The following is a 40,437-nucleotide window of genomic DNA, read 5'->3' on the forward strand; positions in this document are numbered from 1 at the left end:
GCGGCCAGCCGCAACGACGAGCTCGGACGATTCCGACGCATCAGCGGTATGGCGGAGGGATGGGGAAGTCGTCTGGTCGACCTGGGCGAGGTCGGTCATCTCAACCCCGCCGTCGGCTACGGCCCGTGGCCGCGCGCCGAGGAACTCGTGGACGAGCTCATCGCGCATTCGGTGTATGCGGGCTGATCGGGTGAGCGACCCGGTGACCCGGCACGATGACGAGCCACTGGTCGATCTATGAAAGTGGATTACTCTCGCCGCCGCGAGGTCCAGATGTTGTGCATCGCGGTCGATGCCGCCAGGCTGAGCCCGAGTCGGTCTCGTCGACGATCAGGAACTCGGCGCGCGGGGCCCGGCTTCCGGCGCTAGCGTCGGTCTGCATGAACTCATCGTTCCAGCCGGACATCGGAGTGTTCACCGTCGACGAGGCGGAGGCCCTCGCCGGGTTCTATCGCAGCAATGGTTTCGCGACCGTCCGGGGACTGCTCGACGAGTCGACAATCGCGGCGATCGAACGTGAGTGCGTCGAGGCGCAACACCGTGTCGTGGCAGGCGAGTTGCCTTCTCGGTATGGCTCGGTGGTGTTCCTCGACGATGCGGCCAAGGCGCAGAAATTCGGCAACTACGTCGAATACGTGAACGAGCTCGCACCGTCGGTCAGAGAGGCCCTCGCCGACCCGCGGCTGCGCGCTGTCATCCGGGCACTGATCGGCGAGACGGCCTGGTTACGCGACGGTGATGGATTCGGCGTCGTCTATCAGGACGCGCGACCGGGACGGGAGTCCGGCTACTCGCGGATCGGATGGCATTCGGACTGGCAGTCGAGTCCGAGCCTCGACATCTGGCCGTCGACGGCGTTTACCATCCATATCGACGCGACTTCACCGGCGAACGGCTTCCTGCGGGTGGTACCCGGAAGTCATCTCTGGTCGACGCCGGCGCCGTTCCACAATATCAACGACGTCCCCGTTCCCGACACCGCGGTACCGGCCCGCGGCTGGACCGACGAACCGCCACCGTTCGCCATGCCGCTGGGCTTCGATAAGGTGCCCGGCGAGATCGGTGTCTACCTCGAACGCGGCGACGTCCTTCTGCATGACGGCTATCTGTGGCATTCGGCCGCCCGGGCCACCGACGACGACACCTCACGCCGTCACGTGCGCGGCGGATTTTTCGCCGGCGCGCGCCCCGCGGTCGGTGCAGCGGACGAGTTCGTCAAGAACGCCGCTCGCTGAGCCGACCGATCGAGTACGTCCGGGGGCGAGGCCGGTCCAGTGCTGACCGCGCTGTCGGCCCATTGCCGCCATCCTCACAGTCCCACTTTGACATCGTCGCCGCGTCCTGCCCGACTTCCGTGCGCTATTGCAGTGCGATGAGCACGGGGATCAACGACCTGCCCTCCGTGATTGCGACCATCGCCTTGCCCACGACCGCACCGAACGCACGCAGCGGGTCGCCGGCCCTCATCGCGTGGCCACGTGTAGGTGAGGTGGTGAGCAGGTCACCTACACGGACGGCGCCGTACTCTGCATCCACCCGACAGTTGGTCCTGCCGACGAGCGCGATTGGCACCCGGCCCTCCGCGCCATCGCCTGCCTTGCGCCCCAACACCATTCCGGGCCGAAATTCTCCAGCTCCGGCGACGATTCCGGCCACCCGGGTGTCGTACATGCGACTGCTGGCGCACAGCCTGCCACCTTCGTCGATCACCATCACGTCACCGGGCGCGACATCGTCAGCGCAGACGACCTCAAAGTCCTCCGCGCAGTCGGCGCCGCTGAGCACTACGTCGCCGGAGAAGGCGACGTTGCCGGCGGCATCCAGAATGATCTCATCGCGGCCATGGTCCTCATTCCTGACGACAAAGCATCGTGCATCGGCCCCGTCCCCGTCGCGGGCGTTGGTCACACGCACGCTGTAGTGCTGAGTACCGTGGCCGCGAGAACGGATACTCAGCTTCGGACTGCCGCTCTTCTCCAGGTGGACATCCCCGCCGACCGCCAATAGGGCTGACGGGCTGGTCGTACCGATCCCAACTGCGGTCAAAGACAGTGCGAGTGGGCTGGACCCACCCGTACCGTCTTGAACAGCCTGGGCCTGCAACTTCTCCAACGCCTGCTCAACCCGCAGATTTGTGGACATCTCTGATCCTCTCCCGATAGAGCGAAGGCTCTGCTGCGTTCGTGGTGCACCCTCAGTGCGTGCGATGGTCGGACGCTCCCGGCAGCTCGCCACGGTGATCGCGCACGGGACCCTGCCCGCTACGGTGATCGCGCACGCGACCTTGCCCGCTACGGTGGTCGCGCGCGGTGGCGTGCCCGCCGCGGTGGTCGCGGACCGGTACATCGAGACGGAAGGTGACTGTGTCGTGCACTTCCTTTCCTGCCGCGCGGGGTGCCCGCAGCAATTCCTGGCCGTTGAGGTACAGCACCAGCTCACCGAACGGGCCAACGCCGGTTATCGACACCGTGGTGATGTCGGCGAGTCGGACGTCGGCGTTCGTGTCGAAGGCACGTAGAACCTCGGGGACCCCCAACGGGATCGCCACGTCGAAAGAGAGTCGCGGCCCCAGCGTCAGGTGCGCGCGGCGAAAGAACACATTCGATGCGACCACCAGACCCCCAGGTATCTCTTCGAGCCCGGTGAGCTGCAACGCGACCGAGTCGATGTAGGCGATCAACTCGAGTTGGCGGAGTCCGCGGGATAGATCAACACCATGTTGTCGCAGTGCGGATATAGCCACGCCTGTCGTATTTCCAGAGGCGAGTCCTCGAAGAGCCGCACGCAGGGAGAAGTTTTCGTGGAGTCGGTGCGCGGTCACGATCCGATCGGCGTACCGCCGCGCCCCGGCCGGGTTGGGGTGGATGAATGAGGCGATCATTGCAGTCTCGATACGGCCGATCTCCGAGCCGAGCGCATCGGCGAGGTGACGCAACGCAACGCTGAGCTGCGTCCCGTGCTCAAGCTCGTCGGCGGCAGCGAGGATCTGACTGGGCAAGTCCGTCTCACGCAACACGGGAGCGATTTGCGTGACGATATCCGATCTGCTCGCGGGGGTTTCAGGGATGGCCGCGGCGAGGATCGTCTCTGACACCAGTAAGTGCAGCCTCCGGTAGGTGTTCAGCAATCGCAAGCGAGGGATGCTGGCCAGGCGGTCGCGAAGCATGTCATCGTCGACGACGTGGGCGGAGGTTCTGTGGTCACGCACTCCGCCGCCGAGTTCACCGCGATGGTCGTGGCTGCCCGGTGGAGGCAACGTGGGAGGTTTGTAGCCACTGTGCACAAGCGAGTGCACACCGGCGAACAGAGCGTGCTCGGGCCGGAAATCCGGGTAGACAAAGGCCACGCCCGGACCGCGGACACTCGACGGCAGCGCGCCAAGCGCGCGCCGCGACCAGTGGTGGGCGTGGGCGGCCGCGGCAACAGATCGGCGGATCGCCTTCTCGACGAGCGCATCGACGTCCTTGGTGAATCCGAGGCCGTTCAAGAAGTCTCGGATCCCGTACAAGTCCTGGACCCCGTCGTTGAGCGCGAGTTGCCACTCGGGCTTCTTCGAAAGGAACTCGAAGAGGTCCTTCAGTCTGGCCCGATCGGAGAGTGGGGAAAGGGCCGAGTAGTAGCCGGTCACGAGGATCAGGGCCTCCGGAAATGCCTTCCGCGCCAGCCCCACGACATCGGGCAAATCGTGACCGAATACCCGTTCGATGGTCTCGTCGATCTTGTTGATGTCGGGGCCCTCCGGGTCCAGCACCTCCTCGAATTCAGCGTCGTTGACTCCTCCGTCCATCAACACGAGGTGGACCGGGCCGACCGCCCTCGAGGAGATGTCGCGGATCTGGTCGGTGACGGTGGGGAAGGTGGCTGGATTCTCCCCGAACAATGCCGCCGCGGGGGTCTCGTTCTGACCGGAGAGAAAGGCTTGCATCTGCGCGTCGGAGGTGAAAAGGGAACGGAAGGTCATCGCGAAACCGGCACGATTGCCGTTCTGAATCCTGGTGGTGCCCCCGGATGGCAAGAGTATGTCCGCGGTACCGTCGGCGCTGGCTGCCTTAAGCTTCGAACCCGATCGTGCCGCGCCGCGCGCCGGCGCCGAGCCGGGGCCGGGAACGACCTCCAGATCTTCGTGCATTTCCTGGGCGATCTTGGTCGCTGCGAGATGTGCAAACCGGTCTCGCTCGGCAAGACCCTGACCCCACATCGCCGAGTCTCCGAGTACGGCAACCCGAAGCACCATATTCAAATTCAACGCGCTCGCGGGAACGGAGTCAACGGCCCCGCAGGTGGAGGCGAACTGTGTTGTCTCTTCGGTTCGGTGAGAGGCTCTCCCGACATGTCACTTGCTTGAGCCAATTCCTTGGTGACCAGACTCTGATACGCAGTTCGCGCGATCTCCACGTCGACCCGTGCCGATTCCAGGTTCGCGAGGATGGTGCGCAGCCGCTTCTTGTGCCCATTCGCATGCGGCAGTTCTCTTCTTGCTGAAGCCAGCGTGGCGGCCCTCGCGTTGAGGGCCGCGATCGTATGTTTGCCGGCCTCATAGGCCCGGCCCTCGCCCAGAAGCGCCGCTACAGGAGCGAGAGCACGATCGAGACCCTCGAGCAGTTCCTGAGCCTCACCGTAGGAGGGACCCAGCTCGGGAAACGTCGCCTTGAGATTGCCTCGTAGGTGAGACTCGCTCGCGTCGAGGGTGGTCTGCACATCTCCGACTCGGCGAGAGAATTCGCGGGCGGCATTTACTTGGGGGTAGCGGGGTAGGCGCCGCGCCGCCCGCGCGAGGAGGAGCCGGCTGACCACCATGAGGGGCAAGAGCAGGATGGCCACCATGATCGCCCGCATCGCGACGAGCACGGTGCCGGTCCAGGGGTCGACGTACTGGACCTCGACGGTCCAGCCGAGGGTATTCGCCACGTCGAGAGCGGGGATGGACTCGGCTAGATGCCAGGAGAACCAGTCGAGGGTTGCCCCGATCTCGTTTGTGCCGGTGAGCGGCGTGGTTGTTTTCGCCACACCGGCGTGCAGCAGCATTAGCGTCACTGCCGTGGCAGCCAACAACGAGAGGCAGAACAGCCACAGGACCAGCCCTGCCACTCCGATCGTGCTGGTCCGTGAGTGCTCACGGACGAATACACCGATCTCCAGCACTTCGAACGCGACGAACGTCAACGCGATCATCGCGCCTGCCCCGGCCACGTCGATGGCCTGCGGCAGCCACGAGATGGACACCGAGTGGCCGAACCCATGAATCGCCCCGGGCACGTGCGTGTCCACCCATTCCTCGACGAACGAAGCGCGACGGACGACGAGTTCCAGCAGGGCGAGCTCAACGGCAGTCGTCAGCAGGATGAATGGGGCCAGGGCCAGCGCTGTCAGTGCGCGGCCGCCGGCCGAGGTCTCGCGCCGATCGTCCTCGACGTTGGTTTCCCATCTGTCAGGTTGTCGCGCGAACCGCTCGGCCAATTGGGTGGGAACGGTATCGAGAACCAGCCGAAGACTGGCGAGCAGCACTCCGACCAGCGGGATGAGCAGGAGCATCTTGAACGACAGCAGTAGGGCGCCGCCTGATGGGTCAGAGAGGGTGACCGGGGCAGGCCAGTGCAACGCGTCTGTGATTCCGAGAATGGGGACGGCATCAACGAGGTGCCAGAGGTACAAGGCTTCCACCTCGAAGAGCCCGGGTGTCTCACCCTGCACCGTGTCGATGACGCCGTGTCGGATCAACACGGTGGTCAGGGCGGCGAACGCTGCCGCGCACACTCCGACTGTTGTCACCGATGCCAGAGTGCCGACCAGATACGGCCTGGCGTCCTTCGGATCGAGGCGGATCCGCCAGGAGACCCATCCCAATAGGATGAGACTCGGGGCTGCCAGCAACATTCCGAACACGACGCCGGTGACCTGAACGACCACGGGAACCGCGCCCACTGCCCACCACAGGGTGAGGTGGACAACACCAATGACCACCACACTGACCGCAGCCGACAACGCGAAGACATAGGGGAGGGTTTCGACTGCCCGGGGGTGTAGATCGCTGGGGACTGCCGCGTCCAACGTAGCGAGGGACGATCGCACAGCCCGCCGTACCCGGCGCTCGGTCTCCAAGAACCCGTCGAGGATCGACCCTGCCCATGCCGGTATCGCCGCCCTGTTGGGGCGTCTACCCGGATGGAGCAGCGTGGGCTTCTGGACCTGCCTGTCGTCCCTGGCCACCTTCTCAGGTTGCTCTGCGGGAATGCGTAGTACAACCGGGGTCGCGTGCGCACACGCGACCCCGCTGCAGGGGTTACGGTCCGTTCAAGCCTTACCGTCAGGCGGACGGAGATGACTTCGGCGTGGCGGACCAGGCGTCGATCGGGGTGGCGGCGCCTGGTCGTCGGCGAAGGCCTCGCTACGACATCCTTGGGATTGATGCCGGCCACTGCTCGGCCGCGATTGTCCTCGTCGAGAACAGCCGGGAATCCACCTCGGAACGGAGAATTCGCCTTCCGATGCTAGGAAGGTGAATTCTGTTTCGAACGTGGTTTCCAGAGGTCTCAGAACCGCCCACCCGTCCCGGTATCTCCGACCGCGATCTCGAACACCACGCGCCCGACGGTGCTCCCGTCACCGAGCCGCGCCACCCCGTCGGCAACCTGATCAAAGCCGAGGCGCTCGCTGATGAGCGGCTTGATCACTCCGGTGTCGGCGAGATGGGTGAGCTCGGTGTGGCAGTCGCGGACGGCCTGCAGGTTCTTGTGTTTGTAGAGCCCCCAGTGCAGGCCGACGATCGAGTAGTTCTTCAGCAGCGCATGGTTGAGTTTCGTCTCCGAGATCCGACCGCCGGCGAAGCCGATCACCAGGATCGTGCCCTCGAACGCGATGCACTTCGTCGACCGGTCGAACGTGTCACCACCGACCGGGTCGTAGATGATGTCGGCGCCTCGGCCGTCGGTGACGTCGCGAACCACGTCGACGAAGTCGGCGGTGTAGCGGTCGACGACGACATCGGCGCCGAGCGCCCGGCAATACTCGGCTTTCTCCGGGCCGCCGACGACCCCGATGACGGTGGCGCCGGCCGCCTTGGCCAGTTCCACTGCCGTGCTGCCGACCCCGCCGGCGGCGGCGTGCACGAGCACCACGTCCGACGGTGCGACATGGGTCCGACGATGCAGCGCGAACCAGCTCGTCTGGTACCCGATCGTCAGCGACGACGCCTCGGCATCGTCGAGTGCCGCGGGAGCCGGATAGGCGGCGAAGGCATCCATCAGGGCGTACTCGGCGAAGGCGCCGTCGGGCATCGCCGAGTTCCCGACGACGCGATCGGCGACGGCGTGTTCGGTGACGCCCGAGCCGACCTCCACCACCTCACCGCACAGCTCGACGCCGGGGGTGAACGGCAACTCCGGGCGCACCTGGTAGATCCCGCGGCACATCAGCACGTCCGGGAAGTTGGCCGGAGCGGCCCGCACCTTCACCAGGATCTGGCCGGCTTCCGGACTGGGCACGGCGACCTCGTCGTGGTCGAGCACGTCCCGGGGCTCGCCGAGATCCTTCACCCGCCACGCTCGCATGATTCTCCTTCTGAGGCCCCAAACCGTCAGGCCGAACCCACGGCCGCCAGATGGAGTTCGGGCACTCGTACCAGCTTGACCCTACGACGACCCGCCGCGCGACCGGCCGACTTCTCCGCCTTGTCGATGTTCTTCCAGCCGGCTCCATCGATGCGGCGCGCCCCCCGTTCGGTGAGCAGCGCGGGTACCTCGTCGCGGTCACCCGACGGCGTCGGCAGCCGGCCGTCGATGTGGTCGGCGAGGACGGCGGCGGCGGTTTCGTGCCCGCACACCCGGTTCATCCCGATGCCGCCGGTGGCGCCGCGTTTGAGCCAGCCGGCCACGTACACGCCGGGCACGGGTTGCCGGTCGTCGGCCGTCACCACTCGTCCGGCCTCGTTGGGCACGATGCCGCGGGCCTCGTCGAAAGGCAGGCCGTCGACCGGAAGGCCGCGATACCCGATGGCCCGCACGACCATGGCGGTGTCGAGGGCGAAGGTCTCCGACGTGGGTCGCACCCGCGCGCCGTCACCATCGGCGAATTCGTTTCGGACACATCGCATTGAGTCCACTTTGTCGGTGCCGACGAGCTCCATCGGCGACACCAGGTAGCGGAACACGACACGTTTGTTGCCAGGTGTCGCGGATTGTTCCGAATACTCCCGTGCGAGCCGGATCTTGGTGGCGATGGTGGAGTCGAGGGTCCCGGCGTCGGCGGCGCTCTGTGTGTCGTCGTCGACGACGAGTTCATCGGCGTCGATGACGACGTCGACACCATCGAGCAGCCCCATGGCCAGGAACTCGGAGTTGGTGTACGCGGCCTGCGCGATGCCCCGCCGGCCGAGGAGTACGACCTCACGAATCCTCGACTCACGCAACGCCTCCAGTGCGTGATCGGCGATGTCGGATTTCGCCAGGATGTCGGGGTCGGTCAACAGGATCCGCGCGACATCGAGCGCCACATTCCCGTTTCCGACGATGACGGCCCGCTCCGAGGACAGGTCGAAGGTGGCGTCGGCGTGATCGGGATGCCCGTTGTACCAGGCGACGAAGTCGGTCGCGGCGATCGACCCGGGCAGATCCTCACCGTCGATGCCGAGACGCTTGTCGGTCGACGCGCCGCTCGCGTAGACCACCGCGTGATAGCGCTCGGCGAGCTCCGTGTGGGTGATTGCCGCACCGGATTCGCGCGGGCCGACCTCGACGGACAAGAAGTACTCGAAGTTCTTCTTGTGCGCCACCGACAGGAACGCCCGTTCGACGCCCTTGGTCGAGGCGTGGTCGGGAGCGACGCCGGCGCGGACCAATCCGTATGGGGTGGGCAGACGTTCGAACATGTCGACACGGACCGATGGCCCGCGCCGGACGAGCTCCTCGGCCGCGTAGAAGGCGGCCGGACCGGCGCCGACGATGGCGACGTGCAGCTCGCCGTCGGGAAGTGGTTCGGACTTCGCCGGGCGCAGCAGACCGCCGTCACCGTCGTGGTCGGTGTAGTAGTCGGCATTGATCTGCAAATACGGTTCGTCGCGCTCGGTGAGCTGATCGTCGGGGAGGATCGCCGAGACCGGGCACTCCTCGATGCAGGCTCCGCAGTCGATGCAGGCCTCCGGGTCGATGTAGAGCATCTCGGCGGTGAGGAACTCGGGTTCGGCCGGGGTCGGGTGGATGCAGTTGACCGGGCAGACCGGGACACAGCTCGCGTCGTTGCAGCAGGGCTGGGTGATGATGTGGGTCATCGGGTCACCGGCCCTTCCAGTTCGGGGCGCGCTTCTCGCGGAACGCGGTGGCGCCCTCACGGGCATCCTCCGACGACCGGATGGGTTCGTAGATCTCCCACATCTTGGCGAACCGCTCCTCGTTGGACCAGTCACGCGCCTTCGTCATGATCTCCTTGGTGCCGCGCACCGCGAGCGGTCCGTTGCGGGCGATCCGCAGCGCGAGTTCGACCGCACCGGCGAGGGCTTCACCGGGTTCGGTGACCCGGCTGACGAGCCCGGCCGCGCGGGCCTCCTCGGCGCCGACGAAGTCACCGGTCAGCGCCCACTCCATGGCCAGGGCGTACGAGACACGTTCGGGCAGCCGGAGAAGTCCGCCGCCGCCGGCGAGCAGGCCTCGTTTGACCTCGGGCAGACCGAATTTCGCGGTCTGCGAGGCGACGACGAGGTCGCAGGCGAGCACGATCTCGAAGCCGCCCGCGATCGCGTGGCCCTCGACGGCGGCGATGAGCGGTTTCGCGGGCGGGGTCTGGGCGACGCCGGCGAACCCGCGTCCCTCGATCGATGGCCGTTCGCCGGCCAGGAAGGCCTTCAGATCCATGCCGGTGCAGAAGGTTCCGCCCGCGCCGGTGAGCACCCCGGCGGTCAGCTCCGGCGTGTTGTCGAGGGTGTCCATCGCGTCGGCGATCGCCTGTGCGGTCGCGGTGTTGATGGCGTTTTTGACCTCGGGGCGATCGATGGTGACGATCAGCACGCCGTCCTTGGTCTCGGTCGTCACGGTCATTTCGGTGCCATCCTGATCGCTCCGTCGAGCCGGATGACCTCACCGTTGAGCATCGGGTTGTCGATGATGGCCATCGCGAGTCGGGCGTATTCGTCCGGCTCACCGAGCCGAGCCGGGTGAGGGATCTGTGCGGCCAGACCGTCCTTGATGTCCTGGGAGAACCGCGACAGGATCGGGGTGTCGAAGATGCCGGGCGCGATGCTGTTGACCCGCACCAGCTTCCGGGCCAGGTCGCGGGCCGCGACCAGCGTCATGCCGACCACGCCGGCCTTCGCCGAAGCGTAGGGGATCTGGCCGATCTGACCCTCCCACGCGGCAACCGAGGCGGTCATGACGACCACACCGCGTTCGCCGTCGACAGGATCGTTGCCGACCATGCGCGCCGCGGCGAGCCGCAACACGTTGAAGCTGCCGATCAGATTGGTCTCGATCAACGACGAGTACATCTCCAGAGACCCCGGGTTGCCGTCGCGCTCGACGACCCGGACGGTGCCGCCGCGGCCCGCGCAGTGCACGGCGGTGCGTAGCGGTGCGCGGGATTCGGCGAGGTCGAGGGCGGCGTTCACCGCGTCCGGGTCGGCGACGTCGGCGGGGCCGAACTGGACGAGGTCACCGAGTTCCTGCGCGACGTCCTTGCCCTGCGACTGCGGCAGATCGACGATGACGACGTGGGTTCCGGCGGCGATCAGCCGTTTGACGGTGGCCAGGCCGAGGCCGGACGCGCCGCCGGTGACGATCGCCGACGAGTTGGTCAACTCCATGTCTGTGAAATCCCTTCTCTGATGAGTGATCTTGGGTTGCTTGAACAGAGGGTCAGGCGAGTGACTCGACGATGGTCGCGTTCGCCATCCCACCGGCCTCGCACATCGTCTGCAGGCCGTAACGCCCGCCGGTGCCGACGAGGTGGTGGATCATCGTGGTCATGATCCGTGCGCCCGAGGCGCCGAGCGGATGTCCGAGGGCGATCGCGCCGCCGACCGGGTTGAGCACGTCGTCGGCGACGCCGAGTTCGTGCTGCCACGCCAGCGGCACCGAGGCGAACGCCTCGTTGACCTCGAAGGTGGCGATGTCGTCGACGGTGAGCCCAGCCTTGCCGAGGACCTTGCGGGTCGCCGGGATCGGCGCGGTCAGCATCATCATCGGATCGTCGCCGAGGACCGCGGACGCCACGATTCGTGCACGGGGCGTCACTCCGAGGGCGGTGGCCTTGTCCTCGCTCATGATCAGCAGCGCCGACGCACCGTCGGTGATCTGCGACGAGTTGCCGGCGGTCACCTTCCAGTCGATGTCGCCGAACCGTTCGCGGTTCGCGTCGGTGCCGAAGACCGCGCGCAGCCCGCCGAGCTTCTCGGCGGTGGTGCCGGGACGGATCGACTCGTCGGCGTCCACCACCCCGGTCGGCGTGGTGATCGGGACGATCTGGTCGGCGAACGCACCACGCGCGGCCGCCGCGGCGGCCCGTTCGTGGGAGCGCGCCGAGTACCGGTCGAGCGAGGCGCGATCGATCTTCCACTTGTCGGCCACCAGCTCGGCGGCGACACCCTGGGAGACGAGGGGACCGAACCGCGCGGTCACCGCGGGCCCGAAGGGGTCGGTGTCCCCGCGCGCGCTACCCATCGGCACGCGGCTCATCGACTCCACGCCGCCGGCGATCACGATGTCGTACGCACCGGCCATCACACCCTGCACGGCGAAGTCGACGGCCTGCTGGCCCGAGCCGCACTTGCGTTCGATGGTGCTCGCCGGCACGTGGACGGGGAATCCGGCGGCCAGAGCGGCCTGGCGTCCCGGGGTCGCGGACTGTTCGAGGTTCTGGCCGACACAGCCGATCAGGATGTCGTCGACGGTGCCCGGGTCGATGTCGGAGCGTTCGACGAGGGCGGTGAGGACCTGGGCGAGCAGGTCGACGGGATGAACGTCGGCGAGGGCTCCACCGGCCTTGCCCTTGCCCATCGGCGTCCGAATCGCGTCCACGATGACCGCACGTGGCATGTCTGACCTCCGTCTTTCAGAAAGATGATGCGCTGTGACGTAAACTATGATTATGTTTACCACAGATCGAAGTGAATGGCGTCACGAGTCCAGTTGACTGGGACCCACGCCATATTAGTATAATCATGAGCATGAAAGGGATCACAATGTCGTCTACCTCGGTTTCCGACGATCTCGATGACCTGACCGCCATCCGGGACCTCGCCGCACAGGTGGCCGAAGAGCGCTACGCTCCGCTGGCTGCACAGTGGGACGCCGACCGCACTCCGGTGCCGCTGGCCGAGCGTCAGTTCCTCGGGTCGCTCGGGTTTCTGGGGATCGCGCTGCCGGAGCGTTTCGGCGGCTCGGCCGCCCCGCTGTCGCACGCGCTCACCGTCATCGAGCAGTTCGCCTACCACTGCCGCCCGGCCGCCTTCCAGATCTTCGAGGCCAACACCGGGCCGGCGCAGGTGGTCGCGCGGCTCGGGACCGAGGAGCAGAAGGAACGCTTCCTGCCGGGCATCATTGCCGGCGACATCACCATGGCCGTGGCCATCTCCGAGCCCGACGCCGGATCGGCGGCCACCGATCTGACCACCAAGGCCGTCGTCGACGGTGACACCGTGCGGGTCAACGGCAACAAGCGCTGGATCTCCAACGGCAGTGAGGCCGACGTCTACCTCGTCTACGCCCGCATGAGCGACGCCCCCGGAGCGAAGGGGATCGGCGCGGTGCTCGTCGAGGCCGACCGGGAGGGCGTCAGCTTCGGCGCCCGCGAAAAGCTCATGGGCTTCCGTGGCATCCCGTCGGCCGACATCTACTTCGACGACGTATCGGTGCCGAAGAAGAACATCGTCGTCGAACCGGGTGGTTTCCGAAAACTGTTCACCACCTTCTCCATCGAGCGCCTCGGCAACACCACGATGAGTCTTGCGCTCGGCCAGCGGGCGCTGGATCTGACCATGCGCTACGTGCAGGAACGGACCCAGTTCGGCAAGCCGCTGATCGAGTTCCAGGCAGTGCAGATGACCGTCGCCGACATGGCCCTGCAGGTTGAGGCGGCGCGCCTTCTGCTCGAACGTGCCGCATCCGCGGTGGTCACCGGCGACGACCTCCCGAACCCGCTGCACGTGTCGCTCGCGAAGTGCACCGCCAACGAGATGGCCAAGAAGGTCACCGATCTGGCCATGCAACTGCACGGCGGCAACGGGTACACCGAGGAGTTCGGCCTCGAGCGGATGCACCGCGACGCCCACGGCTGGGCGCTCGCCGGCGGCACCCCGACCATGCAACGCACCCGAATCGTCTCCGAGATGCTCGGTCGTTCCTTCGACCAGCGCAAGTGAAAGGAACCAGCATGAACCGCTTCGAAAATCGCATCGCCGCCGTCATCGGAGGCGGCTCCGGAATGGGCCGCGCAATCAGCCATCGCCTGGCCGCCGAGGGCGCCTTCGTCTACGTCACCGACCTGAGCGAGGAGGCGGCCGAGAAGGTCACCGCCGAGATCGAGGAGAAGGGCGGCAAGGGCAAGGCCGTCCGGGTCGACGCCACCGACACCGCCTCGCTCCAGGCGCTGTTCGACACCATCGAGGCCGAACACGGTGTCCTGCACGTGCTGCACGCCCAGGTCGGTATGCCCGGTCCCGGCGGGCTCGAGCTCGACGATGCCGCGTGGCAGCGCAACATCGACGTCAACGTGAAGACCGCGTATTACTCGACGACGATGGCATTCCCGTTGCTGCGCAAGGCGAACGGCAAGGGCTCGGTCACGCTGACCTCGTCGACGTCGGCCCTCATCGGTTCGCCGTTCAGCCCGATCTACTCGATGACCAAGGGGTCGCTGGTGCCCTTCGGCCGTGCACTGGCGCTCAACGGCGCCAAGGACGGTATCCGCGTCAACGTCATCTGCCCGGGTCAGGTCAAAACTCCGATGCTGGCCCAGTTCTTCGGACGTGAGCCGGGTGCGGACGTGTCGGCACTGACGGCCGACTTCGTCAAGACCATCCCGCTCGGCCGTGGCGCCGAACCGGAGGAGATCGCGTCGGTCATCGCGTTCCTCAACAGCGATGACGCCAGCTATGTCACCGGCACGACGATCCCCGTCGACGGCGGACTCACCGCCCAGTGATGCTGCCGCCCAGCGCGTTCTGACCACATCGACTCCGAGGAACTCGTCTCATGACCGTCTACACCGACTTGAAACCCAACTTCCCCAATCCGGAGGACTGGACGCTCGCCGCGGTGCTGCGCATCCACGCCGCCGACACCCCCAACGCATCGTGCCTGCTCGCGCCGGAGGAGGACGTCGAGTTTAGCTACGCCGAAGCACTTCTCGACGCAGAGAAGATCGCCGGCTCCTGGGATACCGCGGGTGCCAAGCGCGGCGACCGGGTGGTGATCATGGCGCTGAACTCCTCGCGTCTGGTGCTGAGCTGGTGGGCGACCGCCGTCGGCGGGACGGTGCAGGTGCCGGTGAACACCAACTACGAGGGCGAGTTCCTGCGTCATCAGCTCGATGTGGTGAACGCCCGCTGGGCGGTCATCGACGATGCGTTCGCGCAGCGCTTCGTCGCCCTCGGCGACAAGGCGCGGGGTATCGAGAAGTTCTGGGTCATCGACAACGGACAGCTCGACGCGGCGCTGGCCACCCTGCGCGACAACGGTTTTGCCGCCGCGGCTTGGGATGAGCTGCGCAGCGGTGAGCCACTGGAGGCGCCGGCCCCGCGTGCCGACGAGCTGGGCGCGATCTTCTTTACCTCGGGCACCACCGGCCCGTCCAAGGGTGTCGCGATGCCGCATTCGCAGCTCTACTTCTTCGCGCAGTCGGTGGTGTCGCTGACGCGGCTCACCGCCGACGACCGCTACCTCACCACGACTCCGCTGTTCCACGGCAACGCCCAGTTCATGGCGGTGTTCCCGGCGCTGGTGGCCGGTGCCAGCGCGGTCATCCGGCCGAAGTTCAGTGCCAGCCGCTGGATCGATCACGTCCGCGACTCGGGTGTGACGGTCACCAATTTCGTCGGCGTGATGATGGACTTCGCCTGGAAGCAGGCTCCCCGCCCGGACGACCTCGACAACAAACTGCGTTGCATCTACGCCGCCCCGATCGCGTCGACGATCGTCGAGGAGTTCAAGGCGCGCTACGGCATCGAGGCCTTCGTCAACGCGTTCGGCCTCACCGAGACCTCCGCACCGATCCTGTCGCCCTACGGTGTGGACATCCCGCCGGGTGCCGCGGGCCTGCAGGCCACCGACTGGTTCGACATCCGGCTCGTCGACCCCGAGACGGACCGGGAGGTTGCCGTCGGCGAGGTCGGTGAACTGGTGGTGCGGCCGATCGCCCCGTGGACGTGCAGCATGGGCTACTACGGGATGCCGGAGAAGACCGTCGAGGCGTGGCGCAACCTGTGGTTCCACACCGGCGACGCGCTGCGACGCGACGCGGACGGCTGGTTCTACTTCGTCGACCGCTACAAGGACGCACTGCGCCGGCGCGGCGAGAACATCTCGTCCTACGAGGTCGAGCAGGTGGTGCTGGCCCATCCGGCGGTCGTGGAGTGCGCGGTGATCGGTGTCCCGGCCGACGTCGAGGCCGGTGAGGACGAGGTGCTGGCCGCGATCGTGGTCCGCGAAGAAGTCGATCCGGCCGAACTGCTCGCGTTCTGCGACGGACGCATCCCGGCGTTCGCGCGGCCCCGATTCGTCCGGGTCGTCGGAGAACTGCCCAAGACGCCGTCGGAGAAGGTCCGCAAATCGGTGCTCCGCGACGAAGGGATCACTCCGGACACCTTCGACGCCACCGCGCCTGCCACCGCTCCGGCCGGAGCACACTGAAGTCAGCCTGCCGCACACCTGAAGGAACATCGTGGACTACTCGACCGACCCGACACATGACGACATCCGGCACGCCGTGCGCACGCTGTGCAAGGCGTTCCCGGACGAGTACTGGATGGAGCACGACAACTCACACGAGTTTCCGTGGGAGTTCTACAACGCGATCGCCGAGGGCGGCTGGCTCGGCCTGACCGTCCCCGAGGAGTACGGGGGCGGCGGGCTCGGCGTCACCGAGGCCGCCATCGTCGAACGCGAGATCTCGGCGTCGGGCGCCGGCATGGGCGGATGCAGTGCCGTACACATCGGCATCTTCGGCTTCGAGCCGATCATCCACCACGGCAGCGAGGAGATGAAGCGCAAATACCTGCCGCGCGTGGTGACCGGCGAGCTGCACACCTCGTTCGCGGTGACCGAACCCGACGCCGGCACCGACACCACCAACATCAAGACCTTCGCGAAGAAGGTCGACGGTGGGTGGCTCGTCACCGGCAAGAAGGTCTGGATCACCAAGGCGCAGGAGGCGGAAAAGATGCTCCTGCTGTGCCGGACCAGCCCGCGCGACGAGAACGCCAAGCGCACCGCAGGCATGACGCTGCTGTTCGCCGACGTGGACCGTGACAAGGTGCAGATCCGCGAGATCCCCAAGATGGGCCGCAACGCCGTCGACACCAACGAGCTGTTCATCGACGAACTGTTCGTCGCCGACTCCGACGTGGTCGGCGAGGTCGGTCATGGTTTCCGAACCATCCTCGGCGGGCTGAACGCCGAACGTGTCATCTCCGCGAATGCCGCGCTGGGCATCGGCGAGGCGGCGCTGCGTCGCGGCGTCCAGTACGCCAAGGACCGCGAGGTCTTCGGCCGCCCGATCGGCCGGAACCAGGGCATCGCCTTCCAGCTCGCCGAGGCACGCATCAAACTCGATGCCGCCCAGGCAGTGCTCGACAAGGCCGCCTGGATGGTGGATCAGGGTCTGCCGTGCGGACGGGAGGCCAACGCGGCCAAGTACCTGTGCGCCGAGGCCGGCTTCTTCGCCGCCGACGCCGCGCTGCAGGTGCACGGTGGGTTCGGGTTCGGCAAGGAGTTTCACGTGGAACGCTACTTCCGGGAGGCCCGGCTGATGCGCATCGCACCGATCAGCCAGGAGATGGTGCTCAACTACACCGCCGAGCACGTCCTGGGCCTGCCCCGCAGCTACTGAGAGGCATATTGTGCAGCCATACCGCTCCATCCTCTTCGTCCCCGGCCACCGGCCGGCGTGGGTCGACAAGGCCATCGCCGCCGGCGCCGACTGCATCGTCCTGGATCTGGAGGACTCGGTCCCGGCCGAGCAGAAAGAGCCCGCCCGGGCCACCGTCGCCGAGGCGATCACCCGGGTGCGCCAGACCAACCCCGACGTCGGACTGTTCGTCCGGGTGAACCCCCTCGCGACCCGGCTGACCGGCGGTGACCTGGAAGCCGTCGTCGTCCCCGGACTCACCGGCATCTTCGCCCCGAAGATCGAGGAGGCCGTCGACGTCAAGCAATACGACGCGCTCTTGGATCACTTCGAGATGCGCAATGGTGTCGAGGGACTCGAGTACATCGTCCCCGTCGAGACCGTGAAGGCGATCCAGAACTGCCGCGAGGTGGCCGGGGCGTCACCCCGGGTGGGCGCGATGATCGGGCCGTCGGCCGAACACGCCGACATCGCCCGCGAGGTCGGCTACGAGTGGACCCCGGAGGGTCTGGAGACCCTCTACCTCCGCAGCCGGGTGCTGCTGGCCTGCCGTGAGCATGGCCTGCATGCGCTGACCGGGCTGTGGGAGGACCTCGAAAACCTGGACGGTCTCAAGGAATTCGCGGTCCGCGGACGCCAACTCGGGTTCCGCGGCATGATCGCGATCCACCCGAGCCACGTCGCGACGGTCAACGACGTGTTCAGTCCCTCCGAGGAGGACATCGCGTTCTACGAAGGCATGGTCAAGGCCTACGAGGCGGCCGCGGCCGACGGCACCGGTGCTCTGCGTTACCGGGGGCTGCACATCGACAAAGCACACTACGACAAGGCGATCGGATGGCTGGCCCGTTCAGGGGCGAGCGAAGCGACGGGGAATACCACCGCCGCCATCATTGCCGGAAAGGCGAACCGATGAGAGGGCTGTACTTCGAGGAGTTCGAGGTCGGTAAGCACTACAAGCACGCCATGACCCGCACAGTCACCGAGATGGACAACGTCATGTTCACCTCGCTGACCATGAACATCCAGCCCCTGCACCTCGACGAGGAGTTCTGCAAGGGCACCATCCACGGGCAGCGCGTCTTCAACAGCTTGTTCACCGTGGCCCTCATCGGTGCGTTCCACGTCCCCGAACTGACCATGGGGACCACCCTCGGCAATCTCGGCTACGACGAGATCCGTTTCCCCCACCCCGTTTTCCACGGCGACACCCTGCGTGCCGAGACCACGATCCTCGACAAGCGGGAATCCAAGAGCCGCGACGACTCCGGCATCGTCTGGTTCGAACACCGCGGATACAACCAGAAAGACGAACTCGTCTGCCTGCTCAAGCGGGTGGGCCTGATGGCCAAGATGCCGGCCGAGTTGAAAGAAGGTGCCTGACATGACCGCAGTCAACGACGCGACCACCATCGACAAGAACTGGGTCCCGGAAACCCGGACCCTGCTCATCGGCGATCAGGACGTCGAACCGGGCGGTGAGACGTGGGATGTCTACAACCCGGCCACCGAGCAGGTGATCGCCACCGTCGGCGGTGCCTCCGCCGAGCAGGTCGACGCCGCGGTCGCCGCCGCGCGCAGGGCCTTTCCGGCGTGGGCTGCACTGAGCGGTGAGCAGCGCTCCGCCCACATCCACCGCTTCGCCGACGCGCTCGAGCGGGCCGCGGACCGGCTGCTGCCGTCGATCGTCAACGAGGTGGGCACCCCGGTCTCGCTTGCCGAGTACCTGCAGGTGAAGATGGCCGTCGACGAGCACCTGCGCTGGGCTGCGGAGGCTGCGAAGACCGACCGCACAGTACATCTCGGCGAATACGACAAGCCGGTGCCGACGATGAGCGACGTGGTCCACGACCCGGTCGGCGTCGTCGCGGCGATCACCGGGTACAACTACCCGCTCAACCTGGCGATCTTCAAGTTCGGCGCCGCGCTGGCCGCCGGGTGCACCGTGGTGCTCTTCCCGTCCCCGCGCACGCCGCTCACCACGCTGTTCCTCGGTGACCTCATCAAGGAGGCGGGCCTGCCGCCGGGCGTCATGAACGTCATCGTCGGCGGCACCGAGGTGGGCAAGCAGCTCTCCTCGCACCCGGGGGTGGATCGCGTGTCGTTCACCGGTTCCGACGGCGTCGGCGCCAAGATCATGGAGCAGGCCGCCGCCAACCTCGCCGGCGTGACCCTCGAACTCGGCGGCAAGTCGCCGAACATCGTGCTCGAGGGTGTCGATGTGCAGAAGATCGCCGTCGAGATGCACCTGCGCTGGTCGCGCAACGGCGGCCAGGGCTGCGCGGCGCTGGCCCGACTGCTGGTGCACGACAGCGTCTATGACGAGTTCCTCGAGGCCGGTGCGACGGCGTTCGACCAGATGGTCGTCGGCGACCCATGGGATCGGGCGACCAACATCGGTCCGATGATCCGGCCCGATCACCAGGCCCGCGTGCAGGGCTTCATCGACGACTCGGTCGCCGAGGGCGGCAAGAAGCTGCTGGAGGTGACCAAGCCGCTGCCCGAGAAGGGTTGGTTCGTCAATCCTGTTCTGCTGGGAAATCTTCCGCACGATGCACGTGCAGTGCAGAACGAGATCTTCGGTCCGGTCGCGGTGATCCTGCCGTTCCGTGACACCGAGGAGGCCATCCGGCTCGCCAACGACACCCCCTACGGCCTCGCCGCCAACGTATGGTGCGACGACCCGGTCGAGGCGCGCCGCGTGGCCGAGCAGATCCGGGCCGGCACCGTGTGGATCAACGGCGGTGGCGCGATGCGCCCCGACGCCCCGTTCGGCGGCTACGGCAAATCCGGTGTCGGACGCGAGCTCGGAGAATGGGGTATGCGTGAGTACCTCGAGGTCAAGCACATCCAGTGGAGAATCTGAAGATGAGTGAGTCAGCACCCCTGAACGGCGTCAAGGTCATCGAACTCGGCACCATGTATGCCGCCCCGACCGCGGGGCGGATGCTCCGCGACTTCGGCGCGGACGTGCTGAAGGTGGAGGACCCGACCACCGGCGATTATGCGCGACAGTGGATTCCGCAGAAAGACGGCCTCTCGCTCGGATTCTCGCGGTTGAATGCGGGGAAGCGTTCGGTCGGCATCGACCTGCGCAACCCGGAAGGGCGCGAACTCGTCAAGCGGCTGATCGCCGACGCGGACGTCGTCGTCGAGTCCTTCCGACCCGGTCGGCTGGAGAGCTGGGGTCTGGGTCCGGCGGAACTGCACGAGATCAACCCCGGGCTGGTGATCGCGCGGGTGTCGGGCTTCGGTCAGACCGGCCCGAACCGGCTGCTGCCGGGGTTCGGTACCGTCGCCGAAACCGCCAGCGGTTTCGCCAATGTCAACGGCTGGCCGGACAGCCCGCCGACCTCGCCGCCCTTCGGGTTCGCCGATTCCATCGCCGGACTGTCGGCCGCGATGGGTGTGTCCATGGCGCTGTTCAACCGCAGCCGGACCGGCGAGGGCGAGGTCGTCGATGTCGCGCTGTACGAACCGCTGATGTTCATCGTCGGCGACATGTTCCTCAAGTACACCGCGCTCGGCGAGATCCAGCAGCGGATCGGCAACAGCACCGGCGCCGCGTCACCGCGCGGTATCTACGAGTCCGCCGACGGCAAGTTCCTGTCGATCGCGGCATCCAATCAGGCGATCGCCACTCGGCTGTTCGCCGCGATGGGACGTGCGGAGGTCATCGAGGACCCCCGCTACGCCACCAACGCCGCACGCCTCGAGCACAACGACGAGGTGCAGGCCATGGTGATCGACTGGTGTAAGTCGCTGCCCCGCGAGGAGATCCTGGAGACGCTGGAGAAGTTCGAGGTGGTGTGTGCGCCGGTCAACGACGCCGCCGACGTCGTCGCCGACCCGCACTTCCGGGAGCGGACCCTCGTCGAGATCACCGGCAACGAGATCTTGCAGAACACACTCATGCCGGGCCCGGTGCTGCACATGGGTGGCTACGACGGCCCGATCTACGACGGGGTCCCGACCGTCGGCGAACACACCCGCGAGGTGCTGACGTCGCGGCTGAACCTCGACGACGGCGAGCTCACCCGCCTCGCCGACGCCGGCGTGATCGCGGGCTGACCCACTTCCGGCGCGACCCGCTGACCCCCCGCGGGTCGCGCCGGACCCCCACTTCCGCTTCCACCCCAACCGCTGATCGAGTAGTGCGCGAGCCGCCAGGCGAGTGGGCGTATCGAGATCACAAACCCGACAGGACACAATGATGGGCATTCTCGAGGGCAAGGTCGCCTTCGTCACCGGTGCCGCTCGCGGGCAGGGGCGTGCACACGCGGTCACGCTGGCGGCCGAGGGCGCCGAGATCATCGCGATTGATATCGACGAGCCGATCGAGAACGTCGCCTACGCGCACGCCACCGCGGACGATCTCGCCCAGACGGCGAAGCTGGTCGAAACACTCGACCGGCGAATCCTGGCCACAAACGCCGACGTGCGGTCCAGCGAAGCGCTCGATTCTGTTGTCGCCGAAGGACTCGAGACCTTCGGGAAGATCGACATCGTCGTCGCCAACGCGGGTATCTACACCCAGGCCCCGTTCTGGGAGATGGACGAGAAGATGTGGGACGACGTCCAGGACGTCAACCTCAAGGGTGTCTGGCGCACGATGAAAGCCGTTGTGCCGCACATGATCGAACGCAAGCGCGGATCCATTGTGCTGACCTCGTCGGTGAACGGGATCATCGGAAACCCGAAAGCGGCGCACTACGCGGCGGCCAAACACGGGGTGTTGGGATTGATGCGAAGTGCCGCGCAATCGCTGGGCCCGCTGGGCATCCGGGTGAACGCGGTGGCTCCCGGGTTGATCGACACGCCGATGACCAACTTCCAGGGCATGTACGACCAGATGGCGGGGCACCCGGGTGCCGACCGCTCGGACTACGACAAAGCGGCCCGGCACTTCGGGATTCTCGCCGGCCAGGGTGCCCTGCCGCCCGAGACGATCGCGAACGCCGCCGCCTGGCTGGCGTCGGACGGCGCGTATGCGGTGACCGGTCAGAACATCGTCGTCGACGCCGGCCACACGATCATGCCGGGCTTCAATCCGGCACCAATAGAGTCGCTCTGAGCTGCGTCGACAGCACCGGATAATCGCCGACGGCAACCCACAGGAGGTGCCGTCGGCGGATTCTCTGGTTCTGTCGCTGTCGATTGCGTTGCTGTCGGCGGGATTCCGGGTGCTGTCGGCGGATGACCACGGCGCAAACCGTGGTGCGCCGTCACCCGTGGTTCAGCGAGGTCGCGGCCGCCGCCGGCGCCTCGTCGGACCGCTGTCCGGCCACCCATCGTCCGGCCCGTATCCGAAGACCAACGCCGGGCACTCGGCCCGTCACCCGTCGGCTAATAGCTTATAACTATATGCATATATACGTGACGCCCGACACACCGGCAAGTGTGGCGCGGGGCAGACCCCGGCGCAGTTGCGGTAGGGATCACATTAATGATAATCATAGATTGAGAAGTGTGGGCTGCACCCTAGGAGGCCGGCGATGATCACATCGCGCTCAGGCGCGGGTTGACCCTCGCCTACCTGATCGGCCACGAACCGGCCGGTCGGCCGCTCCCCCATCCATCCCGTCTGATCACGAAAGAAGCTCATGGAGTTCGGATTCCTACTGGGCGACCAGCCCCTGTCGACGCCTCCCGAGGAGCACCTGGACCTGCTGCTGCGCAACGTCGAGGCCGGTCAGCGTGCCGGTTTTACTCACTTCACGATCGGCCAGCATTTCCTGTACTCGGACTTCCGTTGGCTGCAGCCCATCCCCATCCTGGCCAGGCTGGCCGCGGAGATAGACGATCACGTCCGGATCGGAACGACGGTCCTGGTGGGCCCGCTGCAGCATCCCGTCCAGCTTGCCGAGGACCTGGCCACCCTCGACATCATCACCGGCGGCAAGCTGATCGTCGGGCTGGGCACCGGGTATCTGGAGCGCGAATACGCGGCCTTCGACAAGCCGTACAGCAAACGCTACGGCATGCTCGAGGAGCAGATCGAGATCCTCACCGCCCTCTGGACGCAGGATCGCGTCACCTTCGACGGACAGTTCTGGCAGCTGGATGACGTCACGACCCACGTCCACCCGATCCAGAAACCGCGTCCGCCGATCTGGTTGGGCGCGATGAAGAAGGTCGGGGTACGTCGGGCCGCACGCAGCGGTGATGTCTGGACGATCACCCCACAGCAGACCGTCGACGAGGTGGCGCAGCTCGTGCAGATCTACGTCGAGGAGCGCCGGGCTCGTGGGCTGCCACTCAATCCCTTCCCCCTTCGCCGAGAACTGCAGGTCGCCGACAGCTATGACGACGCCCTACGCGACTTCGCGGCCGTCGCTCGCGGTAAGTACGTGTCGTATGCGAGTCAGGGGATGGGTCTGCTGGATCAGGAGCGGGTCGAGCGCGAGTTCCTGGCGAACGTCGCCGACCACGTCCTGCTGGGGACGGGCGCTCAGGTGTGTGACCAGATCGCCGCGATCGCCGACCGAATTCCGATCGGTCCGTTGCTGATCCGACCGCATTGGCCGGGTATGGACGCGGAGCAGTCGGCACGCTACCTGGAGCGGGTGGGACGTGAGGTCGTCGCGCCGCTGAAGGATCTGCGGGCGGTGGGCTTCGACGCCCTGGTCGCGTGACCGGCCACGCCGAAACGGAGGGCCCGTTGTCGAATATTCACGACCAGCAACGCCTGCTCGTCAGCCCCGAGGAACTGGAGGGCGTCCGTGCGCTTCTGCACCAATACGCCTACGCGGTGGACAGCTCCGATGAATCACTGCTCGCTGCGGTCCTGACCGACGACGTGGTGCTGCATCGCGTCGACGGGGCCCGCGAAGGCGCCGATGCCGTGCTGGCGTTCTACCGGACCGTCTTCGACGGCCCGACGATCTGGAGCAAACATCTCGTCACCAATCTGACCTGCACGGTGACGCCACACGGCTACGACGTCGACGCCTACGTCCAGGCGATCTCGCGCACCGCCGACACCGGCATGATGGTCCTCGCCGAGTACCACGATCAGGTGGTCCGCGACGACACCGGCCGCTATCGGATCGCGGTAAAGGCCATCGACGTGCAACAGACCTTCCCGCTCGAGGTCCGCATGGCTGATCAGCCCGCCGTGGTCGCGACCGGGGAGATGCCGCCCATCACGCCGAAAGAGAGATGACCTTGACCACCGAATCCACCCAGCCGTACGCACATCTGTTGTCCCCGTTCGAGATAGGGCCACTGAAGCTGCGCAACCGCGTGATGCTGCCACCGCATGCGTCGGCGATCGGCAACATCTTCGGCACCGACGCGGACGCCGAACGCAATCTCGCCTACTACGTGTCGCGCGCCCGGGGCGGCGCGGCCTGGTTCGACAGCCTCAGTGCCTGGGTGCCGAACACCGGGGTGATCCCGGGATTCGAGCCCACCGGGGTCGGCGCCACCGTGGAGGGCCATTACAGTCTGCCCTTTTTCGTCGAACGCGTGCAGGCATATTCGGATGCCCTGCATGCCGAGGGTGCGGTGGTCACCGGGCAGATGGTGCACCAGGGTGGGATGCCACACGGCGCCTCACCGGTGCTCAGTGCCCCGGTCATCAACAATGTCCCCCATCAGCTCAATCATGACGAGATCGCCTATTTCGTCGGCCAGTACAAGTTCTGCGCCGAGCAGGCTCAGCGAGCGCGTCTCGACGGTGTCGAGTTGCACATGAATCACGACGACCTGCTCGAGTACTTCCTGTCGCCGCTGACCAACCGTCGCGACGACGAGTACGGCGGGTCCATCGAGAACCGGTGCCGCTTTCCGGTCGAGGTGTTGCGCGAGATCCGGGAGGTGATCGGATCATCGATGGTGATCGGCATCCGGCTCAATCTCCGCGAGGAGGTGCCCGGCGGCTACGACATCGGCGGGGCGATCGAGATCGCGCAGTACCTCGAGAGCACCGGGCTGGTCGACTACTTCCACGGTGTGGTCGGTAGTCCTTGGGGAAATCCGAGCTACATTCAGCCGCACTTCTACGAACCCGCGCAGTGGCAGGATCTGGCAGGGCAGTTGCGGCGCGCCATCTCGCTGCCGGTCGTCCACACCGGACGGATCAATCATCCGGATGTCGCGGAACGTGTGCTGGCCTCCGGAAATGCGGATGTCGTCGGCATGGCCCGGGCCCATATCGCCGAACCCGACATCGTCGCGAAGGTCCAGGCGGGCAGGGTCGACGAGATCCGGCCCTGTGTCGGCGGCAATGAGTGCATCAGCCGCCGCTACGTGGAAGGGCTGCCGTTCGGGTGTGCGGTCAACCCGCACACCAGCAACGAGATCGATGGTCCCTGGCCGGTGGTGACCGATCCGAAGCGCGTCCTCGTCGTCGGGGGTGGTCCCGCGGGAATGGAGCTCGCCGCCCTGGCCGGGGAGAAGGGCCACGATGTGCAGTTGTGGGAGGCGTCCGACACGCTCGGCGGACAGCTGCTCACCGCCGTCAATGCGCCGACCTACGACATGTTCGAGAAGTACCTGGATTGGCAGCGGCGCCGCGTCGACAGGGCCGGGGTGAAGGTGGACCTGGGCCATTGTGCGACCAAGCAGGAGATCGAGGAATCGGGATTCGACGTGGTGGCCGTCGCGACCGGCTCGACCAGACGCATCCCGGATATCCCTGGGGCATACGGCGACAATGTCGCCGACATCAGGGATGTACTCAACGGCGACGTGTCCGTCGGCAACCGGGTGCTGGTCGTAGCGCAGGACGATCACATGCCGCCGTTGTCGCTCGCCGACTTCCTCACCGACCGTGGACACGACGTGACGATCGTGTATGCCACTCAGGTCGCGGGCCAACTACTCGGCCGCTACATCGTCGGCGGCATCCTCGGCCGGCTAGACGCGAAGGGTGTGGAGTATCGCTTCTCCGAAGACGTCGTGGAGATCACGCAGACCGGTGTGGTGACGCGAAACGTCTACTCGGGCAGGACGCGAGAGCTCGACGGGTTCGACTCGGTGGTGCTGGCGTGCGGCGGTATCGGGGATGCCGGCCTGTATGAGAGCCTCAAATCGGGTCCGGCCAACGCGAACGGACGTGAAGTCCACATCCTCGGCGACGCCTACGCGCCCCGCCGGCTGGTGTTCGCGAGCAGACAGGCCTACGCGCTGGCGAAGCTGATCTGACGCAAAACTCGGCCGACACCCACGCGGTGTCGGCCGAGTTTGTCGTCGGGTCACATACCGCCGTCGACGGTGAGGATCGACCCAGTGGTGTAGCTCGACGCCTGACTGGCGAGATAGACTGCGGCACCGACGATCTCGCTGGGATCACCACCGCGCTTGGCCGCGAACGTGTCGGCGCGCTTGGCGAATGCCTCCATGTCCCACGCGGTAGAGACATCTGTCAGGAAGGTGCCGGCCATGATCGCGTTGACCCGCACGTTTGGCCCGAAGGTCTTGGCGAGCCCCATCGTCAGCGCGTTCAGGCCGGCCTTGGCAGCCGCATAGGGCAGCACGTCGGGACGCGGCCGCATCGACGCGGCGCTGGAGATGTTGATGATCGACCCACCGTCGCCGTCGGCCATCCGCGTCCCGACCAGGGCCGCGAGCCGGAACGGGCCCTTGAGGTTGACTCCGATCACCTTGTCGAACAACGCCTCCGAGACGCCGGCGACACCGTCGTAGAGGGGGGACATGCCGGCGTTGTTGATCAGCACGTCGACCTTGCCGAAACGCTCGTAGCTCTTGTCGACCAGTCCCTCGAGATCATCCCAGCGGCCGACGTGCGCGGCGACGGGAAAAGCGGTCCGCCCGGTCTCCTCCTCGATCTCCTTCGCGGTGACCTCGCACGATGCGCCGTCGCGGCTCGCGATGATGACGTCGGCGCCCGAGCGGGCCAGACCGAAGGCCATCGCCCGGCCGAGGCCCCGGCTGCCGCCGGTGATGAGTGCTACGCGGTCGGTGAGGTCGAACGCCTGATCGGGGCGAAACTGGCCTGCCATCGAATCTCCTCTGTCCATGGACGTAATTCCTTAGTATGGTAATCATAGATTACGGAATGTGACGAGCGCCATGGCGAGCGCCGACGACGACGGAGACAACAATGACCACAAGCGAAACCGGACTGTTCGAACTGCCCCAGACCTACCGGGACCTACAGGCCCAGGCCCGTGAGTTGGCCGTCTCGATGCGCGACATCGCAGCCCGCGCCGACGAATCGAGCTCCACCGACCCCGATGTCCGCAAGCGCCTGGCCGCCTCCGGTCTCACCGAACTCGCGGTACCCGCACAGTGGGGTGGCCGCTTCGAGAAGGTCGACTCGCTCGCGGTGACCATCGTCCGCGAGCAGCTGGCCGCCGAGAGCGCTCATCTCGATTCGATGTTCGTGATGCAGGGCATCGGCAGCTACGGCCTCGCCGTGGCGGGGTCGGACGCGGTGCGCGACCGTTGGTTGCCGAAGGTCGCGACGCTCGACGCGATGGCCGCCCTCGGTCTCACCGAGCCGCACGTCGGGTCGGACCTCAAGGCGCTGACCACCACCGTCGTCGCCGACGGTGACGAGCTGGTGCTCAACGGACACAAGTCGTTCATCACCAACGGCGGCGACGCCGATTTCTACAGCATCCTGGCCAAGGAGGGCGACGGCTACTCGCTGGTCCTGGTGCCCGCCGACACCCCCGGGGTGAGCACCCACCGCCCGCATCAGATCATCGCGCCGCATGTGCTGTCCGACGTCGTTCTGGAGAACGTCCGGGTACCTGCCGATCACCGGATCGGCGAGGCCGGAAAGGGTTTCGGCCTCGTCCTGGCGACACTGGCCACCTTCCGGGTGTCCGTCGCGGGTGCGTCGGTCGGGATGGCCGAGGCCGCATTGCGTCTCGCGCTCGAGCACGCCAATAATCGCCAGCAGTTCGGGACGTCGCTGTCGCGGCTGGGTTCGGTGCCCGAACATCTCGCCTCCTGCTGGACCGACATCGAGGCCGCCCGTTCGCTCACCTACCGGGCGGCGGCCGCCTCGGCGCGCGACCCGCGCGCCAACCTGCACCTGTCGTCGATGGCGAAGGTATCGGCCACCGAGATGTGCGGCCGCGTCGTCGACCGGTGCGTGCAGATCATGGGACGCTTCGGCATCACCCGCGACACCGCGATCGAGCGTCTCTACCGGGAGTCCCGCCCGATGCGGATTTACGAGGGGTCGACCGAGGTCATCTTCGATTCGCTGGCCAAGCAGCTGATCAAGAATGGCATCTGATCTGCTGTCCGCGGAGGCGCTGCAGCGCATGGTGATCCAGTCCGAGCTCACTCGGCTCGGCGCGGAGTACTCCATCGCGGTCGACGACCACGACATCGAGTGCGTTCTCGACTGCTTCACCGACGACGGCAGTTTCGAACGGGCGGGTTCGGTGCATACCGGACGATACACGCTGCGTAGCTTCTACATCGCGATGATGGACCGCTATCGGTTCACCCGCCACGTCCCGGAGACGCTGGTGATCCGCGATGCTGACGACACCGAGGTGGTGTCGCTGACCACCGGCAGTGCCGAACTGCTGTACGGCGACACCCTGATGCGTGCGGCCTACCGCTATCACGACACGTGTCGCCTCGACGACGGACGCTGGCGCTACGCACGCCGGAAGCTCGACTTCCTCTACGTGGTTCCGGCCGAGGCCATGTCCGCATCGATGGTGGACCGCAACCGCATTCGTTGGCCGGACGCACCACCTTCGCCGGCCGACTTCCCGGAATCACTACCCACATGGGAGACATATCGATGAGCCGCACCGGCGTCGACGACCTGGAGAACATGCGTCCGATCACTCTGGACGACGAGTCTCGGGCGGCGCTGTTCGCCGCGCAGACCGAGTGCACCTTCGTGTTCGCGACGCCGCAAGGCTGGCCGGCGGGAGTCGTGGTCTCCTACCTCGTCGACGGTGACTCGTTGTGGTTCACCGCGGCCGCATCCCGACTGCACATCCGAGCCCTCAACGACGAACCGCGGGTCAGTGTCGTCGTCTCCAACAACGGGACCGTGCTCCCCGGACGCCAGATGGTGACGATGCGCGGCCGTGCGACAGTGCACCGGGACCGGGAGACCCGCGACTGGTTCTTCCCGCGGTTCGTCGAACGGATGCGGCCCAACGATCCGGTGGCGTTCGCCCGGCTGCTCGACAGCCCCGATCGTGTTGTCGTGCAGGTGGAGATCGTGCGAATCCCGGTCAGCCACGACTCAACCCGGCTGCCGGGGGATGGGCGTGGGGGAAGCTGAGCCGACCTGACTTCGCTCAGCGCGGGGAGAGGGCTCTCAGTCCGGCGCGACCGGCGGTGTTGGCGAGTTCGGTGTCATAGGTCAGCAGTTCGTCGACGCCGATTCGGATCGCGACCGCCAGGTGTAGGGCGTCGTGGGATCGGAGAGGTGTGTGGGTGCCGGCGGCGATCATGTCTCCCCGCGTGAGGTCGACGAGATCAACGGTCTCGAGAATCCTCGTGATCGCGTCGGCGGCGATGAGGTCGGGATGGCGTCCGGCCGCGCAATGCAGTTCGGTGTGAAGCAGCCAGGACGCGACCAAGCGCCGGCGCGGCCCGGATGTGAGCCACTGCAGCAGTGGCTCGGTTTCGGGCTCGTCAACCACGAGCTTCATGGCCGCTGACGTGTCGACGTAGGTGATGATCACCAGCGGCCGCGCGTGTCGTCGAGGATCTCGGCGGTGGTTACCGAGGAGCGCGATCGTTGGATGGAGCGGAGGTCAGCCGGGTCGCGAATCGCGCGACGAACCTGGCCTTGGTCGAGAAGTGCGTCGAGTACGCAGCGCTCAATGGGACTGACCACAGCAACCGGCCTGCCGTTGTTGGTGACGATGATCGATTCTCCGGCTTCCACGCGTCGGAGGACGTCTGCGCTGTGATTGCGCATCTCGCGGTGGGTGATCGTCTCCATGTCGCACAGCGTAGCACAGCCTTGGTACGCAGCGTTCCGGAGAACGCGGCGCCTCCCCGAACCGGGAGAAGGCCGACCCGAAAACCCCGTGCGTGCAAGCCGCGGAAGCCATAGTGCCAACGGTCCAGCCTGGACGTGAGGTTTCCAGGGTCGGCCCGACTCTAGGCGGCCCGGGGTGCTCCCAGGGTCTGCAGCGCCTCCAGCAGCGCCGGCGGAATCGGCGCCTTCGCCCCGTCCGCCCCGCGTACCGCGTAGGTGATCGCGCCGTGCGCGACCAATTCGTCGCCGCGGGTGAAGTCGAATCCCAGGACGTACGAGGTGTTGCCGAGCTTCTCCAGGACCACCGTGCACACCAGTTCGTCAAACACCCGGCAGCTGGTGAAGTACTGGCACTCCGACTTCAGCCCGACCGTGTACGCGCCGATGCGGTCGAGCATGGTGTCGCTGTCCAGCCCCAGCCCATGCAGCCAGACGCTGTAGGTGCGTTCCATCCACGGGTAGTTGATCGCGAAGTACGAGATCCCCAGCGCGTCGCAGTCGCCGTAGGACAGCGCAAAGCGTTGTTGCGTAGGCGCATTCACTCTGGCCTGCTCTTCGACCGACAAAGTCATCTCTGCTTTCCTTCCAGGTCTTGAAAAACCATCCTAATCATGGTCATGATTGCTATGGTAATCCACATCACACGAAAACTCACCGGAGGTTGGTCATGTCTGTTCGCCACGAGATCGAGAACGTCCTCGCGCAGTACGCCATCGCCTACGACAGCGGTGACCTGGGTGCGGTCGAGAAGATCTTCGCGCCCGACGCCGTGTTCACCATGAACATCGCCGACGGTGCCGAGGTCGGCCCGCTCAACGGCGCCGAAGAGATCATGGGCCTCTACCGGGGAGCGAGCGACTCCCACACCGGCCAGGGCCGCCACATCACCACCAACGTCTACGTCGAGCCGCGCGAGGACGGCACCGTGAAGTCCACCGCCTACCTGCTGGTCATGAACGTCGCCGGTGGCGAGCTCTCCCCGGTCACGACCGGCATCTACATCGACGAGTGGGCCCGCGGCGGAGACAGCTGGCAGCTCACCAAGCGCCACATCGAGCTCGACCGCCCGTACTGATCCCACTCAACCCATCTCAGGCTGGCACCATGACACTGAACCAAGGACTCATCCCCACCAAATGGGCGGCTCTGACACCGAACGCCCAGGCCGTCTACGACGTGCCCAACGACCGGCGTATCTCGTTCGCCGACCTCGATTCCCGGGTGCGGCGCCTGGCCAACGGACTGCGGTCCTTTGGCCTGCGCAAGGGCGACCGCGTCGCGGTCCTCGCCAAGAACAGCATCGAGTTCCAGGAACTCTTCTTCGCCGTCGGCCGCGCCGGCCTCATCCTGCAACCACTCAACTGGCGACTGGCGACGCCGTCGCTGGCCAAGCTCCTCGATGACGCGGAACCGAAGGTCGTCATCACCGCACATGAGTTCCGTTCGGTTGCAGACGAACTCAAGCGAACCGTGGACATCGAGAACTGGCTGGAGTTCGGGCCGAACGGCGACGGTACCTACGAGGATCTGCTTGCACGTTCCAGCGACGACGAACCGATCTGGACCCCCGACATCGGCGGCGACGATCCGTTCTTCATCCTTTACACCGGGGGTACCACCGGAGAGTCCAAGGGCGCCTTGCACTCCCACACCAGCGCTGCGGCGGGCATGCTCAATCAGACCGTCGCCGAGCGGGTCGTCCCGACCGACGTCTACATGCTGACCGGGCAGATGTACCACATCCCGGTGGTGCTCTCGATGAACTACATGAAGCACGGATGCCCCGTCGTGTTGGTCAACTTCGAGGCCAAGCAGGCCCTGGAGATCATCGAGGCCGAACGGGTGTCGGCGTTCCTCGGCATCACCACCATGCTCAACTGGATGATGGCGGTCGAGAACTTCTCCTCCTACGATCTCTCGAGTCTCCGCAACATCCAGTACGGTGGCGGTCCGATGCCGTCGGCGGTGGTCCGCAACGCCCTCGACTCCTTCCCGTGCACCCTCATCCAGGGCTACGGGCAGACCGAAGGCACGACGATGTCGTTCCTCTCGCAGGAAGACCATCACGACGCGATCCGAGGCATCAACGAGCAGCGGCTCAAATCCTGTGGCCGTGAGGGATTCGGCACCACGATCCGGGTGGTCGACATGGACGGCAACGAGGTCCCCCGCGACGGGAAGACCCCCGGCGAGGTGATCGTCCGCTCCGAGGCGAACATGCTCGGCTACTGGAACAAGCCCGACCTCACCGCACAGACCCTGCGGGACGGGTGGATGCACACCGGCGACATCGCCACCTGGGACTCCGATCGCTACGTCTTCATCGTCGATCGCGCGAAGGACATGATCATCTCCGGAGGCGAGAACATCTACTCCATCCAGGTGGAGGAGGCGATCGCCATGCATCCGTCGGTGCTCGAGTGTGCGGTGATCGGCATTCCCGACGACGAGTGGGGCGAGGTCGTCAAGGCCGTCGTCGTCCTGAAGCCCGGCACGACGGCAAGCGAGGCCGAGATCATCGACACCGCGCGGCAGAACCTGGCGTCGTACCAGAAGCCACGGTCGGTCGACTTCGTCGACGCGCTGCCGAAGGCGCCGACCGGCAAGATCATGAAACGCGACCTGCGCGAACCATATCTGGCGGTGCAGCCGGCATGAGCACCGCGCTGCTGAGCGAAACAGACCTCGCCGCCCGGGTGGGTACCACCTTTCCGGGCGGTGAGGTCCGTCTCGAGCCGTGGTGGGTGCACCTAGCGCTGGACGCGATCGGTGCCGACCCGGCCGACGGTCCGGGACACCCGGCGCTGGTGTTCCTCGTCGCCACCGGTGCGATGGGCTGGGACTGGGCAGATCTGTTCGCGGTGTTCGATGCCGACGAGCAGGATGGGCCGATGGCGGGGGAGACCGCGACCACCGTGCACACGCCCCTGCAGTTCGGCACGACGTACCGGGTGGCGGGCGAGATCATCTCCGCGCGAAGGAAAGAGGGGCGTAGCGTGGGTGTCTTCGACATCGTGTCCTACCGGCTCGACCTCATCGGCGAGACCGGCGATGTCGACGCCTCGACGACGAACTCGATCATCTTCCCCCGACGGCGAGGTGGCGCATGACAACCTCGGATACCCACACCGTGGCGGTGGGCGACGCCCTGCCCGCAACCGTCATCGAGTCGGTCGACCCGGCACGGATGAAGACGCTGTCGGCGTTGATGCGAGATCCGAATCCCATTCACTTCGACGAGAAGGCCGTTGTGGCAGTCGGATTGGGCACGAGAACCGTCAACCAGGGGCCGACGAACGTCGCCTATGTGGTGTCTGCGGTGGCCGCTTGGGCCGGTGGGGTCGAGAACATCGTCGAGTATCGGTTTCGGTTCCTCGGCAACGTCTTCGCCGGTGACAGGTTGCGCACTGGAGGCACTGTCACCGCGGTCGACGAAACCGCCAACGGACGGGTCGCGCAGTGCGACCTGTTCCTCGAGGTGATCGACGGTGCGCGCGTCCTGGCAGGCTCGGCGACCGTTCGCATTCGGTGACAGACGATTTCGTCACAGAGCTCAAATGAGAGGAGTACGACCATGGCCGGTCGTGTCGAAGGAAAGGTCGCTTTCATCACCGGTGCCGCCCGCGGTCAGGGACGCAGCCACGCGCTGCGTCTGGCCGAGGAGGGCGCCGACATCATCGCCGTCGACATCTGCGAGAACATCTCCACGGTGACACCGTTCTACGATCTGGCGTCCGAGGAGGACCTGCAGGAGACGGCGGCGCTGGTCGAGAAACTGGACCGGCGGATCATCACGCGGGTCGCCGACGTCCGCGACCGCGACGCACTCCAGAAGGCGTTGGACGCCGGGACGGCGGAGTTCGGTGGCGTCGACATCGTGGTGGCCAATGCCGGAATCGCCTCGTACGGACGGTCCTGGGAGCTGACCCGCGAGCAGTGGGACGACATGATCGCGGTCAATCTCACCGGTGTGTACAACACCGCGGTCGCCGCAATCCCCACCATGATCGACGCCGGCCGCGGTGGGTCGATCATGTTCACCTCGTCCATCGGCGGACTCAAGGGCATCCAGCAGGTCGGCGACTACGTGGCCGCGAAACACGGCATCGTCGGCCTGATGCGGACGATGGCGAATGAGCTCGGCCCCTACAGCATTCGGGTCAACACCATTCATCCGACGAATGTCGACACGACGATGATCCAGAACCCCGGCACCTATGGGATGTTCGCGCCGGACGATCCGGAACCCACCCAGGACAAGGCGATGGCGGGATTCATGTCGCTCAACACCCTGCCGATCCCGTGGGTCGACCCCTCCGACATCAGCAACGCGGTGCTGTTCCTGGCCAGCGACGAGGCCCGCTACGTCACCGGCGTGACACTCCCCGTCGATGCCGGCGCCTACGTGAAGTAGCCCAACCGCCGAAGCCGCCGGCGATATCGCTCTCGACAAGCTCGATCCGGCGGATACCCCGGCTCGTTCCTCGCGGGCCACCAATTGCGGAGATCGCGGGCAGGCTCAGTGAGTCAGCCAGCTTTGCGATGCAGCCGTTTCCGCGCGGACGTAGATCCCGATATCGGTACCAGGCGACCGGCGCGACCCAGCCCTGTCGCTGGCATGTTGCCGTAGATCGCTTCGTACTCTCCGGCACGGACCAGGAACGTCTCGTGCCAGATGCCGCTGCGGGTGCTGTTGCCGACCCGCTTCCAGTACTGCCGCCAAGCGGCGGAGTGCGGATCGTTGGGGTCCTTCGCGAAGGCCTCGAGGTGCTCAAAGGAGCGCCAATACTGGACATTGGTGAGCCCGAAGTTCTGGTAGCCGAGCAACCCCTTGTCGGGGTGCTGAATCAGATGCTTCAGCATATAGGGCATTCCACGACGGCCGCCGAGGTCGGCGAACGAGCGGATCGCCTTCAGGGGCGAGTTGAGGCGCGCGCCGATGATGAAGACGACGAAGTCGCCTTCGATCTCCGCGGTCCACCGGCCTGGATTCACCCGCGCCATGGCGCAAACCATACGCGCAGTCAGGGCAATCTGGGGCCGGAATACGGTCACGCACTCCCTCGTGAGTAGGCGTGACCCGTTGACGTCGATCACGCCTGACGGCCCGGAATACACCAGAAATTCAGGGTGCCAGATTGTCTGGCGGGTCTCTCGGTCGCCGATCATTGGCGAGATCCACGGCAGCGGCCACGACAACGAACGCCTGACGGCCGCGCCCCGGTGAGCAATATGCGCGAAAGACGACAAATGAGCGCAAGCGTGACTGTGATGCGACAAGTCAGAAGGATGCTCATGTAACGGCCGACATAGAACGCCATGACCCTCCGCACGGTCGGCCCGATACCCAGAAATGAGCAGACAATGGTGGTAGCACTCGGCTTCGGTATGACGGAGCGCACGAAATGAATCCGATCGGCACAGACCCCACCACCGACTCAACCACCGATCACCAGGGCTGGACCCCGACCACCGAACGCAAAGGACCATTGCGAGGCATCAAGGTCCTCGACATCAGCACGGTCTACGCCGCTCCCATCACCGCTATGCTGCTCGGCGACTTCGGTGCCGATGTCATCAAGGTCGAACATCCACGCGGTGACCCGGCACGCACCCACGGCTGGCACCGTAACGGCCACGGTCTGTGGTGGAAAGTCATCGCCCGCAACAAGCGAACGATGACCCTCAACCTCGGCCACCCCACGGGCCAGGACTTCCTGCGCGAGATCGTCGCCGAGGCTGATGTCCTCGTCGAGAACTTCCGACCCGGTGTCCTGGAGAAATGGGGCATCGGCGCCGACACCCTCCTCGACCTCAACCCCGGCCTGGTCATGTTGCGAGTCACCGGTTTCGGACAGACCGGCCCATACGCAGATCGCCGCGCCTTTGGCACCCTCGTCGAGGCCATGAGTGGATTCGCGCACCAGACCGGCCAACCCGACGGCCCGCCCACCCTGCCACCCTTCGGCCTCGCGGACGGCGTCGCCGGCATCACCGGGGCCTTCGCGGTGATTTCCGCTCTCTACGACCGCGACCGCAACGGCGGCCACGGTCAGGTCATCGACATGTCCCTGCTCGAACCTCTCTTGGGCATCCTTGGGCCAGGCCCCACCGTGTGGGATCAACTCGGTGAAATCGCCCAACGCCACGGCAATCGCTCCCCCAACAACGCTCCCCGCAACACCTACCGAACTCGGGACGGCCGCTGGGTCGCCATCTCGGCCAGCGCTACGTCGGTGGCCGAACGCGTCATGTGTCTGGTCGGTCGACCCGACATCGCCGCCGAACCCTGGTTCGGCAACGCTGGAGAACGCAGCCGCCGCGCCGACATGATCGATACGGTCGTCTCGGCGTGGATCGCGGACCGTGGCTTCGACGAGGTCGAAGCCCGGTTCGTCGCCGCAGGCGCCGCGCTGGCCCCCATCTACGATGCACGGCAACTACTCTCGGACCCACACGTGATCGACCGCGACGTCATCACCACTGTCGACGACGACGACCTCGGCCGGATTCGCATGCAAAACGTCATGTGCCGCTTCTCCGAGACCCCCGGAACGATCGAGTTCGCCGGCCGTGGCCTCGGCCAGGACAACGAACAGCTCTACCGTGATCTCCTCGGCGTCGACTCCGCCCGGCTCGCCGAGCTCGCCGAGGACGGTGTGCTGTGAGCAGCGCCCGCAGCTACCTGTTCGTGCCCGGCCACCGACACCAGATGGCCGACAAGGCCTTCACCCGCGGGGCGGACGAGGTCATCATCGACCTCGAAGACGCCGTCCCCGCCGCCGACAAGCAGACCGCCCGTACCAACGCACGAGAAATCCTGGGCCGCCGCCGCGGATGGGTTCGTATCAACGCGGTCGGCAGTGCCGACGCAGTCGCCGACCTCAACGCCGTTGCGGGGCACGCCTACGGCGTGCGTATCCCCAAGGTGGATTCACCTCGCGACGTCGCCTGGGTGGCGAGCAGGCTCCCCAAGGGCACAAAACTCTTGTGTGCCATCGAGACCGCGCGAGGGGTCCTCGCCGCACCCGAGATCGCCTCGCTTCCGGGTGTGGAGCGACTTGCGCTGGGTGGAATCGACCTGCGCGCCGACCTTCGCTGCGGCACATCACCTCACGCACTCGACTACGCCCGCAGCGCACTGGTCATCGCGTCGCGTGCGCACGGCCTCGCGTCCCCGATCGACTCCGTCTTCGCGCACGTCAACGACCCCGCCGCGCTCGCCGAGGAGGCCCGCATCGCTCGCGAACTCGGGTTCGGCGCCAAGTCGGCCATCCACCCCAAACAGCTCGACACGATCCACCGGGTATTCATGCCGTCGGCCAACGACATCACCTGGGCCACAACGATCATGCACGCTCTCGAAATCAGCGACGGTCGGCCCACCACAACCTCCGACGGAGAGTTCATCGACGCACCCGTCGAAGCCCGCGCACGACGGATACTGGCCCATCACGACGATCGATCAGCGGCAACGGGGTGATCTCGATACGCCCGCTCGTTCCTCGCGCGCTACTCGATCAGCGGTTGAGGCTCCCGCGCGCTACTCGATCAGCGGTTGAGGCTCTCGCGGGCTACTCGATCAGCGGTTGGGTCACCCCTACTCGATCAGCGGAAAGGGGTCAGCGGCGGGGGTCAGTCTGTCGCGCCTTCAAGAGCGGTTTCGCCGAGCACCGCATGAACCGCGGCGAGGCTGGCGTCGGCAGCGGGGCCCGTCCAAACCGTCCGGCCGCGGGTGATGACCGAAACCTCGTCGGCGATCCGTAGCGCCGCATCGGCGTTCTGCTCGACGATGAGTACCGCGATACCGGTGTCGGCGATGTCGCGGACCTTGCCCATGACGGTGTCGACCATTGTCGGCGCCAGGCCCATCGACGGTTCGTCCATCAGGATCACCTTCGGCTGTGACATCACGGCCCGGCCGAACGCCAGCATCTGCTGCTCGCCGCCGCTGAGCAGCCCGGCCGCACCGTTGCGCCGCTCCGCCAGGATGGGGAACTGCTCATACACCTCGGCCAGGGTCTTCGCAACCCGGGAGCGTGGGGCGCGGTAGCCGCCCACCCGCAGATTCTCCTCGACGGTGAGGGTCGAAAAGACCCGCCGCCCTTCCGGTACGAGCACCAGACCGTGGCGCACCATCGTATGGGCACGGCGCCCCGCGACATCCTGGCCGCCGATCGTCACCGATCCCGACTTGGGCCGGTGGTAGCCGGCGATGGCGCGCAGGCTCGTGGTCTTGCCGGCGCCGTTGGCGCCGAGGACCACGGTTACGCGGCCGGCGTCGGCCTTCATCGACACGCCCTGGACCGCGTTGACCGCTCCGTAGCTCACGTGCAGATCGTTCACCTCAAGCATCTGCTGCCTGCCTTCCCAGATACGATTCGCGCACGCCCTGGTCGGCGACCACATCGTCGGGCAGGCCCTGCGCGATCAGCTTGCCGAAGTTCATGGCGAACAGGTAGTCGCACACCGTGACCATCATCTGCACATCGTGCTCGACCAGGAGTTGGGTGTAACCCTCCTGTTGTAGTGACCGCAGCAGGTCGCTGATCTCGTCGCGCTCTTCGGTGTTCATGCCGGCCGTCGGTTCGTCGAGCAGCAGCAGCCGCGGCGTACCGACGATGGCGCGCGCGATTTCGGTGCGCCGTTGCATACCGTAGGACAGTTCGCTGGGCCGCATGCGTTGCAGATGGGTGATGCCGACGCGCTCCATCACCTCGTCGGCCCGGCCGCGGGCGTGCTTGCGCTTGCTGCGATCGGCGGTATCGAGCCCGAGGAGTACGTTGTCGAGGACCGAGCGGTCGTCGATCAACCGCACGGTCTGGAACGTCCGTGCCACACCGAGGTGGGCCACCCGGTGGGCCGGAACGTTCTCATACGGCCGTCCGTCGAACCGCAGATGTCCGCGCGTCAAAGGATTCAGCCGCGTCACCGCGCCGAGGAGCGTCGACTTCCCGGAACCGTTGGCGCCGAGGATGCCGTAGATGAGACCTTCGCGCAGGTGCAGCGACACCCCGTCGACGGCGCGTACTCCGCCGAAGTGGACGGCCACGTCGTCGAGTTCCAGCAGCGGCGCCGAAGCGTCTTCGGGTTTCGTCGTGTCGTCGGGTGTCATGTTCCCGCCTCTTCCAATTGTTCTGCGGTTCTGTCGGATTCGTCCTGTGCCGCGCCGTCGGGTCTTGGTGTGGTGCCGGAGCGGATGTTCATTGTGCGGACCCGATGCCAACCGGAGCGCAGAATCCCGAGGATTCCGTCGGGCAGCAGGACGGCGGCCAGAACCACCAGCAGGCCGTAGATGAACTCCTCCCATTCGCCCACGAACGCCACCCACGTCGGCAGCCAGACGAAGACGACCGATCCGATGAGCACACCGACCCAGGAGCGGGCACCACCCACCACGATCACGGTCAAGGCGAGCACGACGAGGTGGAAGTTCACCTCCTCGGGCGTGATGGTGCTGCGCAGCAGTGTGGTGAGACCGCCGGCGAGTCCGCCGATCATGCCCGAGACCAGAAAGCTGAGCCGCCGGTAGTGGCCGACGTCGATCCCCATAGCGTTGGCCAGCTCCGGGTCCTCGCGCACCGCATCGATCCGCCGCCCCAGGCCACCCGACTCGGTCAGCTGGGTCAGCGCCACGACGACCAGTGCGACGACGAAGATCCCGCCGAGCGTCAGATCGCCGAGTGCTCCGAACAGTCCGGAGGCCCCACCGGTGAGCTCGCCGCCGTTGACCGCGACCACCGCGACGATCAGCGTGAACGCGATGGTGGCCATGCCGAGGTACAGGCCGCTGAGGCGCTGGACCACCAGGCCGAGTAGGTAGACGACGACGCCCGCGATGAGGACACCCAGCGCGATGGCCGGCGCGGTACCCCAGCCGAAGTGGATCATCGCGGCCGCAGCGCTGTAGCCGCCGATTCCGAACGCGCCGATGCCGGCGAAGGAGAACACTCCCATGCGCATCGGGATCTGGATGCTGAGGGCCAGCAACAGCGTCGTCATCGTCTGTTGCAGCAGAACGGTGTTGGCATCGATCCAGGTGGTCATGTCCGTCGTACCTCCTTGCGGCCGAAGAGTCCCTGGGGCCGCAGGAGCAGTACCAGGAAGATCAGACCGAACGACACCGCGTCCACCCAGGTTCCGAAATGCAGGTGGATGAGCAGGGTTTCGGCCGCCGCGAGGATGTAGGCACCCAGCACGGCGCCGCCCATCGATCCGAGACCGCCGAGCACGATGATCGCGAACGCCTTGATGAGCAGGGGATCTCCCGATTCGGGGGCGATCGCTCCCAGTTGCAGGGTGAGCAGTACACCGGCCAGGCCGGCGAGCGCGCCGGCCATCGCCATTGTGCCCAGGGCGAGGCCGTTGCGGTTCACGCCCATGCCCTCGCTGACCTCCGCGTCGACGCCGATCGCCCGTAGGGCCAGCCCCTGTCGGGACTTCTTGAG

General features: G+C 66.3%; 41 protein-coding genes. 24 read left to right on the top strand and 17 right to left on the bottom strand.

The genetic code is table 11. The features are described from left to right. Window positions 1-186: alpha/beta hydrolase (locus tag GORHZ_RS19690; RefSeq protein WP_006336097.1), on the top strand; the 186-nt coding region annotated here is incomplete at its 5' end. Window positions 187-380: 194 nt separating this feature from the next. Continuing rightward, on the top strand, window positions 381-1,235 hold the full coding sequence (locus GORHZ_RS19695) for a phytanoyl-CoA dioxygenase family protein (RefSeq protein ID WP_006336098.1): 855 nt from the start codon (window positions 381-383) through the stop codon (window positions 1,233-1,235). A gap of 124 nt (window positions 1,236-1,359) precedes the next feature. Here GORHZ_RS19695 and GORHZ_RS29610 read toward each other — a convergent pair whose 3' ends face one another. The 8 genes from GORHZ_RS29610 to GORHZ_RS19735 form a co-directional block, all read right to left on the bottom strand. After that, window positions 1,360-2,004 carry a hypothetical protein gene (locus GORHZ_RS29610; RefSeq protein ID WP_217998346.1) on the bottom strand — a complete coding sequence of 215 codons (645 nt, stop codon included), beginning with the start codon at window positions 2,002-2,004 and terminating at the stop codon, window positions 1,360-1,362. A 190-nt stretch (window positions 2,005-2,194) separates the two neighbouring features. Further along, window positions 2,195-4,234, bottom strand: coding sequence for a hypothetical protein (locus GORHZ_RS19705; protein ID WP_040532598.1), 2,040 nt, complete (start codon window positions 4,232-4,234; stop codon window positions 2,195-2,197). Window positions 4,235-4,242: 8 nt separating this feature from the next. Continuing rightward, a complete protein-coding gene (locus GORHZ_RS19710; RefSeq protein ID WP_157205278.1) occupies window positions 4,243-5,769 on the bottom strand; it encodes a hypothetical protein in 1,527 nt (508 codons plus the stop codon). A gap of 761 nt (window positions 5,770-6,530) precedes the next feature. After that, entirely contained in the window at window positions 6,531-7,547 is a 1,017-nt protein-coding gene (locus GORHZ_RS19715) for an NADPH:quinone oxidoreductase family protein (protein WP_006336103.1), read from the bottom strand. Window positions 7,548-7,573: 26 nt separating this feature from the next. After that, on the bottom strand, window positions 7,574-9,262 hold the full coding sequence (locus GORHZ_RS19720) for an FAD-dependent oxidoreductase (RefSeq protein WP_006336104.1): 1,689 nt from the start codon (window positions 9,260-9,262) through the stop codon (window positions 7,574-7,576). A 4-nt stretch (window positions 9,263-9,266) separates the two neighbouring features. Beyond that, window positions 9,267-10,025 (bottom strand): crotonase/enoyl-CoA hydratase family protein, encoded by a 759-nt coding sequence (locus tag GORHZ_RS19725; protein ID WP_006336105.1) that lies wholly within the window; start codon window positions 10,023-10,025, stop codon window positions 9,267-9,269. After that, the gene (locus GORHZ_RS19730) at window positions 10,022-10,786 is read right to left on the bottom strand and encodes an SDR family NAD(P)-dependent oxidoreductase (RefSeq protein ID WP_006336109.1); all 765 of its coding nucleotides are present in this window, start codon (window positions 10,784-10,786) and stop codon (window positions 10,022-10,024) included. The genes GORHZ_RS19725 and GORHZ_RS19730 overlap by 4 nt, the downstream gene beginning before the upstream one ends. A gap of 52 nt (window positions 10,787-10,838) precedes the next feature. Next, window positions 10,839-12,017 carry a thiolase family protein gene (locus GORHZ_RS19735; RefSeq protein ID WP_006336110.1) on the bottom strand — a complete coding sequence of 393 codons (1,179 nt, stop codon included), beginning with the start codon at window positions 12,015-12,017 and terminating at the stop codon, window positions 10,839-10,841. A 125-nt stretch (window positions 12,018-12,142) separates the two neighbouring features. Here GORHZ_RS19735 and GORHZ_RS19740 point away from each other — a divergent pair, with 125 nt between their 5' ends. The 12 genes from GORHZ_RS19740 to GORHZ_RS19795 all read left to right on the top strand — a co-directional run bounded on the left by GORHZ_RS19740 (window position 12,143) and on the right by GORHZ_RS19795 (window position 26,196). Then, window positions 12,143-13,342 carry an acyl-CoA dehydrogenase family protein gene (locus GORHZ_RS19740; RefSeq protein ID WP_040532601.1) on the top strand — a complete coding sequence of 400 codons (1,200 nt, stop codon included), beginning with the start codon at window positions 12,143-12,145 and terminating at the stop codon, window positions 13,340-13,342. A gap of 11 nt (window positions 13,343-13,353) precedes the next feature. Then, window positions 13,354-14,124, top strand: a complete 771-nt coding sequence (locus tag GORHZ_RS19745; RefSeq protein ID WP_006336112.1) for an SDR family NAD(P)-dependent oxidoreductase — start codon at window positions 13,354-13,356, stop codon at window positions 14,122-14,124. Between the two features lie 50 nt (window positions 14,125-14,174). Further along, entirely contained in the window at window positions 14,175-15,830 is a 1,656-nt protein-coding gene (locus GORHZ_RS19750; protein WP_006336113.1) for an AMP-binding protein, read from the top strand. A 31-nt stretch (window positions 15,831-15,861) separates the two neighbouring features. Next, a complete protein-coding gene (locus GORHZ_RS19755) occupies window positions 15,862-17,028 on the top strand; it encodes an acyl-CoA dehydrogenase family protein (protein ID WP_006336114.1) in 1,167 nt (388 codons plus the stop codon). A 10-nt stretch (window positions 17,029-17,038) separates the two neighbouring features. Next, window positions 17,039-17,962 carry an HpcH/HpaI aldolase/citrate lyase family protein gene (locus tag GORHZ_RS19760; protein ID WP_006336115.1) on the top strand — a complete coding sequence of 308 codons (924 nt, stop codon included), beginning with the start codon at window positions 17,039-17,041 and terminating at the stop codon, window positions 17,960-17,962. Further along, window positions 17,959-18,429, top strand: coding sequence for a MaoC family dehydratase (locus tag GORHZ_RS19765; protein ID WP_006336116.1), 471 nt, complete (start codon window positions 17,959-17,961; stop codon window positions 18,427-18,429). The genes GORHZ_RS19760 and GORHZ_RS19765 overlap by 4 nt, the downstream gene beginning before the upstream one ends. A 1-nt stretch (window position 18,430) precedes the next feature. Further along, the gene (locus GORHZ_RS19770) at window positions 18,431-19,912 is read left to right on the top strand and encodes an aldehyde dehydrogenase family protein (RefSeq protein ID WP_006336117.1); all 1,482 of its coding nucleotides are present in this window, start codon (window positions 18,431-18,433) and stop codon (window positions 19,910-19,912) included. A 2-nt stretch (window positions 19,913-19,914) separates the two neighbouring features. After that, entirely contained in the window at window positions 19,915-21,117 is a 1,203-nt protein-coding gene (locus GORHZ_RS19775; RefSeq protein WP_006336118.1) for a CaiB/BaiF CoA transferase family protein, read from the top strand. A gap of 142 nt (window positions 21,118-21,259) precedes the next feature. After that, window positions 21,260-22,120, top strand: coding sequence for a mycofactocin-coupled SDR family oxidoreductase (locus GORHZ_RS19780; protein ID WP_006336119.1), 861 nt, complete (start codon window positions 21,260-21,262; stop codon window positions 22,118-22,120). 529 nt (window positions 22,121-22,649) lie between these two features. After that, the gene (locus GORHZ_RS19785; protein ID WP_006336120.1) at window positions 22,650-23,681 is read left to right on the top strand and encodes an LLM class flavin-dependent oxidoreductase; all 1,032 of its coding nucleotides are present in this window, start codon (window positions 22,650-22,652) and stop codon (window positions 23,679-23,681) included. A 26-nt stretch (window positions 23,682-23,707) separates the two neighbouring features. Further along, window positions 23,708-24,211, top strand: coding sequence for a nuclear transport factor 2 family protein (locus GORHZ_RS19790; protein WP_006336121.1), 504 nt, complete (start codon window positions 23,708-23,710; stop codon window positions 24,209-24,211). Next, entirely contained in the window at window positions 24,208-26,196 is a 1,989-nt protein-coding gene (locus tag GORHZ_RS19795; protein WP_006336122.1) for an oxidoreductase, read from the top strand. The genes GORHZ_RS19790 and GORHZ_RS19795 overlap by 4 nt, the downstream gene beginning before the upstream one ends. Window positions 26,197-26,246: 50 nt before the next feature. Here GORHZ_RS19795 and GORHZ_RS19800 read toward each other — a convergent pair whose 3' ends face one another. Next, the gene (locus GORHZ_RS19800; protein ID WP_040532605.1) at window positions 26,247-27,014 is read right to left on the bottom strand and encodes an SDR family NAD(P)-dependent oxidoreductase; all 768 of its coding nucleotides are present in this window, start codon (window positions 27,012-27,014) and stop codon (window positions 26,247-26,249) included. A gap of 101 nt (window positions 27,015-27,115) precedes the next feature. Between GORHZ_RS19800 and GORHZ_RS19805 the strand changes: the two genes are divergently transcribed. From GORHZ_RS19805 to GORHZ_RS19815, 3 genes are read left to right on the top strand one after another with little or no spacing between them, the layout of a single operon-like run. Next, on the top strand, window positions 27,116-28,264 hold the full coding sequence (locus tag GORHZ_RS19805; RefSeq protein WP_006336124.1) for an acyl-CoA dehydrogenase family protein: 1,149 nt from the start codon (window positions 27,116-27,118) through the stop codon (window positions 28,262-28,264). Further along, window positions 28,254-28,790: a nuclear transport factor 2 family protein gene (locus tag GORHZ_RS19810; RefSeq protein ID WP_006336125.1), complete on the top strand. Its 537-nt coding sequence runs from the start codon at window positions 28,254-28,256 to the stop codon at window positions 28,788-28,790. Before GORHZ_RS19805 ends, GORHZ_RS19810 begins: the two co-directional genes overlap by 11 nt. Continuing rightward, the gene (locus GORHZ_RS19815; RefSeq protein WP_006336126.1) at window positions 28,787-29,281 is read left to right on the top strand and encodes a pyridoxamine 5'-phosphate oxidase family protein; all 495 of its coding nucleotides are present in this window, start codon (window positions 28,787-28,789) and stop codon (window positions 29,279-29,281) included. Before GORHZ_RS19810 ends, GORHZ_RS19815 begins: the two co-directional genes overlap by 4 nt. A 16-nt stretch (window positions 29,282-29,297) precedes the next feature. On the opposite strand, the gene GORHZ_RS19820 is transcribed toward GORHZ_RS19815, so the two are convergent. From GORHZ_RS19820 to GORHZ_RS19830, 3 genes are all read right to left on the bottom strand, one after another. Further along, window positions 29,298-29,687 carry a type II toxin-antitoxin system VapC family toxin gene (locus tag GORHZ_RS19820; RefSeq protein WP_006336127.1) on the bottom strand — a complete coding sequence of 130 codons (390 nt, stop codon included), beginning with the start codon at window positions 29,685-29,687 and terminating at the stop codon, window positions 29,298-29,300. Beyond that, complete coding sequence (locus GORHZ_RS19825) at window positions 29,684-29,950, bottom strand: type II toxin-antitoxin system Phd/YefM family antitoxin (protein ID WP_006336128.1); 267 nt, start codon at window positions 29,948-29,950, stop codon at window positions 29,684-29,686. Before GORHZ_RS19825 ends, GORHZ_RS19820 begins: the two co-directional genes overlap by 4 nt. Window positions 29,951-30,111: 161 nt before the next feature. Further along, the gene (locus GORHZ_RS19830; protein WP_006336129.1) at window positions 30,112-30,561 is read right to left on the bottom strand and encodes an acyl-CoA thioesterase; all 450 of its coding nucleotides are present in this window, start codon (window positions 30,559-30,561) and stop codon (window positions 30,112-30,114) included. Between the two features lie 95 nt (window positions 30,562-30,656). Here GORHZ_RS19830 and GORHZ_RS19835 point away from each other — a divergent pair, with 95 nt between their 5' ends. The 5 genes from GORHZ_RS19835 to GORHZ_RS19855 are packed head-to-tail and all read left to right on the top strand — an operon-like array spanning window position 30,657 to window position 34,403. Beyond that, a complete protein-coding gene (locus GORHZ_RS19835) occupies window positions 30,657-31,064 on the top strand; it encodes a nuclear transport factor 2 family protein (RefSeq protein ID WP_006336130.1) in 408 nt (135 codons plus the stop codon). 29 nt (window positions 31,065-31,093) lie between these two features. Continuing rightward, window positions 31,094-32,647: an AMP-binding protein gene (locus tag GORHZ_RS19840; RefSeq protein ID WP_006336131.1), complete on the top strand. Its 1,554-nt coding sequence runs from the start codon at window positions 31,094-31,096 to the stop codon at window positions 32,645-32,647. Next, window positions 32,644-33,099 carry a hypothetical protein gene (locus tag GORHZ_RS19845; protein WP_006336132.1) on the top strand — a complete coding sequence of 152 codons (456 nt, stop codon included), beginning with the start codon at window positions 32,644-32,646 and terminating at the stop codon, window positions 33,097-33,099. Before GORHZ_RS19840 ends, GORHZ_RS19845 begins: the two co-directional genes overlap by 4 nt. Beyond that, on the top strand, window positions 33,096-33,521 hold the full coding sequence (locus GORHZ_RS19850; protein ID WP_006336133.1) for a MaoC family dehydratase: 426 nt from the start codon (window positions 33,096-33,098) through the stop codon (window positions 33,519-33,521). The genes GORHZ_RS19845 and GORHZ_RS19850 overlap by 4 nt, the downstream gene beginning before the upstream one ends. A gap of 42 nt (window positions 33,522-33,563) precedes the next feature. After that, window positions 33,564-34,403: a mycofactocin-coupled SDR family oxidoreductase gene (locus tag GORHZ_RS19855; protein ID WP_006336134.1), complete on the top strand. Its 840-nt coding sequence runs from the start codon at window positions 33,564-33,566 to the stop codon at window positions 34,401-34,403. A 113-nt stretch (window positions 34,404-34,516) separates the two neighbouring features. Here GORHZ_RS19855 and GORHZ_RS19860 read toward each other — a convergent pair whose 3' ends face one another. Next, window positions 34,517-34,993: a DUF4188 domain-containing protein gene (locus tag GORHZ_RS19860; protein WP_040532610.1), complete on the bottom strand. Its 477-nt coding sequence runs from the start codon at window positions 34,991-34,993 to the stop codon at window positions 34,517-34,519. 401 nt (window positions 34,994-35,394) lie between these two features. Here GORHZ_RS19860 and GORHZ_RS19870 point away from each other — a divergent pair, with 401 nt between their 5' ends. Next, window positions 35,395-36,657, top strand: a complete 1,263-nt coding sequence (locus tag GORHZ_RS19870) for a CaiB/BaiF CoA transferase family protein (RefSeq protein ID WP_006336136.1) — start codon at window positions 35,395-35,397, stop codon at window positions 36,655-36,657. Further along, on the top strand, window positions 36,654-37,472 hold the full coding sequence (locus GORHZ_RS19875) for an HpcH/HpaI aldolase/citrate lyase family protein (protein WP_006336137.1): 819 nt from the start codon (window positions 36,654-36,656) through the stop codon (window positions 37,470-37,472). Before GORHZ_RS19870 ends, GORHZ_RS19875 begins: the two co-directional genes overlap by 4 nt. Window positions 37,473-37,624: 152 nt before the next feature. Here the strand turns inward: GORHZ_RS19875 and GORHZ_RS19880 are convergent, their stop codons facing one another. The 4 genes from GORHZ_RS19880 to GORHZ_RS19895 form a co-directional block, all read right to left on the bottom strand. Beyond that, window positions 37,625-38,344: an ABC transporter ATP-binding protein gene (locus GORHZ_RS19880; protein ID WP_006336138.1), complete on the bottom strand. Its 720-nt coding sequence runs from the start codon at window positions 38,342-38,344 to the stop codon at window positions 37,625-37,627. Further along, window positions 38,337-39,104 carry an ABC transporter ATP-binding protein gene (locus GORHZ_RS19885; RefSeq protein WP_006336139.1) on the bottom strand — a complete coding sequence of 256 codons (768 nt, stop codon included), beginning with the start codon at window positions 39,102-39,104 and terminating at the stop codon, window positions 38,337-38,339. The genes GORHZ_RS19880 and GORHZ_RS19885 overlap by 8 nt, the downstream gene beginning before the upstream one ends. Further along, on the bottom strand, window positions 39,101-40,036 hold the full coding sequence (locus GORHZ_RS19890) for a branched-chain amino acid ABC transporter permease (RefSeq protein ID WP_006336140.1): 936 nt from the start codon (window positions 40,034-40,036) through the stop codon (window positions 39,101-39,103). The genes GORHZ_RS19885 and GORHZ_RS19890 overlap by 4 nt, the downstream gene beginning before the upstream one ends. Then, window positions 40,033-40,437: ABC transporter permease subunit (locus GORHZ_RS19895; protein WP_006336141.1), on the bottom strand; the 405-nt coding region annotated here is incomplete at its 5' end. The genes GORHZ_RS19890 and GORHZ_RS19895, both read right to left, overlap by 4 nt.

Source organism: Gordonia rhizosphera NBRC 16068, from assembly GCF_000298195.1.
Taxonomy (GTDB): Bacteria; Actinomycetota; Actinomycetes; order Mycobacteriales; family Mycobacteriaceae; genus Gordonia; species Gordonia rhizosphera.

Bases quoted from the DNA above. Each gene is read 5' to 3' on its own strand.
- GORHZ_RS19830 (WP_006336129.1), bottom strand. From the start codon at position 30,561: ATGACTTTGTCGGTCGAAGAGCAGGCCAGAGTGAATGCGCCTACGCAA.
- GORHZ_RS19860 (WP_040532610.1), bottom strand. From the start codon at position 34,993: ATGGCGCGGGTGAATCCAGGCCGGTGGACCGCGGAGATCGAAGGCGAC.
- GORHZ_RS19850 (WP_006336133.1), top strand. From the start codon at position 33,096: ATGACAACCTCGGATACCCACACCGTGGCGGTGGGCGACGCCCTGCCC.
- GORHZ_RS19810 (WP_006336125.1), top strand. From the start codon at position 28,254: ATGGCATCTGATCTGCTGTCCGCGGAGGCGCTGCAGCGCATGGTGATC.
- GORHZ_RS19730 (WP_006336109.1), bottom strand. From the start codon at position 10,786: ATGGAGTTGACCAACTCGTCGGCGATCGTCACCGGCGGCGCGTCCGGC.
- GORHZ_RS19825 (WP_006336128.1), bottom strand. From the start codon at position 29,950: ATGGAGACGATCACCCACCGCGAGATGCGCAATCACAGCGCAGACGTC.
- GORHZ_RS19835 (WP_006336130.1), top strand. From the start codon at position 30,657: ATGTCTGTTCGCCACGAGATCGAGAACGTCCTCGCGCAGTACGCCATC.
- GORHZ_RS19815 (WP_006336126.1), top strand. From the start codon at position 28,787: ATGAGCCGCACCGGCGTCGACGACCTGGAGAACATGCGTCCGATCACT.
- GORHZ_RS19845 (WP_006336132.1), top strand. From the start codon at position 32,644: ATGAGCACCGCGCTGCTGAGCGAAACAGACCTCGCCGCCCGGGTGGGT.
- GORHZ_RS19855 (WP_006336134.1), top strand. From the start codon at position 33,564: ATGGCCGGTCGTGTCGAAGGAAAGGTCGCTTTCATCACCGGTGCCGCC.
- GORHZ_RS19885 (WP_006336139.1), bottom strand. From the start codon at position 39,104: ATGACACCCGACGACACGACGAAACCCGAAGACGCTTCGGCGCCGCTG.
- GORHZ_RS19795 (WP_006336122.1), top strand. From the start codon at position 24,208: ATGACCTTGACCACCGAATCCACCCAGCCGTACGCACATCTGTTGTCC.
- GORHZ_RS19750 (WP_006336113.1), top strand. From the start codon at position 14,175: ATGACCGTCTACACCGACTTGAAACCCAACTTCCCCAATCCGGAGGAC.
- GORHZ_RS19695 (WP_006336098.1), top strand. From the start codon at position 381: ATGAACTCATCGTTCCAGCCGGACATCGGAGTGTTCACCGTCGACGAG.
- GORHZ_RS19870 (WP_006336136.1), top strand. From the start codon at position 35,395: ATGAATCCGATCGGCACAGACCCCACCACCGACTCAACCACCGATCAC.
- GORHZ_RS19780 (WP_006336119.1), top strand. From the start codon at position 21,260: ATGGGCATTCTCGAGGGCAAGGTCGCCTTCGTCACCGGTGCCGCTCGC.
- GORHZ_RS19735 (WP_006336110.1), bottom strand. From the start codon at position 12,017: ATGCCACGTGCGGTCATCGTGGACGCGATTCGGACGCCGATGGGCAAG.
- GORHZ_RS19775 (WP_006336118.1), top strand. From the start codon at position 19,915: ATGAGTGAGTCAGCACCCCTGAACGGCGTCAAGGTCATCGAACTCGGC.
- GORHZ_RS19725 (WP_006336105.1), bottom strand. From the start codon at position 10,025: ATGACCGTGACGACCGAGACCAAGGACGGCGTGCTGATCGTCACCATC.
- GORHZ_RS19840 (WP_006336131.1), top strand. From the start codon at position 31,094: ATGACACTGAACCAAGGACTCATCCCCACCAAATGGGCGGCTCTGACA.
- GORHZ_RS19720 (WP_006336104.1), bottom strand. From the start codon at position 9,262: ATGACCCACATCATCACCCAGCCCTGCTGCAACGACGCGAGCTGTGTC.
- GORHZ_RS19800 (WP_040532605.1), bottom strand. From the start codon at position 27,014: ATGGCAGGCCAGTTTCGCCCCGATCAGGCGTTCGACCTCACCGACCGC.
- GORHZ_RS19765 (WP_006336116.1), top strand. From the start codon at position 17,959: ATGAGAGGGCTGTACTTCGAGGAGTTCGAGGTCGGTAAGCACTACAAG.
- GORHZ_RS19740 (WP_040532601.1), top strand. From the start codon at position 12,143: ATGAGCATGAAAGGGATCACAATGTCGTCTACCTCGGTTTCCGACGAT.
- GORHZ_RS19715 (WP_006336103.1), bottom strand. From the start codon at position 7,547: ATGCGAGCGTGGCGGGTGAAGGATCTCGGCGAGCCCCGGGACGTGCTC.
- GORHZ_RS19705 (WP_040532598.1), bottom strand. From the start codon at position 4,234: ATGGTGCTTCGGGTTGCCGTACTCGGAGACTCGGCGATGTGGGGTCAG.
- GORHZ_RS19785 (WP_006336120.1), top strand. From the start codon at position 22,650: ATGGAGTTCGGATTCCTACTGGGCGACCAGCCCCTGTCGACGCCTCCC.
- GORHZ_RS19890 (WP_006336140.1), bottom strand. From the start codon at position 40,036: ATGACCACCTGGATCGATGCCAACACCGTTCTGCTGCAACAGACGATG.
- GORHZ_RS19770 (WP_006336117.1), top strand. From the start codon at position 18,431: ATGACCGCAGTCAACGACGCGACCACCATCGACAAGAACTGGGTCCCG.
- GORHZ_RS19880 (WP_006336138.1), bottom strand. From the start codon at position 38,344: ATGCTTGAGGTGAACGATCTGCACGTGAGCTACGGAGCGGTCAACGCG.
- GORHZ_RS19805 (WP_006336124.1), top strand. From the start codon at position 27,116: ATGACCACAAGCGAAACCGGACTGTTCGAACTGCCCCAGACCTACCGG.
- GORHZ_RS19745 (WP_006336112.1), top strand. From the start codon at position 13,354: ATGAACCGCTTCGAAAATCGCATCGCCGCCGTCATCGGAGGCGGCTCC.